Origin of the sequence: Sorangium sp. So ce887, from assembly GCF_051521455.1 — a bacterium.
Taxonomy (GTDB): Bacteria; Myxococcota_A; Polyangia; order Polyangiales; family Polyangiaceae; genus Sorangium.
Window position 1 is genome coordinate 5,014,449 of the sequence record NZ_CP150354.1, and the last position, 57,124, is coordinate 5,071,572.

General features: G+C 71.0%; 48 protein-coding genes (2 of these 48 only partly in view). 18 read left to right on the forward strand and 30 right to left on the reverse strand.

Translation table 11 applies throughout. The features are described 5' to 3' along the window. Together WMF36_RS18610 and WMF36_RS18615 are read left to right on the forward strand one after the other, a co-directional pair. Positions 1-405, forward strand: the 3' portion of a protein-coding gene (locus WMF36_RS18610) for a serine/threonine-protein kinase (protein ID WP_437580956.1). Its footprint begins 2,040 nt before the window's first position; 405 of the gene's 2,445 nt are visible here — the last part of the coding sequence; its start codon lies off the left edge, out of view; its stop codon occupies positions 403-405. A gap of 712 nt (positions 406-1,117) precedes the next feature. Then, positions 1,118-2,596 carry a glycoside hydrolase family 44 protein gene (locus tag WMF36_RS18615; protein WP_437580957.1) on the forward strand — a complete coding sequence of 493 codons (1,479 nt, stop codon included), beginning with the start codon at positions 1,118-1,120 and terminating at the stop codon, positions 2,594-2,596. Between the two features lie 96 nt (positions 2,597-2,692). Here WMF36_RS18615 and WMF36_RS18620 read toward each other — a convergent pair whose 3' ends face one another. The 5 genes from WMF36_RS18620 to WMF36_RS18640 all read right to left on the reverse strand — a co-directional run bounded on the left by WMF36_RS18620 (position 2,693) and on the right by WMF36_RS18640 (position 7,728). Next, positions 2,693-3,400, reverse strand: coding sequence for a glutathione S-transferase N-terminal domain-containing protein (locus WMF36_RS18620; protein ID WP_437581936.1), 708 nt, complete (start codon positions 3,398-3,400; stop codon positions 2,693-2,695). 126 nt (positions 3,401-3,526) lie between these two features. Beyond that, positions 3,527-4,690, reverse strand: coding sequence for a pyridoxal phosphate-dependent aminotransferase (locus WMF36_RS18625; RefSeq protein WP_437580958.1), 1,164 nt, complete (start codon positions 4,688-4,690; stop codon positions 3,527-3,529). A gap of 337 nt (positions 4,691-5,027) precedes the next feature. Then, positions 5,028-6,218, reverse strand: a complete 1,191-nt coding sequence (locus tag WMF36_RS18630) for an endo-1,4-beta-xylanase (RefSeq protein ID WP_437580959.1) — start codon at positions 6,216-6,218, stop codon at positions 5,028-5,030. A 132-nt stretch (positions 6,219-6,350) separates the two neighbouring features. Further along, positions 6,351-6,551, reverse strand: coding sequence for a DUF6289 family protein (locus WMF36_RS18635; protein ID WP_437580960.1), 201 nt, complete (start codon positions 6,549-6,551; stop codon positions 6,351-6,353). Between the two features lie 346 nt (positions 6,552-6,897). Continuing rightward, a complete protein-coding gene (locus WMF36_RS18640) occupies positions 6,898-7,728 on the reverse strand; it encodes a class I SAM-dependent methyltransferase (protein ID WP_437580961.1) in 831 nt (276 codons plus the stop codon). A gap of 213 nt (positions 7,729-7,941) precedes the next feature. Here WMF36_RS18640 and WMF36_RS18645 point away from each other — a divergent pair, with 213 nt between their 5' ends. Next, positions 7,942-8,847 (forward strand): DNA-formamidopyrimidine glycosylase family protein, encoded by a 906-nt coding sequence (locus tag WMF36_RS18645; protein WP_437580962.1) that lies wholly within the window; start codon positions 7,942-7,944, stop codon positions 8,845-8,847. Between the two features lie 100 nt (positions 8,848-8,947). Further along, the gene (locus tag WMF36_RS18650; RefSeq protein WP_437580963.1) at positions 8,948-9,712 is read left to right on the forward strand and encodes a hypothetical protein; all 765 of its coding nucleotides are present in this window, start codon (positions 8,948-8,950) and stop codon (positions 9,710-9,712) included. A gap of 61 nt (positions 9,713-9,773) precedes the next feature. On the opposite strand, the gene WMF36_RS18655 is transcribed toward WMF36_RS18650, so the two are convergent. From WMF36_RS18655 to WMF36_RS18680, 6 genes are all read right to left on the reverse strand, one after another. Continuing rightward, the gene (locus WMF36_RS18655; RefSeq protein ID WP_437580964.1) at positions 9,774-12,770 is read right to left on the reverse strand and encodes an ATP-binding protein; all 2,997 of its coding nucleotides are present in this window, start codon (positions 12,768-12,770) and stop codon (positions 9,774-9,776) included. A gap of 117 nt (positions 12,771-12,887) precedes the next feature. Continuing rightward, positions 12,888-13,988 carry an AI-2E family transporter gene (locus WMF36_RS18660; RefSeq protein WP_437580965.1) on the reverse strand — a complete coding sequence of 367 codons (1,101 nt, stop codon included), beginning with the start codon at positions 13,986-13,988 and terminating at the stop codon, positions 12,888-12,890. 419 nt (positions 13,989-14,407) lie between these two features. Beyond that, positions 14,408-14,938: a pyridoxamine 5'-phosphate oxidase family protein gene (locus WMF36_RS18665; RefSeq protein ID WP_437580966.1), complete on the reverse strand. Its 531-nt coding sequence runs from the start codon at positions 14,936-14,938 to the stop codon at positions 14,408-14,410. Positions 14,939-15,130: 192 nt separating this feature from the next. After that, positions 15,131-16,135: a zinc ribbon domain-containing protein gene (locus WMF36_RS18670; protein ID WP_437580967.1), complete on the reverse strand. Its 1,005-nt coding sequence runs from the start codon at positions 16,133-16,135 to the stop codon at positions 15,131-15,133. After that, the gene (locus WMF36_RS18675; protein WP_437580968.1) at positions 16,132-17,172 is read right to left on the reverse strand and encodes a hypothetical protein; all 1,041 of its coding nucleotides are present in this window, start codon (positions 17,170-17,172) and stop codon (positions 16,132-16,134) included. Before WMF36_RS18675 ends, WMF36_RS18670 begins: the two co-directional genes overlap by 4 nt. Positions 17,173-17,307: 135 nt before the next feature. Beyond that, on the reverse strand, positions 17,308-18,372 hold the full coding sequence (locus tag WMF36_RS18680) for an alpha/beta fold hydrolase (protein ID WP_437580969.1): 1,065 nt from the start codon (positions 18,370-18,372) through the stop codon (positions 17,308-17,310). Positions 18,373-19,638: 1,266 nt separating this feature from the next. Between WMF36_RS18680 and WMF36_RS18685 the strand changes: the two genes are divergently transcribed. After that, positions 19,639-20,421, forward strand: coding sequence for an IS630 family transposase (locus WMF36_RS18685; RefSeq protein ID WP_437573855.1), 783 nt, complete (start codon positions 19,639-19,641; stop codon positions 20,419-20,421). A 183-nt stretch (positions 20,422-20,604) separates the two neighbouring features. Continuing rightward, on the forward strand, positions 20,605-20,955 hold the full coding sequence (locus tag WMF36_RS18690; RefSeq protein WP_437580970.1) for a hypothetical protein: 351 nt from the start codon (positions 20,605-20,607) through the stop codon (positions 20,953-20,955). 40 nt (positions 20,956-20,995) lie between these two features. On the opposite strand, the gene WMF36_RS18695 is transcribed toward WMF36_RS18690, so the two are convergent. From WMF36_RS18695 to WMF36_RS18705, 3 genes are all read right to left on the reverse strand, one after another. Beyond that, positions 20,996-22,540, reverse strand: a complete 1,545-nt coding sequence (locus tag WMF36_RS18695) for a hypothetical protein (protein WP_437580971.1) — start codon at positions 22,538-22,540, stop codon at positions 20,996-20,998. A gap of 49 nt (positions 22,541-22,589) precedes the next feature. Next, on the reverse strand, positions 22,590-24,194 hold the full coding sequence (locus tag WMF36_RS18700; protein ID WP_437580972.1) for a hypothetical protein: 1,605 nt from the start codon (positions 24,192-24,194) through the stop codon (positions 22,590-22,592). Between the two features lie 208 nt (positions 24,195-24,402). After that, positions 24,403-25,404 (reverse strand): extensin family protein, encoded by a 1,002-nt coding sequence (locus WMF36_RS18705; RefSeq protein ID WP_437580973.1) that lies wholly within the window; start codon positions 25,402-25,404, stop codon positions 24,403-24,405. A 735-nt stretch (positions 25,405-26,139) separates the two neighbouring features. Here WMF36_RS18705 and WMF36_RS18710 point away from each other — a divergent pair. Beyond that, positions 26,140-27,105: a hypothetical protein gene (locus WMF36_RS18710; protein WP_437580974.1), complete on the forward strand. Its 966-nt coding sequence runs from the start codon at positions 26,140-26,142 to the stop codon at positions 27,103-27,105. Here WMF36_RS18710 and WMF36_RS18715 read toward each other — a convergent pair. From WMF36_RS18715 to WMF36_RS18725, 3 genes are all read right to left on the reverse strand, one after another. After that, positions 27,102-27,422 carry a hypothetical protein gene (locus tag WMF36_RS18715; protein ID WP_437580975.1) on the reverse strand — a complete coding sequence of 107 codons (321 nt, stop codon included), beginning with the start codon at positions 27,420-27,422 and terminating at the stop codon, positions 27,102-27,104. The genes WMF36_RS18710 and WMF36_RS18715 overlap by 4 nt on opposite strands. After that, positions 27,392-28,063, reverse strand: coding sequence for a hypothetical protein (locus WMF36_RS18720; RefSeq protein ID WP_437580976.1), 672 nt, complete (start codon positions 28,061-28,063; stop codon positions 27,392-27,394). The genes WMF36_RS18715 and WMF36_RS18720 overlap by 31 nt, the downstream gene beginning before the upstream one ends. 105 nt (positions 28,064-28,168) lie before the next feature. Beyond that, on the reverse strand, positions 28,169-28,303 hold the full coding sequence (locus WMF36_RS18725) for an extensin family protein (protein ID WP_437580977.1): 135 nt from the start codon (positions 28,301-28,303) through the stop codon (positions 28,169-28,171). Positions 28,304-29,019: 716 nt separating this feature from the next. On the opposite strand from WMF36_RS18725, the gene WMF36_RS18730 reads away from it, so the two are divergent. The 3 genes from WMF36_RS18730 to WMF36_RS18740 all read left to right on the forward strand — a co-directional run bounded on the left by WMF36_RS18730 (position 29,020) and on the right by WMF36_RS18740 (position 31,116). Further along, the gene (locus WMF36_RS18730; RefSeq protein ID WP_437580978.1) at positions 29,020-29,208 is read left to right on the forward strand and encodes a hypothetical protein; all 189 of its coding nucleotides are present in this window, start codon (positions 29,020-29,022) and stop codon (positions 29,206-29,208) included. 260 nt (positions 29,209-29,468) lie between these two features. Beyond that, on the forward strand, positions 29,469-30,071 hold the full coding sequence (locus tag WMF36_RS18735; RefSeq protein WP_437580979.1) for a DUF4360 domain-containing protein: 603 nt from the start codon (positions 29,469-29,471) through the stop codon (positions 30,069-30,071). 94 nt (positions 30,072-30,165) lie between these two features. Further along, entirely contained in the window at positions 30,166-31,116 is a 951-nt protein-coding gene (locus WMF36_RS18740) for a hypothetical protein (RefSeq protein WP_437580980.1), read from the forward strand. A gap of 52 nt (positions 31,117-31,168) precedes the next feature. On the opposite strand, the gene WMF36_RS18745 is transcribed toward WMF36_RS18740, so the two are convergent. The 7 genes from WMF36_RS18745 to WMF36_RS18775 form a co-directional block, all read right to left on the reverse strand. Then, positions 31,169-31,594: a hypothetical protein gene (locus tag WMF36_RS18745; RefSeq protein ID WP_437580981.1), complete on the reverse strand. Its 426-nt coding sequence runs from the start codon at positions 31,592-31,594 to the stop codon at positions 31,169-31,171. A gap of 205 nt (positions 31,595-31,799) precedes the next feature. Next, entirely contained in the window at positions 31,800-32,399 is a 600-nt protein-coding gene (locus WMF36_RS18750) for an RES family NAD+ phosphorylase (protein WP_437580982.1), read from the reverse strand. Between the two features lie 18 nt (positions 32,400-32,417). Continuing rightward, positions 32,418-33,050 carry a hypothetical protein gene (locus tag WMF36_RS18755; RefSeq protein WP_437580983.1) on the reverse strand — a complete coding sequence of 211 codons (633 nt, stop codon included), beginning with the start codon at positions 33,048-33,050 and terminating at the stop codon, positions 32,418-32,420. 182 nt (positions 33,051-33,232) lie between these two features. Next, the gene (ligD, locus tag WMF36_RS18760; RefSeq protein ID WP_437580984.1) at positions 33,233-35,416 is read right to left on the reverse strand and encodes a DNA ligase D; all 2,184 of its coding nucleotides are present in this window, start codon (positions 35,414-35,416) and stop codon (positions 33,233-33,235) included. 467 nt (positions 35,417-35,883) lie between these two features. Next, positions 35,884-36,831, reverse strand: a complete 948-nt coding sequence (locus WMF36_RS18765; protein WP_437580985.1) for a hypothetical protein — start codon at positions 36,829-36,831, stop codon at positions 35,884-35,886. 205 nt (positions 36,832-37,036) lie between these two features. Continuing rightward, positions 37,037-38,272 (reverse strand): hypothetical protein, encoded by a 1,236-nt coding sequence (locus WMF36_RS18770; protein WP_437580986.1) that lies wholly within the window; start codon positions 38,270-38,272, stop codon positions 37,037-37,039. A 275-nt stretch (positions 38,273-38,547) separates the two neighbouring features. Further along, the gene (locus tag WMF36_RS18775) at positions 38,548-38,700 is read right to left on the reverse strand and encodes a hypothetical protein (RefSeq protein ID WP_437580987.1); all 153 of its coding nucleotides are present in this window, start codon (positions 38,698-38,700) and stop codon (positions 38,548-38,550) included. A gap of 240 nt (positions 38,701-38,940) precedes the next feature. Here WMF36_RS18775 and cysK point away from each other — a divergent pair, with 240 nt between their 5' ends. After that, positions 38,941-39,933 (forward strand): cysteine synthase A, encoded by a 993-nt coding sequence (gene cysK / locus WMF36_RS18780; RefSeq protein WP_437580988.1) that lies wholly within the window; start codon positions 38,941-38,943, stop codon positions 39,931-39,933. Positions 39,934-39,940: 7 nt separating this feature from the next. Continuing rightward, a complete protein-coding gene (locus WMF36_RS18785) occupies positions 39,941-40,936 on the forward strand; it encodes a serine O-acetyltransferase (RefSeq protein ID WP_437580989.1) in 996 nt (331 codons plus the stop codon). A gap of 221 nt (positions 40,937-41,157) precedes the next feature. On the opposite strand, the gene WMF36_RS18790 is transcribed toward WMF36_RS18785, so the two are convergent. The 3 genes from WMF36_RS18790 to WMF36_RS18800 all read right to left on the reverse strand — a co-directional run bounded on the left by WMF36_RS18790 (position 41,158) and on the right by WMF36_RS18800 (position 43,238). Beyond that, entirely contained in the window at positions 41,158-41,448 is a 291-nt protein-coding gene (locus WMF36_RS18790) for a SelT/SelW/SelH family protein (RefSeq protein ID WP_437580990.1), read from the reverse strand. A 39-nt stretch (positions 41,449-41,487) separates the two neighbouring features. Next, entirely contained in the window at positions 41,488-42,921 is a 1,434-nt protein-coding gene (mgtE, locus tag WMF36_RS18795) for a magnesium transporter (RefSeq protein ID WP_437580992.1), read from the reverse strand. 107 nt (positions 42,922-43,028) lie between these two features. Further along, complete coding sequence (locus WMF36_RS18800; RefSeq protein WP_437580993.1) at positions 43,029-43,238, reverse strand: hypothetical protein; 210 nt, start codon at positions 43,236-43,238, stop codon at positions 43,029-43,031. Positions 43,239-43,404: 166 nt separating this feature from the next. Here WMF36_RS18800 and WMF36_RS18805 point away from each other — a divergent pair, with 166 nt between their 5' ends. Then, entirely contained in the window at positions 43,405-45,024 is a 1,620-nt protein-coding gene (locus WMF36_RS18805) for an SEL1-like repeat protein (RefSeq protein ID WP_437580994.1), read from the forward strand. Between the two features lie 13 nt (positions 45,025-45,037). On the opposite strand, the gene WMF36_RS18810 is transcribed toward WMF36_RS18805, so the two are convergent. Both WMF36_RS18810 and WMF36_RS18815 read right to left on the reverse strand, forming a co-directional pair. Continuing rightward, a complete protein-coding gene (locus WMF36_RS18810) occupies positions 45,038-48,364 on the reverse strand; it encodes a UvrD-helicase domain-containing protein (RefSeq protein WP_437580995.1) in 3,327 nt (1,108 codons plus the stop codon). A 304-nt stretch (positions 48,365-48,668) separates the two neighbouring features. After that, entirely contained in the window at positions 48,669-49,955 is a 1,287-nt protein-coding gene (locus tag WMF36_RS18815; RefSeq protein WP_437580996.1) for a hypothetical protein, read from the reverse strand. A 444-nt stretch (positions 49,956-50,399) separates the two neighbouring features. Between WMF36_RS18815 and WMF36_RS18820 the strand changes: the two genes are divergently transcribed. The 4 genes from WMF36_RS18820 (at position 50,400) to WMF36_RS18835 (ending at position 55,044) form a co-directional block, all read left to right on the forward strand. Next, complete coding sequence (locus tag WMF36_RS18820) at positions 50,400-51,791, forward strand: DEAD/DEAH box helicase (RefSeq protein WP_437580997.1); 1,392 nt, start codon at positions 50,400-50,402, stop codon at positions 51,789-51,791. A gap of 231 nt (positions 51,792-52,022) precedes the next feature. Then, on the forward strand, positions 52,023-53,021 hold the full coding sequence (locus WMF36_RS18825; RefSeq protein WP_437580998.1) for a M23 family metallopeptidase: 999 nt from the start codon (positions 52,023-52,025) through the stop codon (positions 53,019-53,021). Positions 53,022-53,142: 121 nt separating this feature from the next. Beyond that, the gene (locus tag WMF36_RS18830; protein WP_437580999.1) at positions 53,143-54,225 is read left to right on the forward strand and encodes an alpha/beta fold hydrolase; all 1,083 of its coding nucleotides are present in this window, start codon (positions 53,143-53,145) and stop codon (positions 54,223-54,225) included. A 417-nt stretch (positions 54,226-54,642) separates the two neighbouring features. After that, the gene (locus WMF36_RS18835) at positions 54,643-55,044 is read left to right on the forward strand and encodes an SPW repeat domain-containing protein (RefSeq protein WP_437581000.1); all 402 of its coding nucleotides are present in this window, start codon (positions 54,643-54,645) and stop codon (positions 55,042-55,044) included. Between the two features lie 130 nt (positions 55,045-55,174). Here the strand turns inward: WMF36_RS18835 and WMF36_RS18840 are convergent, their stop codons facing one another. Further along, positions 55,175-56,428, reverse strand: a complete 1,254-nt coding sequence (locus WMF36_RS18840) for a dicarboxylate/amino acid:cation symporter (RefSeq protein ID WP_437581001.1) — start codon at positions 56,426-56,428, stop codon at positions 55,175-55,177. A gap of 214 nt (positions 56,429-56,642) precedes the next feature. Here WMF36_RS18840 and WMF36_RS18845 point away from each other — a divergent pair, with 214 nt between their 5' ends. Next, positions 56,643-57,124 carry the 5' portion of a hotdog fold domain-containing protein gene (locus tag WMF36_RS18845; protein WP_437581002.1) on the forward strand. 13 nt of this gene lie beyond the right edge of the window, so the window shows 482 of its 495 coding nt (coding positions 1-482); the start codon lies at positions 56,643-56,645; its stop codon lies off the right edge, out of view.

The window sequence follows — 57,124 nt, forward strand, 5'->3', positions numbered from 1 at the left end:
GCCTCCGTCGCTCCGACGGCGCCGTCGGCCGAGGTGACGCCGAGCCCGAGCCAGGCCCTCCAGGGCAGCGCAGCCGCGGCTGCAGCCGCGCCCCCGCCGTCCGCGGCGACGACGAGCGCGGCGGCGTCCTCTCCGGACGCCGAGGCCTCGGCGGACACGCCGCCTTCGCGGGGCGCAGGGTCCTCGAACGGCGCGCCGCCTGCGCAGCGCGCAGGGCCGGTGGCCGGGGCGCCATCGCCGAGTCCGCCAGCGCGCCCGCCGTCCAGCGCCCGCGCCGGGCCCGCCGCGCCGGCGGCCCACCACAGCCCCCCTGCGGCGCCCGCTGTCGAGCGCTCACGCCCTGCCGCCGAGCCGCCTCCCGGCGGCGCCGTGGACCCGATGGACCCGGCGCTGATCCGCCGGTAGCTCGCTTCGAAGCCAGCTGCTCTTTTCCCCTGGCTGCGCGCGAAAGGGGGGAGAGGGCCAGCAGTTCCACACGGCGCCGACCCCCGGTGGATCGAGCAGAGTGTCAACGCGTCGCGTCTTTGCGACGCACGGCGACGCCGGCTCGCGCGGTGCGTCGATGCCGAAGAGGAGCAGACAGTATTAATAAATACACATAACTTACGGCCGGTCAGGAAATGATGGTCGGCAGGAGATCATTGTAATGAGTGCTTATACATCGGGTGCGTTCGCCTCTGAGCGCGAGGCCTTGTCACTTTTCGGTAGGGGAGGGCGCTCGCGAGCCCATGGCATGAGATGCCCCGGCCTGGTCGCGACCGCCGGCTCTGGCGAGCGCACGCCAGGAGGAGCGGCGACGCCGCCGAACAGGGGGCACCATCGCCCCGCGCCCTCTCGACGCGCTCCCATCCTCCACGCTCTGCTTGCCCTCGTCGCGTCTGCCGCCTTCCTTGGCTGCGGCGATGACGGTGCCAGTTCCTCGAACGGCAGCGGAGGCGCCGGCGCTGCTGGCGGCGGTGCCGGCACTGCTGGCGGCGGTGCCGGCGCTTCGGGCGGCGGCACCGGCACGGCCAGCAGCGGCCAGGGCGGGTCGGGCGGCCATCCTCCCGCGGGCCTCGTCGAGCCCGGCGATCCCGGGCCGGGCGATGTCGCCTTCACGGTGCGCGCCGATCAAGGGGTGCGCCCCATCAGCCCGCTCATTTACGGGGTCAACTGGGCGGAGGACCTGGACGGCGAGCAGCGCGGCACGACCGTCGTGCGCATGGGCGGCAACCGCATGACCGCGTACAACTGGGAGAACAACGCCTCCAACGCAGGCTCGGACTACATGCATCAGAACGATGCCCACCTCGTCGGGAACAGCCAGAGCGGCGATGTCCCTGGCGAGGCGGTGCGCGTGCTGGCCGAGGACGCGCTGACGCACGGCGCCGCCTTCATCGCGACCGTCCCCATCTGCGGGTATGTCGCGGCCGACAAGGACGGCGGCGGCGACGTCAACCAGACCCCGGATTACCTCGAGACCCGCTTCCACCCCACGATTGCGCGCAAGGGCGCCCCCTTCTCCTCGTCGCCCGATCTCGACGACAACGCCGTGTACCAGGACGAGTTCGTCGCCTGGATGAAGCAAGCTTTCCCCGAGGCCTTCCAGGGCGAGGTCGCGAACGTCCTGTTCTCGCTCGACAACGAGCCCGACCTCTGGAACCACACCCACGAGCGCATCCACCCGGAGCCGGTGACCTATGCCGAGCTCGTCGACGAGAACATCGAGTTTGCGTCCGCGATCAAGGAGGTCGCGCCGAACGCGCTCGTCACCGGCTTCGTCTCGTATGGATACTCCGGCTATGTCAGCTTGCAGGGCGCGCCAGACGCGGACGGCAACTTCATCGAGCATTACCTCGACGCCATGAAGGCCGCCGAGGCGAGCGAGGGTCGCCGGCTTGTCGACGTGCTCGACCTGCACTGGTACACGGAGATCTACGCGAACGGCGAGCGCATCACGGGCGCCGACGCCTCCCCGGAGTCCGTCGAGGCCCGCGTCCAGGCGCCGCGCTCGCTCTGGGATCCCACCTTCGTGGAGGACAGCTGGATCGCGAACGACGTCCTGAGCGGCCCGATCATGCTCATCCCGTGGCTCCGCGGCCTGATCGACGCCCATTACCCGGGCACCGCTCTCGGCTTCACCGAGTACAATTTCGGGGGCGGCAACCACATCTCCGGCGCGATCGCCCAGGCCGACGCCCTCGGCGTCTTCGGCCGAGAGGGCGTGTTCGTCGCGACGATCTGGGACCCCGGCGCAGAGGTCTCGATGCTCCGGGCCGGCGTGCGCGCCTTCACGAGCTACGACGGGCAAGGCGCGCGCTTCGGCGACACGTCCATCCACGCCGAGACGAGCGACGTCGCCAGGGCCACCGTGTACGCGAGCATCGACGAGGCCGATCCGAGCCGCATGGTCCTCGTCGCCCTCAACAAGACCACGGCCCCGCTCACGGCCGCGGTGACCCTCGCCGCCTACGGGAGCTACACGGCCGTCGACGTGTGGCAGCTGACGGGCGACGAGGCGGATCTCGCGCCTGCGGAGCCGGTCACGCCGGGCGCCACGAACGCCTTCACGTACGCGATGCCGGCCCACAGCGTCTCGGTGCTGGTGCCCCGGTAGCAGCTCGTCGCTTCGGTCCGTCGAGAGGGCTTACCGCGCTGCCCGGCCCGGGGCCCACTGACGTACCCGGCCCCGGCGCCTCCCCCAGGCTGGCGGTCAGGCGTTGCTCGCCGGAATGTCCAGCCCGCGCACCACCGCCGGCCGCGCGACGAAGGCGTCGAGCACACGCTTCACCTCCTTGAAGTCGTCGAACCCCACCAGCTCGCCCGCGCCGTAGAAGCCCACGAGGTTGCGCACCCACGGAAAGATCGCGATGTCGGCAATGGTGTAGTCATCGCCCATCATCCACGCGCGGCCGCGCAGGTGGCCGTCGAGGACGCCCAGCAGCCGCTTCGCTTCCGCCACGAAGCGGTCGCGCGGCCGCTTGTCCTCGTAGTCCTTGCCGGCGAACTTGTGGAAGAAGCCGAGCTGGCCGAACATCGGGCCGATGCCGCCCATCTGGAACATCACCCACTGGATCGTCTCGTAGCGGCGCGCCGCCTCCTGCGGCAGCAGCCGCCCGCTCTTTTCCGCCAGGTACAGCAGGATCGCTCCGGACTCGAACAGCGCGAGCGGCTTGCCGCCCGGGCCCTGCGGGTCGAGGATCGCCGGGATTTTGTTGTTCGGGTTGAGCGAGAGGAACTCGGGCGAGAACTGGTCGTTGGTGTCGAAGGCGACACGATGCGCCTCGTAGGGCAGGTCCGTCTCCTCGAGCGCGATCGACACCTTCACGCCGTTGGGCGTGGGCAGCGAGTAGAGCTGGATGCGGTCGGGATGCCGCGCGGGCCACTTGCGCGCGACGGGGAAGGACGACAAATCGGTCATGCGGTCTCTCCTGCTGTTGGAACCGCCAATGTAAACCACCCCGGGCGGCGCGGGGCTGGGACGCAAGGCGTTCTCACACCCAGGGGAGAAGGGAGTGGGAGACAGCCGATGGTGACCGCTCGTCGGTCACCGCGCGCGCTGCCAGGCGACGATCCGCGTCACCGCCTCGTCGACCTGCTCGACCGGGGCCGCGAAGGACAGCCGGACGTACCGCGCGCCGCCTTCGCCGTCGAAGTCGGTGCCCGGCGTGAGCGCGACGCCCGTGTCGGCGAGCAGCCGCTCGCACCACGCGACCGAGTCGTCCGTACCGACGTCGGCATACAGGTAGAAGGCGCCGTCGGGCGGGGCGACCTCCCAGCCGAGCTCGGGCAGCCGCCGCAGCAGCAGGTCGCGCGCGGCCGCGTAGCCCTCCACCAGCCGGTCCGCCGCGGCGTACGCCTCCGGGGTCAGGGCCGCGAGCGCCGCGTGCTGCGCCAGGGCGGGCGGGCACAGCGCGAGGTTCCCCGCCAGCGCGTCGACGGGCGGGACGAGCTCCGGCGGCAGCACGAGCCACCCCAGGCGCCAGCCCGTCATGGCCCAGTACTTCGAGAAGCTCGAGACGACGACGGCGCCCGCGTCGCCGTAGCGCGCCGCCGTCGCCTGGCGCCCGGCCCACGCGCCGTACGTGAGGCCGTGATAGATCTCGTCGCTCACCAGCCGGACGTCATGCTCCGCGCACCAGCGCGCGATCGCCTCGAGCTCCGCGGCGTCGACCATCGTGCCCGTCGGGTTCGCCGGGCTCGCCAGGACCAGGCCGTCGAGCTTTCCGCCGTCGTAGGCGGCCATGAGCTGCGACGTGGTCGGCTGGAAGCGGCTCCCCGGGCCGCACGGCAGCTCGACCACCTCCACCCCGAGGGAGCGGAGGATGTTTCGGTACGCCGGGTAGCCCGGGCGAGCGAGCGCCACGCGGTCACCCGGCTCGAACGCCGCGAGGAACGCGAGCAGGAACCCGCCCGACGACCCGGTGGTGAGGGCGACGCGCGACGGGTCGAGGTCCACGTCGTACCAGCGGCCGTAGTGCTCCGCGAGCGCAAGGCGCAGCGCCGGGATGCCCAGCGCCTCGGTGTACCCGAGGTCCCCGTCCGCGAGGAGCGCGGCCGCCCGCGCGCGCACGACGGCGGGCGCCCCTGAACCCGGCTGGCCCGCGCACAGGCTGATGACCGGCTCGCCCGCCGCGCGCCGCGCGTTGGCGGCGGCGAGCACCTCCATGACCGCGAAGGGCGGCACCTGCGAGCGGCGGCTGCTCCTCACCCGGCCATCCTCCCGCCACGCCGACGGCGTGCCGCGCCACCCCGGCAGGCGCCCGTCGGCACCGGCCCCCACCCACCGGGTCCGGGCCTGCTGGATCGAGTGGAGCTGGGGTGGAGCAAGCTCCAGCAGGAAGCTCTACAGAAGCTGCTCTTCATCAGGTCGAGCACATGAGGGTGATTGCGGAGAAGCCCTGGGAAGTTCGCATCGAATCTTGTGGTGATGAGGTGAACGCCATCATCCTGAACGGCTCATCGGCCATTTGCAACACGGAAGCTTTGTTGTCGGCAGAGGAAGCTCGACGCCGGTCGCCGCGCCGTCCGGGCGGCGGGGCGAGGGATCACTCGCCGCGATCGAGGAAGTCCATCAGCCAGGCCAAGGCCGGCCGCAGGGTGCCGTCCGGGTGCAGGAGGCCCGTGTTGTCCCGCCAGGTGGAGCCGACGACGTAGCCCCAGAGGGTGATGCCTTTGACGGCGCTGTGGTTGTAGAACATCGTGAGCTGCTCCTCCATCACCCGGCGCTGCGCGTCGTCGTCCGAGAGGCTGATGTCGTACTCGGTGATGTACACGGGCAGGCCCGTGGCGGCGAGCCCGTCGATGTAGCCCTTCACGGTGCTGGTCTCGATCTTGTACGCGTCGTGAGCCTGGGCGCCGAGGGCGTCTATGGGAGCGCCCGCGTCGAGCAGCGTCTTCACGAGCTCGACGAAGCGCTTGTGCTCGCTCTCGTACTCGATGTTGTTGTAGTCATTGAGGATCAAGGTCGAGCCCGGGCAGAACTCGCGAGCCCACTTGAAGGAGTTGACGATCCAGTCATGGCCGCTCTCGCCGTCGCCCCCGATGGCGTTCTTGAAGACAGGCGTGGTGTGGGGCGGCGGCTCGTTCACCACGATGATGGAGTCCGTGTCGGGGTACCGCTCGCAGAACGCCTGCATCCAGTCCCGCACGGCCTGCCGCTGCTCCTCCGCGGAGAGATTCCCGAGCCAGGACAGCGACGCTTCGCCCCACACGAAGTTGTACTGCATGAAGGGGATGCCGTTGGCCTGCGCGTACCTGTAGACCGCGTCGAGCCTGCTCCAGTCGCGAACGCCGCGCGACCTCTCGATGGAGGTCCACCTGCCCTCGAGCTCGGGCGTGATCTGGTCCCAGTACTGGATGAAATCGTCGCGCACGGCGCCGTTCGTCGTGATGTTGCCGACGAACTTGCGGGGGCTCGGGCTGCCCGAACCCCCCGACCCGTCGCCGGAGCCGCCGGCCCCGGAGCCGCTCGTTCCAGAGGCTCCGGCGCCGCCGTCGCCGGAGCCGCCCGCACCGGAGCCCAGAGTACCCGTGCTGTCCGTGCCGGCTCCGCCTGCGCCGGTTGCGCCGCCGCTGCCGCCATGGCCACCCGCTCCCATCGCGCCGCCCGCGCTCGACGAGCCGCCCGGGCCAGCGTCAGCCGTGTCCACCCTGCCAGAGCAGCCGGAGAGGGCCGCGATCCCGAGCGCGATCGAGATCGTGCCGCACAGCCATCGAGAAGAACGGTTCTTGTTCATGCCAACCCCCCGCAAGCAGGAAGATCGTGATCTGTGATTTTTGAAGCGGAAACGACGGCGCGCGTCGCCCCCTCGCGGCGCTCCCCGGCGGGTGCGGTGCGCCACGTCGCGCGTCGGGTGGCGCACTTTCCCTCAGGGAGGAGGCGGGGTGCAGATGAAGCACCCGCCGCACTCGTGGTGCGACGTCTTGGTGCCCCACGCGATCTGGTTGTTACAGCAGTCGCGGCCGTACTGGCCGACGACCGTCGTGTGGCTCTCGTCGCTGTAGTAGGTGCAGTTTGCCCCGGGCGCCGCGTCGCTCGAGGGGGCCAACAGGGCGGTGGTTCCCAGCATCGCTGCACCTGCCGTCAGGGCAGCGATGAAGAACCGCAATCGGGTAGCAGGGCCGAACCGACGCATGGAAGCTCCTTTTTGCGATGGAGGCCTGCTCCGGCCTCCGGTTCTATGCGGGACACCTTAGACCGATTGTCCGGCTCGGGCAAGCGCTCCGGCCGGAGCGCCCTATGCGGCTATCTGCCAATCGTCTCATTCGGCGGCGGGAGCTCCACGCAGCGTAGCGGAGGAGGGTGAAGCAGCGCGCGAACTCTGGCGTGACGGCGAACGTCGCGCGCTGCGCGGGAGTTGTCGACAGTGGCTCCCGGGGGAACTCACCCGACCAGCCCGTACATCGCCCGCTCGCTCAGCCCTTGACGGCCTGCAAGGTATAGCTCGCCGCCAGTCGCTCTGGCTTTTCGCGGAGCCGCCATTCGCCGCGCCCGTCGTCCACCATGGCCGCTCCGAGCGGATTCCAGGGAACCGAATCGTGCTCGGTGAGCTCGGTCAGCCTCAGGTTCGCTGCGAAGAGCGCGGAGATGATCTCGCCGAGGCCGTGATTGAAAGCGATGGTGTCGGGCGCGGCGAGCTCTCCCTCGTGTGACACGTAGGTCTGCTTCTCGTGGAACAGCGTGCCGCCCTCGACCTCGAAGTAAGGATACTCCACGACCAGGAGGCCGTCCGGGCGCGGATCGGCGAGCGACCACAGCATCGGATGCCCCTCGCGCATGAACAAGCGACCCCCCGGCTTCAGCAGCGCCGCCACGGTGGTGGCCCAGCGCTGGATGCTGTCAAGCCAGCACAGCGCGCCGACGCCCGTGTACACCACGTCGAATCGCTCGGCCCCCAGCGCCGCGACCGCATCGTAAAGATTGCTGCACACGTACTCGATCCCGGCGTCGCAACCCGCGGCCAGCCGCCGCGCCACGGCCAGCGCCGGCTCGGAGAAATCGAGGCCGGTCACGCGCGCTCCGAGGCGAGCGAGTGACAGCGTGTCCGTGCCGATGTGGCACTGCAAATGGACGACGTCGAGGCCGCGCACGTCGCCGAGCCGGGCGCGATCGAACTCGACCACACCGGAGAGATGCCGCGGGTCATCGCGGAACCTGTGAAGCTCATAGCCTTGTTCGTGAATCGCAACACGACTGTTCCAGTTCGCGAGGTTGATCGCCACGTAGTCGCGTTCGTGAGAGCTCATGGCGCAAGTATGCCATGGATCGCTTCACGCGACGCAGCGCGGCCTCGAGATGCTCGCCCCGCAGGCTGTGGAGCGAAGACGGCTCCCTCGAACCGTGGGCGTCCAGCGTCGGGGCGAGAGGACGACGATCGGCGTCGGCGTCACCGGCAGGCCGTCCGCGCGCGTGCCCCTTGCGATCCGGCCGGTCTGCACCAGAGCCACCGGGAGCCGCTCATGCCTGAAGGTGACACCCTCTTCCGGATCGCCGCTGCCCTGGGCCCCGTGCTGGAGGGCGCGCGCGTCATCGCCCTGGAGCTGCCCCGGAGCGACCGGCGGTGCGACCAGCTCGTCGGCCGCCGGATCGAGCGCGTGGAGGCGCGCGGCAAGAACCTCTTGATCTTCTTCGACGACGGCACCGTCCTCCACACGCACCTGCGCATGAGCGGCGCCTGGCACCTCTACCGCGAGGGGGAGCGCTGGAGGCGGTCCGAGGCGACGGCCTCGGCCATCCTCGCGGTCCCGGGCTACGTCGCCGTCTGCTTCCGTGCGCCGATCGTGCGCCTGCTCCGCGCGAGCGCCGTGCGCGGCGACCGTCTGCTCGGCGGCCTCGGCCCGGACCTGCTCGGCGACGGCTTCGACGCCGCGGAGGCGCTCCGCCGCCTCCGCGCGCTCGACGACGTGCCCCTCGGGGTCGCGATCATGGACCAGCGCGTCGTCGCCGGCATCGGCAACGTCTACAAGAGCGAGCTCCTCTTCCGGAGGCGGCTCGACCCGTTCGCCCCGGTCCGGGCGTACTCGGACGAGGAGCTCTCCGCGATGCTCGACCTCGGCCGCCGCCTCCTGCAGGCCAATGTCGAGCCGCGGGACGCCTCCGGCGCGTACCGCGGCCCCACCGCGCACTACCTCCACACGCGCACGACGCGCACCGGCTTCGATCGCGGCAGGCGGCCTGTCGGCGTCTACGGCCGCGAGGGACGCGCCTGTTACGACTGCGGCGCCGCGGTCCAGATGCGCCGGCAGGGGACCCTGATGCGGTCGACGTACTTCTGTCCCCGCTGCCAGCCGACCCGCGCCGCGGCAGAGCCAGCGCCGGCGGACGGATCTGCGCCGCCGGCTGGATCTGCGCCTCCCGCGCCGTGACCACGGCCGCCGGCGGCCAGCGCCAGCGCTCCCGGGGCTCGCGCGGCGCGCCGTCTCGCCCGGCAGGCCTTTCCGGCGGATCGATCGTACGATCGGCCTCATGCGCTCCACCCGCTTCCCCCTGCTCCTTCTCCTCGCGCTTGCGCCTGCATGCAGCCATCCCCTGGACGAGCCCATCTCTCCGGATGCCGAGAGCGAGAAGCCCCCTCCCTCCGGCGGCGCGTCTTCCTCTCCGTCCACTGCGCCCCCGGCGGCGCCTGCGGATGGGGCCGCCGAGATGGACGCCCGCTTCGCCCCGCTCGTCGCATCGGCCTTTCGCGACTACAAGGCCTGGGGTCGCGTCGACGACGAGCTCCGCTGGGCGCCCTGGCTCTGCCGCCTGCCGCTGCCCGGCCGTGCCCGCATGAGCGCCGCCGAGGACGGCGGCCACGCCCGCAAGCTCTACTCGGTGTTCGCGAGGCACCGCGACCGCTATCCGCTGGTGCAGGGCGAAGCGCCCGTGTCCCAGCCGGTCGGGCAGGTCCTCGTCAAGGAGAGCTACCACCCCGAGCTCGTGGAGAACGGGGCCTCCGAGCTCCCGGAGCCTCAGCCCTCAACACCGGACGGCGCCTCCGGCACGCCGGACCATTTCGATCCTTATCTGCGCGACGGCGATCGCGTCTACCGCGCGTCGCGCTTCGCCGGCGCCTACGTGGTGCTCAAGGTCGCGCCGGACACGCCCGGCACCGACGCCGGCTGGGTCTATGGCACGGTCACGCCCGATGGCGAGGTGACCTCTGCCGGCCGGGTCGCGTCGTGCATGGGATGTCACGTGAGCGCCCGCCACGAGCGCGTCTTCGGGATCGCGCCTCCAGCGGGGCCCTGACGGGCTCGGGGGCGGCGGCGCCCGGATCGATCGCGCTGGGTTCACGGCACTTGCTTCCTCGTCACCGCGGAGGGCCGCCTCGCCTCCTCCGGGGGGCGGACGTCGTGTCGTCCGCCGCGACGGGCAGGCGCACGACGAACTCGCTGCCTTGCCCGAGCCCCGGGCTCGTCGCTTCGATGCTCCCGCCGTGGAGAGCTACGAGGTCCCGGACGATGGTGAGCCCGATACCGAGGCCGCCGGGCGCCCGGTCAAAGCTGCGCTCCGCCTGATGGAACAGCGTGAAGACCTGGGGCAGTATCTCCTTCGCGATCCCGATCCCGTCGTCGCGGACACGCAGCTCCACCTGATCGCCGCGCCGCTCGACTGTCACCCCGATGTGGCCCCCGATGTCGGTGTACTTGCACGCGTTGGTGAGCAGGTTGACGAGGATCTGCTCGACACGAACGGCGTCCGCGATGACGTGGATGGCGGATGCCGGCAGCGCGAGCCTGATCTGATGCCGCCGCGCCTCGATCTGCGCGCGCGTCGACTCCAGGGCGCGCGACACGGCGGCCCCGATGTCGATCCGCTCCTTGCGGAGCTCGATCTTCCTCCGGGTGATGCGCGATACGTCGAGCAGATCGTCCACGAGGCGCATCAAGGTCTTCGTCTGCCGTGCGATGACCTCGATGTGCCGGTCCGGCGGCCCCCCGCAGCTTCGCAACCGGATGAGCTCCACGGCCACGCAGATCGGCGCCATGGGGTTGCGCAGCTCGTGCGCGAGCATGGCCAGGAACTCGTCCTTCCGGCGATCCGCGTCGGCCAGCGCGTCCTCGACCCGCTTGCGCTCGGTGATGTCCAGGGACGATCCAACGAAGCCCTGGAACGCTCCGGTCGCGTAGAAACGCGGGGCGCCCTGGGTCACGACCCATCGGCTCTCGCCGTCTCCGCGGACCATGCGACATTCCAGCGTGAAGGGCTCGCGCGCGCCGAGCGCCGCCGAGTAGGCGCTCACGAAGAGCGGGCGATCTTCCGCGTGGACCGCGTCGAGCCAGCCGTCCCCCTGCGCCGCTTCGAGGGTGTGCCCCGTGAAGCGCAGCCAGGTCTTGTTGACGTACTCGCATCCTCCGGAGGGCCCGGACATCCAGATCATCATCGGGGCGGCGTCGGCGAGGGAGCGGAAGCGCTGCTCGCTCTCGCGGAGACGCTCGACATCCTCGGCGACCTGCCGGCGCAGCTTCGCGATCTCGATGCGCCCGCCGACCCGCGCGAGCAGCTCACGGACCGAGAACGGCTTGACGAGGTAATCGTCCGCGCCCGCTTCGGCGCCGTGCACGCGCGACGCCTCCCCGGATCGGGCCGAGATGAGCACGACGGGGACGAGCCGCGTCCTCGGATCGGCGCGCAACGCGGCGAGGAGGCCGAACCCGTCGAGCCCGGGCATCATGACGTCGGTGAGGACGAGATCGGGCACCTTCTCGCGCGCGGCCGACAGCGCCATCTCGCCGTTCTCGACCGCCTCCACGGTCCACCGCGTCGCGAGGATGTGCCGGAGGTAGCCCCGCATGTCGGGGTTATCCTCGACGAGCAGGACGTGGCCGCCCGAGCCCGCCGGCAGGCGCCGATCGTCCGCGCCCGCCGGGAGCCCCTGCGGAGGCGCTGCCGGTGGTGCATCCACGGAGACCCACTGCGACGCTTCCTCCACGAACGCCTGGACCGTCACGGCCGTCATGCCGAGCTCCCGCTCGGCGCCTGCGTGCTCCGCGGGCAAGTGCGCTGATCCGCTGGGGATGCAGACCGTGAACGTGCTCCCTTGCCCGAACACGCTCGTCGCCTGGACGTCACCCCCGTGGAACTTGACCAGCTCCCGCACGAGCGCGAGCCCGATGCCGGAGCCCTCGTGGCTCCGCCCGCGCGCCCCAGGGATCCGGTAGAAGCGTTCGAAGATCCGAGGGAGCTCCTCCGCGGGGATCCCCGTCCCCGTGTCGCGGACCTCGAGGATCACGTGGTCACCGCCCCACCGGAGCGAGATCGCGATCTCGCCCTCGAACGTGAACTTGAACGCGTTCGAGATCAGATTGAGGACGATCTTCTCCCACATCTCGCGATCGACGTAGACAGGCTCCGGGAGCGGCGGGCAGTCCACGACGAACCGGAGCCCCGCCCGCGCCGCCGTCGAGCAGAACGCGTTCGCCACCTCGGCAGTCAGCGCCGAGAGGTCGAGCGCCTCGTACGACACCTGCATCCGGGCGGCTTCGATCCGGGCGAAGTCGAGCAGGTTGTTCACGAGCTTGAGGAGCCGCCGTGCATTGCGGCGCGCGAGCTCGACGAGCTCGTGTTGCCTGTCCGTGAGGCCGCCGGGCGCGCCGGTCAGGAGCTCTTCGATCGGGCAGAGCATGAGCGTGAGCGGCGTCCGGAACTCGTGGCTCACGTTCGAGAAAAACCTGGTCTTGAGCTCGTCGAGCCGGCTGAGCTGCTCGTTGGCCATGCGGAGCTGCTCGTTCGCGCGCTGGATCTCCTGTGCTCGGAGGAAGACCTCCGCCTCGACCCTGTCCGCCCGTGTCTGGAGCTCCTCCGTGAGCCGGGTCTGCTCGATCCCGCGCTGCTTCAGGCGGACGAACTCGGTCACGTCCTCGACACGGTGGATGATGTACGCGATCTCGCCGTCTGGCCCCACGATGGGCTTGTTGAAGGGACTCCAATATCGTTCCTCGAAACCGCCTCCCCCCGCTTCGGAGCACGGGATATCGTATTTCTGCACGGCCATGCTGTCGGAGGCGCGTGTCTCGAGCACACGCCCGAGCGAGGCGCGCAGGTTTCTCGTGCCGGTCGCGTGCGGATCGTCCGGATTGTCCGGGAACACATCGAAGATGCCGCGACCCAGGATCTCCTCGCGCCGGGTGTTCGTCGCCTGGAGATAGGCGTCGCTCACGGCGACGACCACGAAGTCCGTCCGGAGCACGAGGTAGTTCCCCGAGATTCCCTCGAAGATCGCGCGAAAGTTGAGGTTCTCGGGCGGCGCCTGCTCGCTCTCCAATCCCTGAGGCGGTTCGTTGCTCGAGATGCGGCTGGCGGACATGGTCACATCCCAGAAAGAAGGATGCGGCATCAGCAGGCGCCCCGGGAGGGCACGATGGTGGAACATGGCCCGCTGCAGGCTCAGCGCGCGTCGTCGGGTGATTGCCGGAGCACCCTGCTACCCGGATCGCCGCGCCCCCGCGACGCTCGGCCGCAGCAGCGATGGCGGCGGCTCCTCGCTCGCCGGCGCCGCCTCTTGCTCATGCTCCTCCGGCGCCGGCTCCATGATGCGCGCGATCCACGACAGTCCCTCCACGTTCTCCAGCGTGATCTTCGCGACCATCATGATCGGGACCGACAGCAGCGCTCCCGACGGCCCCCAGAGCCAGCCCCAGAAGAGCATCCCGAGGAGGACGGCGAGCGGGGACAGCCCCAGCGTCCGCCCGAGGACCCGCGGCTCCAGGACGTTGCCCACCAGCAGGTTGATCAGGAGGTACCCGATGGCCACGATCGCCGCGGTGCCGGGTCCCTGGCTCGCCAGCGCGGCGAGCACGGCCGGGATCGTCGCGACCGCCGCGCCGATGTTGGGGATGAAGTGCAGGACGAACAGGCTCGACGCCAGGAGGAGCGCCAGATCCACGTCCAGCAGGACCAGCATCACGTAGGCGAGCACGGCGACGAGCAGGCTCGTCATCGTCTTCACGACCAGGTACTTCTTGACCTCTCGCACGATGCGCTCGACATGCTCGAGCCCGCGCCCCGGGTCCGTGATGATCGCCCGGATCTTCGCGCCGGCCCCCGCGAACTCGCAGAGGGCGAAGAAGACCACGAGGAGCACCACCCCCAGGTTCGACGCCGCGCTGGCGACCGTCACGGCGGCCCCGCCGAGCAGCGGCACCAGGGACGCCGTGTGCAGCGTCCGCGACAGGAACTCCGGGTTCACCGGCAGCCCGCGCTCGGTGAGCGTCGCCGCGAGCGCCACGGTCATGCTGGAGGCGCGGGCCAGGTAGGCCGGCACCTTCTCCTCCAGCTCCACCCCGGCGATGGTGACCACCGCCCCCACGAAGGCCAGGATCGCGAGGTCGACCACGAGCGCGGCCAGCGCCCCGATGGCCGGGGGGAGCCCCCGCCGGGTGACCCAGCTCGCGATCGGCGAGGAGATGGCCGCGAGCGCGATCCCGAAGAGCACCGGCACGAGGAACGGCTCCGCGTAGCGCAGCCCCACGATGACGACGACCGTCGCCGCCGCGACCATGATCATCTGAGCTCGACGAGACATCGTGAAGATCCCCATGCCTGACCTCGTTGCTGCCGGGTTCCCGCGTCACGTCCATCCCAGAGGAGGGAGCACGGCGTAACGTGATTCCACGAATAGCAAGGGGTGCGCCAGGCTCCGTCCCGCTGGATCCGCGGCGCGCGGCGCGTGCTGCCGCGCGGCATCGGCGGTATTCGCAAGCTCGCCGCGCTGCGCGAGGCACTCGGTCATCGTGGGGGAGCATGGATGTGGGGCCAGCGTGCGCGCAGCGGTGCGATCTGCGACGTGCTGGCTTGGACGCTGAAGGGAAGGGGACAGACTCAGGAGCACCGCAAAGGGCGGTGGGGCGCGATGTCGCATGCGGCGCCGCGCCACGTCGGCCGCGCGGGCCGCGTCGGCGCGATGCGCCGCGGCGATCTGGCGCCGCGCCCCGGCGGAGATCGCTACCGCGCGGACACCCGGCCGTCGCCCGTGGGCCCGCCGTTCAGCGGCACCGCGGCGTGCTGGGCGGCGTCGGTCTTCGGGGTCGTCCCGGTGACGTAGGCCCTGACCGCCTCGACAAGGAACCTGAGCCCGGCAGCGCCCTGGTTGTCCCAGTACTCGCCCTCGCGCGGGCTCACGTGGATGAGCGCGAGGTGGGGATCGTCCTTGCCCTTCGGGAAGAAGATCTTCGCCTCTTCCGACCACAGCTCCTCGATCTTCGCCCGGCTCCGCACGATCGAGGCGCGCCCCGAGAGCGACAGGAAGCGGTGCTCCTCCTGGAGGGTGACGTTCACCTCCGGGTGCGACTCGATCTCGTCGATCTTGCCCGAGTCGATGCTCGTCATGAACCAGATGTCCCCGGTGCCGTCGTCGACCTTCGTGAGCGCCATCGGACGCGCCCGCAGCGCCCCGTGGCTCGCCTGCGTGACGAGCATGGCATTCCGGAACTTCTTGAGGATCTCCAGCAGTTTTTCTCGTGACCCAGTTTCCATGGTGTCCTCCGTAGTCCCGGCGGTAGTTGCGAGATCCAGACCATGGCCGGCTCACGCGCGAGACCGCGAGAGGAACGGCTCTGCCGTGCCGCACCGGGCGTGCGTTCGAGGCATTCCGCCACAGCCTCCGGCGCGGATCCTCGCGCGTTCGAGCCGCCGCCCGGAGGAGCGGTATCGCGCGGCGTCCGCGAGCTACCCTGTGCGGGTGAGCGCGAACACCGCAACGACGATCGCGACCAGCGCGAGCGCGCCGGCGACCACCAGCGCCACCTTGCCCCACGCGATCGGCGCCGTGCCCGTGACGCGGCTCGCGTCCTGGCCGTGCACGATGGCCCGGTAGCTGCGCCCCTTGTAGCGGTAGGCGAGCACGTACGAAGGCAGCGCCACCCGGCGCGCCTCGAGCGCGCGCAGGAGCACCGCCACGTGCACGTTCCGGAAGGTCGACCCGGGGATCACGCCCTGCTTCAGGGTGTCCTCCGCGGTCGCGGCGATCCGCTCGCTCAGGATCTTCCGCGCCGCCGAGCGCTGCGCGTCGAACTGCTCCAGCACCGCGTCCGCCGGGCCGAGCTGCTGCTGGGTCCGGTTCGCGGCCGGCACCGCCTGATCGAACCGGAAATACGGCGCGAGCTCCCGGGCCTCATCGAGCGACAGCCCGCGCGACGCGGACACGAGCAGGCCGCGGAACGGCAGCTGCGTCTGTCCGGCGTGCGGGGCCCAGGCGCTCCGCAGGGCGCCCGCGTTCGAATCCGCCGTCCAGCTCACCACCGCGTCCGCGTTGACGAGCCAGCCCGCCCACCAGATCGGGCGCAGCCCCTCCACGGTCGCCGCCTGCGAGAGGTCCGACGGCCGGAAGAAGCCGAGCGTCGACATCCACTGCCGCAGCGCCTGGTCGGCCTGCGCGGGGGGCACCCCGAACGGGAGCAGCCAGTCGGCCTGCTCGATCGGATCGACGGGCTGCTCCAGCCGCGTGACCGCGCCGCAAAAGCGGCATTTCGGCGCCTGCGCCTCGGCCGAGTACGCGACCGCCGCGCCGCACTCGGTGCACCGCAGCACCTGCACCGGCGGCGGGGCCGGGCCGCTCCCCTGCGGCGCGGCGAGCCCGCAGACGGCGCAGCGAAGGTCGCCCGGCTCCAGCGGCCCCTGGCAGCGGGCGCAGCACCGCGCCACGGCCGTCGAGACGCCCATGCTCATGCTCATCGCGTCCCTCCGGTCGGGGTGGGCCTGCTCCCGCCGGGGCGGACGCGCTCGGTCGGCGCGGGCGTGGGCGCGGGCGCGGGCGCGGTGACGAGGGCCGGCGGCCTCGCCACGCCGCGCCGCTCGGCCGGGTCGCGGTCGCGGGCCGCGGCCAGGACGAACGGCGCCGCGATGAGCAGGATCACGAGCAGCACGGCGAGGACGATCTTGACCCAGGAGAGGGGCGCCTTGCCGTGGATCGCGCCGGTCTGGCCGTTGATGAGGACCCGGAACGGCGGCTCGCGCGGGTCGTGCCGGATCGCGAGCACCCAGAGGGGCACGTAGAGGAGCTCGAGCGTCTCCTGGTCGAGGCGCGTCTCGTGCGTGAGGCCGTGGTGGCTGTCCCCGGGCATGAAGCCCGCGAGGTCGCGGCCGATCTTTTCGAGCGCCTCCCGCCGCGCCAGGGCGTAGCACTCCGGCTGCGTCATGGTCGGCTCCTCGGCGACCCAGCCGCTGAGCACCGCGGGCGTGTAGCGCCGCATCGTGCGGAGGTCGAACGGCTCGATCGCCTCGAGCTCGGCGTTCTGGACGGCGCGGGACGCCACGACGAGGACATCCATGACGTAGGTGGCGTGCTGGCCTTCGAGGTGCCGGTGCTCGGTCCTCGTGACGACGCGGGTGCGGGTGACGCTGTTCCCCTTGTCGTCGGTCGTCGTGTACGTCTCGGTCTCCTGGTAGTCCTCGCCGATCTGCGCCGCGTAGCGCGTCTGCGCCATCGCCGAGTACAGGTACGCGGGCGTGTAGACGCCGCGGATCGCGTCGATCGTCCCCCTCTTGACGCTCGACTGCACGAAGAGGCTCCGCTTCCCGAGCCACGCCGTGACGGCGCCCTGCGCGCTCTCCCGGGTCGTGGTGAACCCGAGGACGAAGTGGGGCGACGGCCGGTCGTTCGACGGCGCGCGCTCCACCACCGCCGGCGAGGCGCAGTAGGGGCACACCGCGGTCCGCTGGTCCGCTTCGACGCGCAGCGAGGCGCCGCAGGTCTCACATTCGAGTTGCACCGGCGCCCGAGAGAACCGCACCGGAGGGCGGTGCGTCAACAGGGAAGGGGCGTCACCGCGTCGGCAGGGTCGCGCCGCCGTCGCCGCGCCGGCAGGGTCGCGCCGCCGTCGCCGCGCCGGCGGGGTCGCGCGGCGTCAGCAGGGGACGGGCGGCGGGCGGCTCCCGAGGTCGGCGGGAGAGGCCGAGTGGTCGGCGTCCTGCTCCGGTGTTTGCCGGAGCAGCGGTGAGAGCGTCCGCGTCGCCCATTGCCGGACCGGGGCGTCCGCCCACGGCTGCCACCGCGGGCTGGCCTGCGGCGCGACCGCCGCGCGGGGCGCGCGTGCCCCGGCGCGCAGGCGCGGCGCAGGCCGAGGCTCGTCGAGGAAGCGCAGGAGATCGGGGGTGAGGTCGGCCACCGCTTCCCGGTGCGGGTAGTGCCCCGCCTTCGCGTAGCGACGCACCGCCACGCCCTCCAGGTAGCGGTCGATGTCCGCCGCGTGGCGCACCGGGAGCACGGGGTCGCGGTCGCCCCAGTAGACGGCGAGAGGCGGTATCTCCGGGATCCGGTGCGCGATGTCCATGAGGTGCTCGCGCTGGCCGCGCAGATCGATCGCGTGGCGGAGCGTGCGCGACAGGGCGCGCGCCGTGCCGGGCCGCGCGTTCACCCGGGCGAGGTGCCTGCGCTCGTCCGCGTTGAAGTTGCCACCGAGCACAAGCATCCCCGCGTGGGTGCCGACGCCCATCAGCACCGGCACGGCCAGCTCCAGCAGCCCTGTCACCGCGGCGAAGCGCAGCGGCAGCGCGACCTCGCTCCCGATGCCGCCCGCGGCGACCAGCCCGAGGCGGTGCACGCGCCCCGGCCGCTCGACGGCCACGCACATGGCAATGCTGCCGCCGAACGAGTGCCCGATCAGATCGAAATCGCCGAGCCCGAGGGCGCGGATCCATTCCGCGACCACACCCGCATACCACGCGACGGTGTAGGGAGCGTCCGGGCGGGCCGAGTGCCCGTGGCCGGGCAGGTCGACCGCAACGACGCGGCGCCCGCCGGCCGCAAGCGCGGGCGCGAGGCGGTTCCAGGTCCGACAGCTATCCGACAGGCCGTGTACGAGGACCACGGGGCGCTTGCCCGCGCCGCCGTTCCGGGCAGCGCTCCACTCCTCCCAGTGGACCTCGCCTGCGGAAAAGACGCGAACATGGCTGCGACACCTGATCGACATGTTCTTCTTAAATAGTTCGCACGAAGTGCCGCGTCTGTCCAGATTGCACACCCGTCCCTTGCTTCGTCGCGGGCGGCCGCGGGCTCCCGCGAAGACGGCTTCGCATTCGGTGTGGGTCGTGCAGCTCCGGCGTACGCCATCCTGGGACGTGGACCGGACCGCGGCCCGGCCTCCACCCTGACCCGGCATGCGCCTGCCGCCGTCGGCCGCCTTATCGCCTCGGTGATGCGCCCGCTGCCCTGGCGGACCGCCCCACTGGCGCACGGACAGAATTTGTGCCGCTGGTTACCCATTGACGCCACGCTCGACTGAGAAGAGCCTCGCCAGTGGTGCGGCTCGTCAGCGAACCTGCGGGGCGAGCCGCAGGGCGTGACTTTAACTCTACTGCGGGAAGTCGGGCTGGGAGGCAAACCGCCATGGCGCCAAGGGCGCCAAGAAACCAGGGAAATGTGGGCATCGCACCATGCAGCGGCTCCCGATGATAGCGTCATCTGCATGCGGGCAGATGCTCCCTGAGGAGTTGGCGGTCAGGTCGACTGTCGGACCAGTTTTGCGACTGGAGGCGACATGAAGGCTAGTGCAATTCTGATCTGTGGCTTCGTTGCTGCGTGCAACTACGACATGGGTGAGTGCTACCTTCGGGATGGTCGTGGTGAGGGCGTCGGCGCAGGCATCATCACCCCGGGTGGGGCCGGAGGCTTCGGAGATGCGCCACCGGATCCGCAAGACGAGATGGAGCGTTCCGAGTGCAGCGAAGCCGTCGAGGCGGCAGCCCAGGTTACTTGCGCGTCCCCCGGCAGCCATACGTGCGTAAACCAGTGTGAGGCGATCGGCGCCTACTGCGTTCATCACGCTTCGCATCCGTATAGCCCTAGTGGACTGTTCGATAAGTTTTTTAACATATTCCCCGGGGTGGCGTAAGCTTCGGCATGCGAGGACGACCACCCAGGAGGATCGAGCTGTCGCGGGAGGATCGGGCGTACCTGGAGCGGCTGGTGCGCGATGGACGCACCGAGCAACGCGTCGCTCGCCGAGCTCGGGTGCTCTTGGCCATGGCAGACCCGGCGACGGTCGTGGAGGAGCTGGCGGCGCACGTGGAGCAGAGGCGCGAGACCATCTGGCACCTCTGCCGTCGGTACGAAAAGTTGGGGGTTCGGGCGGCCGAGGACGCTCCTCGCGAAGGTCGGCCCCGGGCTTTTTCCCCCTCTGCAACGCGTCGGCCTCGAGATGCTCGCCTGTTGTGAGCCCGCAGGGCTCGGGCTGCACATGACGCACTGGTCGACACGCAGCCTGGCGAAGGTGGCGGCTGAGCGTGGGCTGGTGCCGAAAATCGCGCACTCGACCGTCTCGCTGATCTTGCGTACCGCCGATCTCCAACCCCACCGTTCGCGGTACTGGAAGACGCCCACGATCGATGCCGACTTCGAGAGGAGGGCGACGCGCATCCTGTGGTGCTACGAAAGAGCCTCGGATCTAGCTGCGCGCGGCGAAGTTGTACTTTGCTTCGACGAGAAGCCGAACATCCAGGTGCTCGAACGTCGACGACCGACCCGCCCCGTGAGGCGCGGCCAGATCGAGCACCAGGAGTTCGAGTACATCCGGCACGGGACGGTGAACTTCGCCGCCGTGCTCGATGTGCACACGGGCAAGATGCGCGGGTGGTGCCCCAGCCGGAACGATAGCGAGCACCTGCGCGCGATCCTGCCCGAGTTACTCCACGAGTGCTGCAATGCGCGACGCGTGCACCTGATCTGGGACGGAGCCCCGTCCCACGTCGCACAGGAGACCACCACCCTGCTGCGTACCCTCTACCCGCACGTCCGCGTGCTTGTGACGCCGGCGCACGCCTCGTGGCTCAACCAGGCCGAGTTGCTGCTGCGCGCATTCAGCGAGCGCTACCTGAAGCGCGGCAGCTGGAACAGCCGCCAGCAGTTCGTCGAGCACCTGAACGTGAGCTGGCGGGAGTACGACCAGCTCTACGCTCACCCTTTCAGGTGGTCCTGGACGCGGCAGAAGATGCACCGCTGGGTTGAGCGGCATGCCGCGTGATTATGTTAAAAAACTTGTCGAACAGTCCACTAGCAGCGGAATTGGCGATCTGTACTGGTGCAAGGGCGGCAAGCCCACGTGGACATGCTCTTATCAGTATTCAAATGGAGACAACTGTACTATCATCAATCCGATTGGAACTTGGCTTTGTCGATATCAGTTTGAGAAATAGGGGACGGGCGGATGACGCGTGATCGGCAAGTGGCGCAGGCGCTCTCTGAGGGGCTCAACTGTCTCTCTGCGATCGTGGAGTCGCTCGACGTCGGTGCGTCGGCGTCCGAGCTCCCGAGGAATGAATGGTTAGCGACTCTGCGCGCGATGGGAGACGCCTTCGATGCGATTCTATCTAGAGAGGTGGCGACGACGCTGGTCGTGCGGCAGGCTGACTGTGACCTCGTCCGAAGGTTGGTCGGCTTGGTGCTGGAGTGGACGACTACGCGCCAGCCTCCACAAGAGCTGCGGACGACGATCGAGTCTATTTTGAAGATCTTCGATCGTCGCGGCACCGAATCTGCTCCTGATACGCAGAAGTGACGAGGCGCCCGCCAGCGTAGGAGCTCGCCCACAACACGGCCTACTCAGGGAAGCGCAGCGTCTCCACGGCGACGCCATCCTCTCCGGTCGTCATGGTGCCGTCATGGCTCCAGCTCGTGCCGCCTGGGCCCGGCAGGCCCAGCTCGAAGGTGACCCCCTCCAGCGCGAGCTGGTCCTCGTCGAGGTAGGCGATCCCGATCACGTCGCCGCCGCGCCCGGGGCCGCCGTAGCCGCCGTAGCCGCCGTCACCGCCGCGGCCCCCCTCGCAGGCCCGCGCTCCGTCGCGGCCATCGCCGCCCGGCGCGCCTCGCCCAGGTTTGCCACCTTGCTGGGGCGGCCCTCCGTGGCCTCCCCGCCCGCCGGCGGGCGCCTTGATGACGCTGTCCCGGACCGTCACCCTGGCGTGCAGCACAGCGAGGCCGATCGACGGCGAGCCGTTCCCGCCGCCTCGACCCCCTCGGCCGCCACAGCCGCCCGCGCCTCCCGAGCCGCCGCTAGCCCCTCCCTTGTCCGCCGCCGCGCACACGGCGAGCCCACCGCGCCGGCCGCCGCCTCCACCTCCGCCCTGGCCCGGCATGCCCCTGCCGCCGTCCGTCCCCTTGTCGCCCTCCCATCCCGTCTCGGTGAGGCGCCCGATGCCCTGGCCGGACGCCCCCACCGTTCCCGGGGACCCGGAGAGCCCGGACCGGCCGTTCTCGCAGACGCTGTCCTCGCGCTCCGCGTCGCCGCCGAGGCCCGAGTACGGGTCGGACGCCGGCACCGGGTCACCGGTGTCCCCGTCCTCGGCCCGCGCGGGAAGCCCATCACCGCCTTTGCCACCGGTGCTCGACGTTCCGTCGTCACACGGGTTCATCACCGCCGCGCCCCCGGGGATCGTCGCGGCGGAACACCCGTCCTCACCGAACAGGCCATCGGGGCCGGCCGCTGCTCGGCTCGGCCGCCACTCTTCCCCGTCGTGACCCGCCCTGCCGCCGTAGAGCGCCCTGATCTCGCTATGGACGATCTCCACCGCGGTGTTGGACTGAACGAGCACCCCGATTTGGACCCCGCTCTGGACCCACACGTGATCGAGCGTCGAGACCCCGTCCGCGGCCCCCGTGTCGCCGGGGCGTGCCGGCTCGACGATCACCGCGATCCGCGCATCGGTCTCGGAATTGATGTGGCCGTGGCTGTCGCTGCTCCGGCGCCGCCATTCGAGGAAGTCGAAGCCGGCATGGATGTCCACGCCGGAAGGAAGCCTGATCGCCCCCACGAAGGTATCGGTGGGCATGAACACGCGACCGCGCCCGGTGCGAGCGAGCTCGATCGCCCGCTGGACCGAGCGAACCGGCCGGTCCTTCGTGCCGGGGTTCGCGTCGTTTCCGTCGAGGATCTCGCTGTTGACGAACACCCCGCAGCCGTCCATCGCGCGATCCGCGGCGAGCTCCTCGAGGCACGCCGACTCCGGGACGGCATCGCCCGGACAGGCGGACGGAGCGTCGCACGGCGGTGCGCCGCCCGGCTCGTTCACCTCCGGAGAGTTCCCGCAACCGGCCATGGCGAGCGGTAGGACGACGAACGGAAGGAACACGGACTCGACGCGCATGGGCATGCCTCACCGGAAGCGTCCCTGGGGACGCACGCTATCCAAGGCGCTAACGGGGCAGCTCGTTCGGCCCGCTGAACGCCTGGGTCTCCGCCGAAGGACCGGAACCGCCTTTGCCAGCCACATCCAGCGTGGCGGCGTTCCCCGCGAGGCCGCCCTCGCCGGCCGGTCCGAACTTGATGACGGCGCCGGGCCGGAGGGCCAGGTTGGGGACCACATAGGCGATGCCGACGGACGGGCCGCCGAGCCCGCCGCCGGCGTCGCCCCCGCGCCCGCCGTTGCCGCCGCTGCCGCCATGGCAGGCGTTCCACATCCCGGCCACGAACCCATTGCCACGCTTCCCGCCGTGCCTGCCGAAGCCGCCCGGCTGGCCCGTTCCGCCGGTCCCCCCGTTCCCGCCGCGGCCCGTGAACACCTCGGTGGCCTCGACCGTGAGCTCCGTGCCCTCGAGCGCCACGATGCCGATGCTCGCGCCGCCGTAGCCGCCGCCCTTGCCGCCCAGGCCACCGCAGCCGCCGCCGCCCCCCGAGCCTCCGGACGCCCCGGTCTGGGGTCCGGAGGCCGGGCACACGGGGGGACTCACGCCGTCGCGCGACTTGCTTCCGCCCCCGCCGCCCCCGGCCTGGCCGACGCCGCCCCGGTCCCCGTCGTCACCGCGGACGCCGATCCACCCATCGTCGGTGAGATAGCCCATGTCGGCCGCGCCGCTGGCGCGGCCACGGTCCACGCCGGGCGCGCCATCTGTCCCGTCGCTGCACGCCATGCTGCCGGCGCCGGCTCCTCTGAGGCCCTTGCCCTCGGGGTTCGGTGCGGGCTCGGGCTGTCCCGAAGCGCCGTCGCCGCCCTGCTCGATCCCGCCGTCGCCCCCGTACCCGCCCGTCGACTCGATGCCCTCGCCGCACGCGGTCACGACCGGGAGGGCGCCCGTCGCGGCGCCCGCCGTGCAGGCGTCCGCCCCGTCGTTCCCGAACTGCCCGCTCTCCGCGCGGACACTCGCCGCGTCCTCGCCGGGCTCCCCGTCCTTGGCGTCGCCCGCGATGATCACGCTCGACACCAGCTTCACCCTGGCGCCGTAGCTCAGGATCACCGCGATCGACGACCTGCCGTCGATCGCCGAGGCGTCCGCCGCCACGACGCGCACGCCGGAGATCGTCGATGTCGCGTCGTCTCCCTCGATGACGCGCAGCGGGACCCCCCCGGGCGGCGCGATGGTCGTCCGCTGAGCGGGCCCGCCGAACGACCAGTCGCCCCCCTCGCAGAGACGTCCGCCCCAGAGATCGACGCCCGAGGGCAGGGAGATCGCCTCCTCGAACACCTCGCCGCAAGCGTACACGCGCCGGGTCGGCTCCTCCCCTCCGCCTCGTCCGGTCGTGGCCAGCCCGACCGCGCGCTGGAGCGTCTTCACCGGCGCGCCCTTCGTGCCGGGGTGGTCGTCGTCGCCGTGCTCGCTAACGAACACCCCGCACGCGTCGAGCGCCTGCGCCTTGCCGGGCTCTCCCTCGCACGGTCCGGGCAGCGGCTCCGGATCCGGCTCGCACGCTTCCACCTCCCAGCAAGGGTCGGAGTATGGGCACCCCGACAGCGTGCTCGCGCCCATGAGTGCGAACGCCACCACGGGCGCTGCCCTGATGGCTTTGCCCTTGCACCACGTCATGTATGCACGGTAGTTGCGCCAGCCGCGCGGCGTCAACCAACAGGAACCGCAACAAGGCGCATTTACCCGTGGAAAATGTCTCTCGATAACGCAATGCGGTCCGCGGGTCCGCGGCATGCTCGGGCCCTTCGCTTCGGGCGGGCGCTCGATCCGTCCAGCGCAACGGACCGTCCAGTGCAGCGGAGCGACACCGCGCCGTGACGCGCGCTCACTCCAGCAGAAAGTAGCGTGCGTCGCGTTTGATATCGAAATGGAAGTGGTCCGCGTGCGCCTCGTTCGCGTTGGGCGTGAGGACGACGTTGAACAGCCCGCTCGTGGAAATGGCGCAGAGGATCTCCCGCAGCTCGAGCGCGTGGGGGGTGGGCACCTTCGGCTCCGACCCGGGGCCGCACGGCGGCGCGCCGATGGCGCCGAGCCAGTCGGCCTTCACCTCGAGCCGGGTGCCGTCGGCCTTCACGAAGGCGGCGACGTCGATGGCGAGCCCGAGGGCGTGCTGGCTGGGGCGCCCGGGCGCCGCCGCCGGCTTCTTCGCGGCGCGTTCGCCCGGCCTCGCGGCCTTGCCGGCGCCCTTCGAGGCGTTCTTGCCTGCGGGCGGCTTCGCGGGCGCCTTCTGCGGCTTCCTCGGCACGGCCATGCCGGCGGGAGCGGGCCGGTGCATGCTGACGTGCACAACCTCGGCGACCCCGCACGTCGCGAGAAAGGCGGCGAGATCGTCCAACGCGAGGACCAGCCGGCAATCCGCGATGTCGAAGGGAGAGATCGAGCGGGATTTCGCCACGCCGTCACCGCGGAACGTGACCCCGTGCAGCGGGCCGGTGAGCCGGACCGGCCGGTCGACAAGCGGGGCGCCGCGCGAGGCCACGGCGTGCGGGATCCCGCGGCGCTTCATCTCCCTGTCGCAAGCGTCGGCCGAGAGCCCTCCGTACGTGGCCGCGCGCGACGCGGCGGACCACGCGGGCAGCTCGAACCGCGCGCCGCCCGCCTCCGCGCCGCCGTCCGCAGGCGCGCCGACGTCGCCGTCCAGAAGGCCGGTCCCGCCGTCCGCAGGCGCCGTCGCCGAAGCGGGGGACCCGGGCGCCGCCGCCGGGGCATCCACCGGCTCGGCCGGGGCACGGCGCAGCGAGGCGATGCCGAGCGGCGCGAGGAGCGCCGTGCCGCCGATCAGGGCCGCTCCAAGGGATAGCGCACGGCGGGAAGGGAGCGCGCTCATCTCTGGCGGAGCTTAGGAGAAACCGGGCAGTCTGGCAGCCTTCGTGGCACCGGACACGGTCCAGGGGAGGCAGCCGGCAGCCTTCGCGGCACCGGACACGGTCCGGGCGAGGCTGCCGGCAGCCTTCGCGGCACCGGATACGGTCCGGGGGAGGCTGCCGGCAGCCTTCGCGGCACCGGATACGGTCCGGGGGAGGCAGCCGGCAGCCTTCGTGGCACCGGACACGGTCCATGGGAGGCAGCCGGCAGCCTTCGCGGCACCGGACACGGTCCGGGGGAGGCAGCCGGCAGCCTTCGCGGCACCGGACACGGTCCGGGGGAGGCAGCCGGCAGCCTTCGCAATACCGGACACGGTGGCCCGGAGCAGTGCTCCCTGGTTCATGGCACAGCACGTGCTATCCAACCATCGACACACCCAGCGCGCCTGTCACGGCCCTCGCGGAGCCCGCGCCAATGGCTCGGGCTCCGCGAGGGCAGGCTCCTTCTGGCAGGGCGACGTCGCTATCCAGCCCCGCGCGGGCCCGAGCGCCCTGGTGCAGGATTGCGACGTTCGGCGGCACGCCGTCAGAAAATCAGCCGGGGGGGTCGATTGACGGCTTGGTAGGGGTGATTATCCCTGCCCGGAACGTCCGGCGTACGCCTGGCGTTCACATCAAGTCCAGCGCGCGGGGTGAGGAGCGCGTTGTCTCTGTTCTCCGCTGCTCCGCGACGACGAACAACGAGAGGTCATCCCCTCATGACGAAGCCTTCTCCACTCAAGAAGAAGCCTGCTCCCAAGAAGCCCGCGGCTCCGCCCCAGGCAGCGGCGGCATTCGATAAAACTCTGTCCGAGATCGAGGCGCTCAGCCCGGATCGGCTGATCGCCATCAACCTCGACATCCCCCGGGTGGTCTCCCAGGTGCTGGGCGTACTGCCCGGCCTCCTCACGCTGCGCTCCGCCATCACGGAGCGTCTTCAGCAGCATGATGTCGCGCTGCTCGACCGGCTCGAGACCTATGCGCTCGCCGCCTGGTACGCGCACCTCGCGTGGCTGTCGAGCGGAGGCGCCGAGAACGCGCTGAAGCCTCTCCTCGTGGAAGCGGCCCCGCTGCGCGAGAACCTGCTGAGCGACGCCGAAGCGCTGGCCCGGCGCGGCCTGCTCGACGCGGACACGGTCACGGAGATCCGCGCCGGACAAGGGCACATCGACACAGCCAATGATCTCGTCGCGCTCTCGGCGCTCTTCACTGCGAGCTGGTCGGAGGTCGCCGACAAGACGGCGGCGACCGAGGAAGAAGTGAGGCGCGCCGGGGAGATCGGGCCGCAGCTCCTCGCGGCCCTCGGCGTGAGGGAGCACGGCAAAGGTCCCGGGCCGACCGAGGCCGCGGACAGGAGGGCGCGGGCGTTCTCGCTGCTCGTCCACGCCTACGACCAGAGCCGCCGCGCCGTCGCGTACCTGCGCTGGAACGAGGGGGACGCCGATTCGATCGCGCCATCTCTCTACAAGGGTCGCACTGGACGCGCGGCGTCGTCCAGCGACACCGCCACCGCACCGGCGGACGACGCCCCCGCTGCCCCGACGGCGCTGGCGCCGCCCGGCGCTGCGGCCCCCGCTGCCCCGAATGGCACGGCGGCGCCCGCTGCGACCCCCGCTGCGCTGAACGGCGCGGCGGCGCCCGCGGTGCCCGGCGCTGCACCGAGCGGAACGGCGCCCACCGGCTAGTCCTCGACGCTGTCGATCTCGATATCGCTTTCTCCCACCGATCCCTCAACCGTGATCGGGTGGCCGCTCGACGTCTTGCTCTTGAGGGTGAACTTTCGCCGGCGCATGGCGTCCTCTCCATTGTCCTCCAAGTCATCATCCTGCGCGTTCTGGATGGCATGATTGACAATCTCTGGCATCGGTTCGTCTGAGCAGCGCATCCATGCTCGGCTCCCGCTAGGCTTATACGAGCCGTTCTTGATGACCAGATTGTCAATTGTCTTACTCGCCACCGCCTTCATGCTGTCTAGGAACTTCGATTTAAATTTGGATGCCATGGCTCACTTCCTTCGATGCGTCGCGCGGCAAGCGGCATGCCTGCCTGGCGGAATTGGGAGCCCCGACGCGAGCAAAAGTCAAGTCCTCTGCGGGGGCGCGTTCGCCTGGTCCTATCGCCGGCCAAGGAACACGAACAACGCGCCGCCCTTCGGATCTCCGCCGAGCTGGTCACGCACGATGCCAGCGAGGATGTCGAAGGACCACGAAGATCGATCGGCTCGGGCGCGACGTAGACGTCCATGTCCGGCGTGATTATCCGAAGCTCCTCCGTTACGACACGCAACACCGACCGGAGAGCCCCCTCGTCGAAGCGTGCCGGCTCGACGAGCACCCCGATCCGCAAACCCGTCTGGGCCTCGATGTGGACACCGTCGTCGCTCCTCCGGCGCTCCCATTCGAGGAAGTCGAAGCCGCCATAGATGTCCACGCCGGAGGGAAGCGTGGTCGCCTCGGCGAAGACGTCGTTGGTTACGAACACGCGACCGCGGCCGGTGCGAGCGAGCTCGGTCCCTCGCTGGATCGAGCGAACCGGCCGGTCCTCCGTACCGGGGTTCGCGTCGTCGCCGCCGAGGACCGTCGTATTGACGAACACCCCGCAGCCGTCGACGGCGCGATCGGCGGCGAGCGCCTCGAGGCACACAAACGCAATGCGACCCGCTGGTCAGCGGTATGTGCGGGCCCTTCGCTTTTGGCGGGCGCTCGATCCGTTCAGTGCAGCAGAGCGACACCGCGCCGTGACGCGCGCTCACTCCAGCAGAAAGTAGCGCGCGTCTCGCTTGATATCGAAATGGAAGTGGTCCGCGTGCGCCTCGTTCGCGTTGGGCGTGAGGACGACGTTGAACAGCCCGCTCGTGGAGATGGCGCAGAGGATGTCCCGCAACTCGAGGGCGTGGGGGAGGGCACCGTCGGCTCCGACCCGGGGCCGCACGGCGGCGCGCCGATCGCGCCGAGCCAGTCGGCCTTCACGTCGAACCGGGTACCGTCCGCCTTCACGAAGGCGGCCACGTCGATGGCGAGCCCGAGGGTGTGCTGGCTGGGGCGCCCGGACGCCGCTGCCGGCTTGTTCGCGGCGCGGTCGCCCGGCTTCGCCGCCTTGCCGGCGCCGTTCGGGGTCTTCTTGCCTGCGGGCGGCTTCGCGTGCGCCTTCGCCGGCGCGACAGCGCCGGATGGAGCGGGCCGGTGCATGCTGAAGTGCACCACCTCGGCGATCCCGCGCGTCGCCAGGAAGGCGGCGAGATCGTCGAGCGCGAGGACCAGCCGGCAATCGGCGATGTCGAACGGGGAGGTCGACCTGGGCTTCGCCACGCCGTCGCCGCGGAACGTGACCCCGTGCAGAGTCCCGGCCGGAGCTCTGGCGCGTGCCGCTGTTCGATCGCATCGAGCCGGCTCTGACCGTCACCGCGCCCGCCGCCGGCTACGTCGTCCCGGCGGCGCACGCGGCCTGGGTGGCCGACAAGCTGCGCCTGCACGGCGTGCGCTACGAGCTCCTGCCCGAGGCGCGCCCCGGCTTCGCCGTCGAGGCGTTCCGGGCCGACGCGGTCGCCTTCGAGGGTCGGACGCCCGTCAAGCTGGATGGCGCCTTCCGGCCGGAGCCGCATGCTGGCCGCAGATCCGGCGCTGCGCGCCGAGTTCGAGGTGCGCCTGCGCGATCCTGCGTTCGCGAAGGACGCGAAGGCTCGGCTCGATTTCTTCTACCGGCACCACCCGTCCTGGGACGAGCGCGTGAACCTCGTCCCGGTGTTCCGCGTCGTTGCCTCGCCGCTCCCGGGCTTCGAAATACAGTGAGTCGTCTATCCACCTTTCGCCTGCGCTCCGGGTTCTCATCGAATGTCCGCGCGTCCCGCGGACCTAACGGCGCTCGATGGATTCCGGTCAATCCGCGGCGCGGGCGCCGCGCGAGGGCGCGCTCCGCGCAGGTTGCGCGGAGCGCGCCCTCATCGCATGCTCGTCAACACATGTCGGCTGGCCTGCGACAGCGGTGATGCGCGCGCGGGTGCCGGCGGACGGCGACGCGATGTCGTCTGAAGATGAAAAGGGGGGCAAGCATGTTGCTGCGATGGGCGTTCGGCTTTTCTTCGGCGTTTCTCTTCGCCTTTCCTGCGCTGGCGCAGAATGCGCGGATCGAGTCGTTCACGTATGCCGGCAGCGGATGTCCCGTCGGCTCCGCTGCGGGGGTGATCTCGCCTGATCAGAGGGCGTTGACCGTCATCTTCGACCAGTTCGAGGCGCAGGCCGGCCCGGGCACCGCCCGCGCCGCGAACCGCGCGTTCTGCCAGCTGGCCGTGGATCTTCGGTTCGATCCGGGATGGCAGGTGGCCCTCTTCGACGCCACGTACCGGGGCTTTGCCGACCTGGAGCCGGGGGTCCATGGGCTCCACGAGACATCGTATTATTTCTCGGGCTCGCCGCTCACCTCGGGGCCGCTCACCTGGAGCATGATCGGGCCGTTCACGAACGATTTCTCGCGCACGGACACGTTCGCGGCCACGGTCTGGTCCGACTGCGGCACCGTGCGGCCGCTCAACATCAAGACGAGCCTTTACGTCACGAACCGCCTGGCGCAGGCGGGCTCCGGGGTGCTGACGAACGACACCACAGACGTCCAGGTCCGGATCGACTATGCCCTCACGTACCGCCGCTGCATCTGAGCTCCGCGGGACGTCCCGCCGCGCGTCGTGCGACCCGCGGTGACGGGCGTCGACGCCCTGGTGCGGAAGGGCGCCGGCCTGGTACGCTGACCCGATGACGTCCACCCTGCTGATCATTGTGCTCAGCGTCGTTGTGCCGCTCGGGATCACTGCGGTGGTCCTCTGGGGGGTCTGGAAGAAGGTCCTCGGACCGCTCCGGGCCCAGCAGCGGGAGCAGCAGCAGCTGCTTCGAATCGGCGTGCCGTGCGCGGCGCGTGTGCTGCAGTACCAGGAGACCGGCATGAAGGTGTCGATGGGCGCCCAGGACTCCTACAGCCTCAAGCTGCTCCTCGAGGTGATGCCGCCGGGCATGCCGCCGTATCAGGTGGAGACGGTCGCGCTCGTATCGGTGCTGGCGGCCCCCCGTATCCAGCCGGGGTGCATCGTCACGGTGCGCTACGACCCGGCCAATCCCCGCCGTGTCGCGATGGAGGCGGCGTACCCGCCCGGACAGGGGCCGGCCGCCGCTGCGGCGCTCGGGGGCTATCCCCTGCCGGGGGCTCACGGGGCGCCAGGGCCTCAGCCCGGCGCTTACGGCGCTCCCGCGGGGGCCTATGGGGCGCCGCCCGGCGCTTACGGCGCGCCGCCCGGGGCTCCCCCTGGCGCTTACGGCGCGCCGCCCGGGGCTCCCCCTGGCGCTTACGGCGCTCCCCCTGGCGCTTACGGCGCTCCCCCTGGCGCTTACGGCGCGCCGCCCGGGGCTCCCCCTGGCGCTTACGGCGCTCCCCCTGGCGCTTACGGCGCGCCGCCCGGGGCTCCCCCTGGCGCTTACGGCGCTCCTCCCGGCGCCTACGGCGCACCGCCCGGGGCTCCCCCTGGCGCCTACGGCGCTCCCGCGGGCGCTTACGGCGCCTTCCCTGGAGCTCCCCCCGGCGCCCACGGCGCTCCCGCGGGCGCCTACGGCGCGCCGCCGGGTGCCCCCGGCCCGTACGGCGCTGGTCCCGACGGCAACTCCGGAGGGCCGGCGGGTCCTTTCGGGCCCGGCGGCGGCCGGCGCGGCTCCTGAACGGCGTCCTCCCCCGGGGCGCCGGCCGCGCCACATGGCCGCGCGCTCGCGCTCAGACCACCACGCAGCCCGCCGACGTTCCTTGCATCGGCAGGATGGCCTTGATCTCGCCGGTCTCCCCGAAGACCAGGAGCCGCGCGACGATCGCCTGCTTGCCCGCGCTGCAGAGGGGCAGGAGCGCGAGCCGGAGCGCCGGCCCGTTGCCTCCCTCGAACTTGAGGGCGAGCAGTTGCTTCTCATCGCACTCCTCGAGGAGCTCCACGTCCGCCTCCAGGTGGGTCGGCGCCACCCGCACGCACGCCTTGGCCTCGCCGAAGCTGTCGATCGTGCAGCGGTTGGAATCGAGCGAGAGCTGGACCCGGCACGACCCCTCTCCGCCGATCGTCGCGATCTGGATCTGGTGAATCGCGATCCCCTTCTGGAGTGGAATGGGCTCCACGAGATAGCCTGTTTCCAGCCGCAGATTCTTGATTTTCATCGGACCCCCCGCCGCTCGGCCGCGCGCGCCGTGGCCACCGCCCGCCGCGACGCCGCCGCAGCGCGCCTGCCTTCATGGGAAGCACCGGCTGTGCCGGCGCGCACGCGCGCTCGGTTCGCACGCGCACCTGGCCCCCGCGCCCGGCGCCGCCATCGCGCTCGGCAGCGCGCCCGGGGATCCCGCGCCGCCGTCCGCTCGTCGAGGCTCAGACGAGCCCGAACTTGTACGCACCCAGGATCCTGGCGAGGAGCGCCGCCTGCGCCGGATCCGCGAGGGAGCCGAGCCGGGTCACCTCCAGCTCCGCGCTGGCGCGCTCGAAGAGGGCGGCGCAGACGCGGCTCGGGTCGTGGCGCGCGGCGTAGGCGATGCCGTCGGGTCTCCTCGGGTGGTCATGGATCGCGAGCGCCCACCGGTGAGCGGCCCCGTAGGACTCGCCCGAGGTCAGGCGGGCGTCGGCCCCGAGGCGCGCGAGCCCCTCTGCGGTGAGGTTCACGAGCCGCAGCGGACGCCTCGGCGCGATGCACGCGAGCCCGCGCGCGGCGAGCTCGCGTTGCTCCACGAAGCGCACGCCTGTCGCGTGGCCGAACACCTCGATGAAGGAGCAACGCTCGTCTTTCCCGGCGTACAGCACCCCGAACTCGCCGGCAGGGGCGTCGAAGCGGTTGTCGCCCGAGCGGCCGAAGTACAGCGGATCGCGCGCGAGCCAGTGAATCCGGAACCAGCACCGCCGGAAGGCCGTGACGGGAAGCGGCCTTGCCGCGAAGTCGAGGGGCGGGTCCGGATGCGGCCCGAGCGTCGTCGTCATGTCGGCACGGCGGCGCTCTCAGGCCGCGCCTTGCTCTCCGAACATGCGCGCGGCGAGCCGCACCGGGCCCAGGTCGCCGCGGCGGAGCCGGTCGAGCGGCCGATCGCCGTCGAGGCGGTGGTTGCCGGAGAGGAAGAACCGGAGCTTCGCCAGCGGGGGGTGCTCGTCGAGGAGGGCCAGGATCTCCTCCATTCCCGGCAGCACGCCCTCGTCCGCGAATTGCCATGCGGGGTAGAGGTGCCCACGACGGCCGATGTCCACGGCCAGCAGCCTTCCGGCTGCGCGCCGCACCTCGATCGCCTGCGGCGAGAGGTGAAGCCCTTCGCCGACCTCCTCCGCGGTGAGCGTGCCCCCTTCGGCGGCGAGGAGCGCGTCCCTCGCCTGGAGGCCGCGGAGGCGGGCCGGCGTGAGCGGATCCGCGGCGAAGAACAGGCCGACGGCGCTCGGCTGCGTGAGCGCCGTCACAAGCGCGTCCGCGTTGCTGGGCGACGCGACGACCTCGCCAAGCTCGCTCGGATCGAGCCGCTCGGCCACCTGGGTGAGCGCATCGATGCCGCGCGCCAGGAACGCCACCCGCAGCGGTTCACCGTCGAACTGGTGGAGTCGCTCGGCAATTTCCGCCAGAGCGCTGGAGTTCCGATTCTTGGCCATGGCAGACCCAGGGGACGATGCAGCGCGCTCGCGGCCCCGTCAACCAGCGCACGCCACCCTGCTGCGATAGAACGACTTCGCTGAACGGAACATCAGTGAATGTACATTCCCTGTGTCGCTTGTGTCTTTCTTCTTCGGTGTGCTCACCGGCTTCTGGGTTTGTCGGGGACGTCGGGAGGAGGTCAGAGACCGACCTTCTTCATCATGGCGCCGGTGATGGACTGGCGCACGGTCGGGAGCTCTGCCCATGGATCTGCGATGGACGCGAGCCGCTGCGGCACGGTCTCGGTGGTGAACGAGGCAGGATCGACCGGCGCGTCGAGCTCGTCCCACGAGAGCGGGGTCGCGACGGCTGCGCCGGGGCGCGCCCGGGTCGAGTACGGCGCCACGGCGGTCGCGCCGCGCCCGTTCCGCAGGTAGTCGACGAAGACCTTGCCGGTGCGCTTGGCCTTCGAGAGCGTCGCGATGTACCGCGCCGGCTCGAAGCGCACGAGCGCGTCGGCCACCGCCTTCGTGAACGGCTTCACCTCGTCCCAGCTCCTCTGCGCCTCGATCGGGACCACCACGTGGAGCCCTTTGCCGCCGGTCGTCTTGACGAAGCTCCGCAGCCCCAGCGTCTCCAGGAGGTGCCGCACGGTCCTCGCGGCGTCCACCACGCGCTCCCACGGGAGGTCCGGCGCCGGATCGAGATCGAAGACCATCATGTCCGGCTGCTCGATCCGGTCCACGCGGCTCCCCCAGATGTGCATCTCGAGCGCCCCCATCTGCACGAGCGACACGAGCCCTTCGGCGTTCTCGACGTAGAGATACGTGCGTTTCCCGTCCTCCTCCTCGACGGTCGCCCGCCGGATGGCCTCGGAGAGCCCCTCGGCCTCGTGCCTCTGGAAGAAGCATGGTTTACCCTGGCCCGCGGGGCAGCGGACCAGCGTGAGCAGGCGCTTTGCGACATAGGGCAGCATGTGCTCGGCGATCTGCGCGTAATACCGGGCGAGGGCGAGCTTCGTGATTCCCTGCGCCGGATAGAGCACCTTGTCGGGGTTCGTCAGCCGCGTCCCGGCGACCTCGATCCTCTCCGCGCCGCCGCCCCGGCCCGCGCGAGGGGCCTTGCCCGGCGCGGCGCTCACGGCCGCGCTCGCCGCCCTGCGCGCTCCATGGCCCTTGGCCGCGCTCGCCGCCGTGCTCGACGCGCTGCCGGCCGCCTTGCCGGGCGGCGGTTGCTCGCGCTCGACGGTGACCGACTCCGGAGTGCGGTCCTCGCGGAGGCCTTCGAACGACGGGTGCCGGAGCCGCCTGTCGCGTGTCCACGCTGCAAAGTGCACCTCTGCGATGAGCCTGGGCTCGACCCAGTGCACGCCGCGCATGCGCGGCGCCCCTGGAAAGGCCGGCTTGGCGCGCTCGATCGGCGCGAGACGGCTGCGCAGGGTCGTGAGCGTCTTGCTCGTGAAGCCCGTGCCGACCTTGCCGGCGTAGGTGAGCTTGCCTGATCTGTTCACGCCGACGAGGAGGGCACCGAGCCCCTGGCGGGCCCCGGTCGGCTCGGTGAATCCGACGATCACGAACTCCTGGCGCTTGCCGCATTTCACCTTGAGCCAGCTGTCCCCGCGCCCGCTCTGGTAGGGGGCCTCCGGGCGCTTCGCGATGACGCCCTCGATCCCGAGCTTGCACGCGTGCTGGAACACCGCGGCGCCATCCTCCTCGAGGTGCTCCGTGTAGCGCAGGGTCCCTTCCTCCGGCGCTTCCGCGAGCAGCGCCTTGAGCGCGCGCTTGCGGGCGACCTGCGTGCAGCCGCGGAGATCGCGGCCGTCGAGGTAGAGCAGGTCGAACAGGAAGTACATCAGGCGCCCCTCGCGCCCGTCGTTCCCGTCGCCGAGCGCGTTCTGCAAGGCCTGGAAGTCGGTCACGCCGTCTCGCCCGACGACGACGATCTCGCCGTCCAGCACGGCTTCCCGGGCTGGCAGCCGGGCGAGGTCATCGCGCACGCCTGCGAACCGCTCGGTCCAGTCCTGGCTGCCGCGGGTCAGGAGCGTCACGCGGCCGCCGCGGAGCTGCGCGAGAATGCGGTAGCCGTCGAGCTTCACCTCGTAGAGCCACCCTTCGCCGGGCGGCGGCCCCGTGACCAGGGTCGCGAGCTGGGGTTCGACCTCGTCCGGGAACGGCCCTTTCCGGGTGCCCTCCAGCGCATCCGCGTAGGTGAGCGTCCCGCGCGGCGTCGCTGCGGCGCCGTCCGCCTGTCCCTTCGCGGCGGACAAGAGCTGGCTGTCCACGTCCGCCGAGGTCGCGCCGCGTCTGCGGCGGGCCGTCAGGGGTACGGGCCGCTCGTCCTGAGTCCGCCGCGCCGCGCTTCGCGCCTGTCTCTGTTCGATCATCGTCGCGCCACCACCTTTTTTGGTGGCAAAGCAACTTCGATACCGGAATGCAGTCTGCGCCCTGGCGGCGATTCACTCCTTGATCTTGTTCAACGCCCCGCTGAGCTCGGCATGAGCGCCCCAGAATGAGGCGCTCTGCCACGCTCACATCCTTGCTGCCTCGCACCCGGTGCGCGGATTGCAACGTTGTGAAGCGCGACCGCTGGCTCGTGGCACAGCCGCGCTCTCGGACAGGGATGTATTTCCACGTTCGTCATGAATCCTGGAGTGAACAGCTGCGCAGGATCGCGTGGACGCTTCCAGTTCGAGAAAGGACGGACTCGAGCATCGGCGAAGAACGCCTCCTTCAGTACCGATGCGCTGCGTTGCCTCGCCGTAGGGGCGGTCGAGCCGCCGTGCAGGACGACTCGGGCGTCAATCCGCGATCATCGTGACGAGCTACATCGCGCGCGTGGTGGCGGGCCGAGCTACTGCAGCGCCTCCGAGGCGCTCGCCGCGGTGATGGACTGGTCGTGCCATCGCTCCAGCGTCGCGAGGTCGACACATGCCTCGATGCGAGCGGCGTCGTCCGGGCTGAGATCGAGCTGTCGGCGCGCGAGCACACGTCGCAGGGCAGCGCGGGCCTCGGCCAGCCGTCCCTTGCTGATACCCCTCTCGATGCCCTTCTCGATGCCCTTCTCGATGCCCTTCTCGATCAGCCGTTCCTGAACCTGCGGGCTCGCTTCAAGCAGCACCTCCAGGATGCGCTGCCGGCGGGCCTCCACCTCCGGGTCCTCGGCCTTGCCGAACCTCCACAGGAGCTCCTCACGGGTCGTCGCTGACATCGCCAGGTACTCTAGCATGGCCAGCACCCATTCGATGGGCCGCCGTCCCGCTACCCAGCGGCCGAACTCGTCGAGGGCTCGACCGGAGCGGGCGACCAGGAACGCGATCAGCTCGTCCCGCAGGGGGAGCTCGTTCGCTGCCACCCACAGCAAGCAGTGCCCCAGCGGCTCCACCCGGTAGCAGCCGGGCGCGAAACGCACGGGCGCGTACACCCGTCCCAGCCACTCCGGCACGTGAGGCGCGACCATCCAGAGCGGCTCGTGGCCCAGCCAGGACGGCGTCCGCTCGTGCTCCTCGACCCGCTGCAGCTGCCTCGCCTGACGCCGCAGGAGGGCCCGCTCGATCGCCCTCCGGTCCACGTGATCCCCGACCAGCTTCAGCTCGACCATCACCTCCTCGTGGCTCCGCGCCTCGGGCCACGGCGCGGTCAGGTGCTCCAGCAGATCCGGGCGATGGACCAGGAGCAGGCCATCGCTCTGCACCTTCTCGAGCCGGATCTCCGGTGGATCCTCCCAGGTGATGGCGCCTCCGGTGAGGCGCGCCGTCTCTTCGGCGAACGTTCGCTTTGCGAACAGGTCCGGTTGACCCATCGCGCTGCGCGGTAGCAGATCACGATCGCGGGAGTCAACTCCAGGGACAGATCATCGAGGCATGCTGGCCGCCCTCCCTCGGCAGCGCTCGCGATCGACACGCCCAGAGCTCAGCTCACGACGCATTCTCAAATGAAGACGACTTCGTCTCCGTAATACATCGTCTCCTCGACGGCGCGCCCCCACGACAGGCGCTCTCCGGCCGTCACCGCGCGGGAGACTCGCTCCAGTGGCGGACGAGATCGGGCACGGCCGTCTCCGCCATGCGGGTCAGGTGTCTCACGTGGTCTGGCTTCTGGGTGCCGGGATAGCCGCGCACGTGGAACGCACCCCGGTGCGCCTCGGAGAGCGGGTCGAACCGGGGTTTCGCCTCGCCTGCCGTCCCGGTCAAGTCGTAGACCGCCTGCGCATCGGCGCCGGCGCCCGGAGAGCGCTGCGCGCCGGTGAGCTTGAGGAGCGCGTCGGTGCTCTCGTGCGTGCCGGCGTAATCGCCGTTCGGGGTGATCTCCGAATGGGTGATCGACATGAGCTTGTTGCCGGAGGCCGCCTGCTCGGCGAAGAGCCCGAACGGCTTGAGACGCTCCATGTCCAGGCTGTGGTCGAGCGGCATGTAGCCGGTATGGATGCCGTCGAGGAGGAGAACGGCGTCCACCTTGTCGGCGAACCCGGGCTGGTTCAGGAGCCCGCGGACCGCGGCGTACCCCGCGCTGAACGCCGAGAGCGCGACGCGCCGGAGCCGGGCGTCGCGCAGCCCGCGCGCCTCGAGCGCGGCCTGCGCCTTCGCGAGGAGCGCCGGCAGATAGGAGCGGATCGAGAACCGGGTCTCGTACGCCCCCGAGCTGATGCCCATGTTGATGATCATCACGACCGCGTTGAGCCCGGCGCGCTCGTACCCCGCCTGGACAACATCGTTGATCCCATGGAAATGGACCACCAGGTCGTAAGCCCCATCCGTCGAGGAGAAGGACGCGGGGAGGGTGATGATCCCGTCGGGGATCGGGATCACCCCCGCGCGATCCAGCGTCGCGTCGGCGCGAGCGTCGAGATCGATGGTCGGCGCAACCGCTTCCAGCTTCGCCTGGACCGGCGCAGCCGCTTCCGCCCTCGCCTCGACCCGCGCCGCCGCCCCCGTCGAGCGCAGGACAGCCGCCGCGGCCGCGGCGGGCTGGATCGCCGACCCCGCGCGAAGATCGATGCCCGCCGCGCCGAGCTGCATCGAGACGACCGCGCCAAGCACCGCCGCGAAGCCCAGGCCCGCACCCGCGCTCAGCGCGATCAGGCGCGATGTGGAACGCCGCGTCGGAGCGGCCACGACCGGAGCCGGCGCCCCGATCGGCATCGCCATGCCCGAAAACGACCTGGGTGGACGGCGGAAAATTAGAGTGGGTTCATCATCGTCGAGCAGTTGGACCTCCGCGCGGGGGGGCTCAGCGGGGAACATGGTCAAGCATGATGCGAGGCCTATGCCACGGAGGGCAAGCGCCAAATTGACCAAGATAAGCTCGCATTCACGCGCGTCAAGAAGGTGGACCTGGTCTGACGTGGTCCCATGGAGATGGCTAACCGAGTCCTCAGGAAATCACCTTACTTGCTCAGGCGACCCCGCCGCTGGGCGCCGTGATTTGCCGGACACCAACGCGACAAATGACGCACTCCAGCACCCCTCTCTCTCCTGGGTCGCGTTGCGTCATCACCTCTTCCACGTGGGATATCGAATCAGACGAGCGCCTGTGCGATGCGCCCGAGGCCATCGTCAGCGGCTCTGCCCTCCTTCGACGACGGCCTTTGCGTCTCGTGCCCTTCGCGCGTATTCGACTTCGCGCCTTCCACGTCACGATGCCAACTGTCCATGAACGGATTGACGTCCACCGGTCGAGCGGCCCCTTGGACGTCCAACGGGTCCGTTGCAGGCCCAACGGTCCGCCGAGGGATCGCGCTCAGCGCGGCGCGCCGGCCGGGCGAGCGGACGCTGGGGCGCGCCGGGCGCCGGCCGGCGACGCCGCGCCTTGCTCTGGAAATACGGCGCGACGGAGGCGGGGCGCACGTGGACCTTGACAGCGCGGGGCGCCTCTGGGTCTCCTCTTGCTCCCTCTCACCAGCACGGCCCCCATGACCAACTTCCCCCGCGTCTACGAAGACAATACCCAGAGCATCGGCCGCACGCCGCTCGTTCGCGTCCGCCGGGTAACCGACGGCGCCCGCGCCACCGTACTGGCGAAGATCGAGGGGCGGAACCCGGCCTACTCGGTCAAGTGCCGCATCGGCGCGGCCATGGTCTGGGACGCCGAGCAGCGGGGCGTGCTCGGCCCCGGCAAGGCGATCGTCGAGGCGACCAGCGGCAACACCGGCATCGCGCTCGCCTTCGCCGCCGCCTCGCGCGGGATCGAGTGCGTGCTCAGCATGCCCGAGACGATGAGCATGGAGCGACGCAAGGTGCTCGTGGCCCTCGGGGCCAAGCTCCTCCTGACGCCGGGCCCCCAGGGGATGAACGGCGCCATCGCCAAGGCCGAGGCGCTGGCCGCCTCGGACCCCGGCCGCTACGTCCTGATGCGGCAGTTCGAGAACCCCGCCAACCCCTCCATCCACGAGACCACCACCGGCCCGGAGATCTGGGACGACACCGGTGGCAACGTCGACGTGTTCGTCTCGGGCGTGGGCACCGGCGGCACGCTGACCGGCGTCAGCCGCTACTTCGAGCGCGTCCGGGGCCGCGCGCTCCACACCGTGGCCGTGGAGCCGGTCAGCTCGCCTGTCATCGCGCAGACGCTCGCTGGCCAGCCGCTCACCCCGTCGCCGCACAAGATCCAGGGCATCGGCGCCGGCTTCGTCCCCAAGAACCTCGACCTCTCCTTCGTGGACCAGGTCGAGGCGGTCTCCAGCGAGGAGGCGATCGCCATGTCGCGGCGCCTGGCGCGCGAGGAAGGCATCCTCTGCGGCGTCTCCTGCGGCGCGGCGATGGTCGCGGCGAGCCGCCTCGCGCAGGATCCCAAGTGGGAAGGCAAGACCATCGTGGTCATCCTGCCGGACGCAGGCGAGCGGTACCTCTCGGGGCCCCTCTTCGAAGGCATGTTCACCGATATCGAGACCATGAAGGCCTCGTGAGGTCGACGTGAGCAAGAACTGCGATGCTGCCCCTGCCCAGGCGTCGGGCGACCTGCACGGCATCGTCGATGCGCTGATCGCGAGCTACCGGGAGGACGCGCGCGGGCATCACATCAACAAGCGCTTCACCCCGTCGCGCCAGGAGATCACGGAGATCATCGATCTCCTGCTCCAGATCTTCTACCCGGGCTACCACGGGCGGCAGGACCTGTCGGACGAGGACCTGCTCTACCACGTGGGCACGCTGGTCTCGACGCTGCGGGACAAGCTCGAGCGGCAGATCGAGCGCTGCCTGTGCTTCCAGGACGAGGCCGCGGACGCGGGCCGCCTCGACGTCCCGAAGTGCAGGCAGCGGGGGCACGACGTGGCGCGCGTGTTCGTGACCAGGCTGCCGGACGTCCGGCGGCGCCTCCTGCTCGACGTGCAGGCGGCTTACGACGGCGACCCGGCGGCGGCCTCGATGCATGAGATCATCCTGGCCTATCCGGGCCTGCTCGCCGTGACGGTGCACCGGGTCGCGCACGAGCTGTACCTGCTCGGCGTCCCGCTCATGCCACGGATCATGAGCGAGTGGGCGCACACGAGGACGGGCGCCGACATCCACCCGGGCGCCAACATCGGTGACAGCTTCTTCATCGATCACGCCACCGGCGTCGTCATCGGCGAGACCACCGACATCGGCGCGCACGTCAAGCTCTACCAGGGCGTCACGCTCGGCGCCCTGTCCTTGCCCCAGCACTCGCGGGGCGCGCGCGGCCAGAAGCGCCACCCCACGGTGGAGGACGATGTCACCATCTACGCGAACGCCACCGTGCTCGGCGGCAAGACGGTGCTGGGGCAGGGGAGCGTGGTGGGCGGCTCGGTGTTCCTGACGAAGAGCGTCGCCGGCGGCCAGCGCGTGGCGATCGAGGCGCCCAGGCTGCGCGTCGCCTCGCCGCCCCAAGGCTCGCCCGCCGTTGGCGACTCCGAGCTAGAAGCCAGCATCCTCGACTTCGACATCTAGAGCGGTGGGCACCCGCTGCGGATACGGGCCCATCTCGACGTTTTCGGTGCTCAGCGCACCGGAGTGCGCTTCCGCGCCGAAAACGCCGATCTCGGCCCGTCTCCTGTGCGGGTGACCGCCGCTCTGCGGCGGTACATGAGCGCCGCTCGGGGGGCGCATGACCGCCGCTCTGCGGTCGATGACCGCCGCTCTGCGGTGCATGTACGGGAGGGCCGTGGTGCTCATCGGTCGGAGTGGCCAAGGGGGCGGTCCGGGGCGATGCGGTCGCGGATCGCCTGCTTGAGCTCCTTGGGCTCGGGGAAACGCTCGGCGGCGGCGCGCGAGAAGAGCAGGTCGCCGTCGAGCGTGACGTCGAAGAGGCCGCTCGCGCCGGGCGACAGGAGCACGTCGATCTCGTCGGGGAACGTGATGAGCAGCTCCTGTGCAAGCCAGGCGGCGCGCGTCAGCCAGCGGCACTTCGGGCAGTACCGGATGGCGACGAGCGGCCGCTGCGGGCCCGGGGCGGTGTCCATGGCGCGATCGTAGCGCGCTCGGGCGGCGCGAGGGCAGGCTCAGACAAGGAACGCCCGGGCCAGCCCGAGGAAGATGAAGAAGCCCATGCTGTCCGTGGTGAACGTGAGCAGGACGCTCGACCCCTGGGCCGGATCGCGGCCCAGGCGCTGGAGCACGAGCGGCACCGCGCAGCCGACCATGGCCGCCACCACGAGGTTGAGCAGGATGGCCGCGGCCATCACCAGCCCGAGCGGGACGCTGCCGTAAAGGGCGATGGCGGTGAGCCCCACCACCGTGCCCCAGACCGCGCCGTTCATCAGGCCCACGAAGAGCTCTTTCTGCAGGAGATGGCGCACGTTCGCCCGCGTGATCCGGTCGAGCGCGAGGCCCCGGATCATGAGCGCCACCGTCTGATTGCCGGTGTTGCCGCCGATGCTCGCCACGATCGGCATCAGCGCGGCCAGCGCCACGAGATCCCGAATGGTGCTCTCGAAGATGCCGATGACCCGCGAGGCCACGAACGCCGTGATCAGGTTGACGAAGAGCCAGAGCCAGCGGTTCTTCGCGCTCGTCCACGCGGGGGCGAAATAGTCCTCCTCGCCCGCGAGCCCCGCGCGCCGCAGCGCCTCGCTCTGGGCTTGCCGCCGCAGGAAGTCCATCATCACATCCACGGTCAGCCGGCCGACCAGCTTGCCGCGCTCATCCACCACCGGCGCGGCGATGAGGTCGTAACGCTCGAACGCCCTGGCCGCGTCGCTGGCGCGCTCCCGCGGCGTGAAGCTCACCACGTCCGTGGACATGACCGCGCTCACGCGCGCGCTCGGCGGGCGGAGCAGCAGGTCCTTGAGCGAGAGCGTGCCGCGGAGCACGTTGCGCACGTCGACAACGAACAGCGTCTCCGTGTGCGACGGCAGCTCGGCCCGCCGGCGCACGTCCTCCAACGCGCCGGCGATATCCCAGCTGTCGCGCACCCAGACGAACTCCGGGCTCATCAGGTGACCCGCCGAGTCGTCCGGGTACGCGATCGTCGACCGGAACAGCGACTGCTCGCGTGCGTCCAGCGACTGGTACACCTCCGCCACGATCTCCGGCTCGATCGAGTCGCTGACGTAGGCGAGATCGTCGGGGTCGAGCTGGCCGAGCAGCGCGACGAGGCGACCGCGCTCCGTCTCCGCGACGAGCGAGTCGCGGACCGAGCGCGAAGACTCGAGCAGCACCTGTGCTGCGTGGTACGGCTCGAGCTCAGCCCAGACCACGAGCCGATCCGCCTGGGGGAGCACCTCGATGATGTGGGCGAGGTCCGCCGGGTGCAGATCCCTGAGCTTCCTCTGCAGCAGCGCGAGATTTTGACGGTGGACCAGCGACTCGATGAGCTCCTTGTTCTTGCTCTCCTGCTTGTGGGTCAGGGCCTCGATGACGCGTTGCTTTTCGAGCAGGGTAGTTACCAGGCTCAGGCTCTCTTGTAGTCTTTCCTGGGATCTGGACGTGCTCATGGAGGCTCCGGGCGAGGGCGACGCGCGCCGAGCATAGCCCGGCGTGGCAGGCGTGACCGGTGGTCGCGAGCGCGGCCGCGCTCGCCATATTGACCGGACCCCACGGCTCATGGTTCTGTCGGCTCGATGAAGCGCGCCTTCGACTTGTGCGTGGTTGGGCTCTCGCTCGCAGCGACGGCCTGTGGACCGGGCCTGGAACCCGAGGTGGTGGTGCATGCCCCCCGGCCCACCGTCTCGCCGGCGAGCAGCGACAGCGCGAGCAGCGGCGGGTGTCCGGCCATCGGCCACACCGAGCCGCTCATCGTCGACTGGCTCACGACCCGCCGCTCGGATCTCGGACTCGCGATGAAAGAAGGCGTCGCCGTCGTCGCCTACGACTGCACGACGCTGAGCCTCCTCGCCCACTGCAAGCTCCCAGGGACCTACTCCTACGCCGGCGTGACCCGGGTTGAAAAAGTAATACAATTAACAAATCCTGCGGAGATGCAGGCGAATGTCCCGTTCGGCGCCCCGGCGTTGAGCACCGCGATCGAGGGCAGCGGCACGGCGGCGATCGACGTGGCGCTCGTGCCCTCGGGGAAGATGGCGACCACGGTGACCTCGGCCACGGCGCAGGACCTCTCGGGCAGCTGCGAGGGCGCGACGCACTTCGTGCGCACCGCGCTCCTCGGGGCCTTCGCGATGGCGCCGGGCAGCCGGGGCGCGGCGCGGACGGTCGATCAGGTCTTCGCGGCGGTCGGGCCTGCGGCGGCGTCGAGCCAGGGTGGCACCGCGAGCCGGGAAGGGGAGGCCGAGGCGTGCCGGGGCGCGAAGCCCAACGCGCAGGCGCCCACGGAGCGCTGCCATGCGCCGCTGCGCCTGGAGCTCGTCCCGCTGGCCGCGAAGAAGGCAGCGACGGTCGAGCCGGCGGCGAAGGCGGCGGAGGAGGAGCTCCCGAAGCTGTCGAGCCCATGCCTGACCGGGACGGTGCTGAGCGGGGCGAAGTGCTCCTCGCCGGCGCTCGCGCCCGCGCACCTCTGCGAGCCCGCGGACTCGCGCGCGTGCGCGGCGCAGTGCGGGAAGGGCGATGTCGGCAGCTGCTATCACCTCGGGATTCACTACCTGAGCGGCAAGGACCTCCCGCGCGACGACGCGAGGGCGGCCGACCTGTTCGAGAAGTCCTGCGACGCCGGCGTCGCGCAGGCCTGCTACGCGCGGGCGAAGCAGCAGCTGCGCGACATCCAGAGCGGCAAGGTGTCCCCGGACGGCTCGGGGCGGGCGAAGGTGCGCGAGTTCGCCGACAAGGCGTGCGAGCTGGGCGACGGCTGGGCGTGCTTCAGCGCGGCCGAGTGGTACCTCAGCGAGGGCCCGCAGGCGGTGCTGCCGAAGGACCCGACGCGCGCGGTCGCCTTCCTCCGGCGCGGCTGCGATCTCGGGTACGGACCGAGCTGCAGCGCGCTGGGCAAGATGCTCGTCGAGGGCAAGCTCGCGGCGAAGGACGTGGCCGTGGCGGTGGCCGTGCTCCAGCGCGCGTGCGAGGGGGGCGAGACCGAGGACTGCGTCGACCTCGGCGACATCCTCCGCAAGGGGCAGGGCGCGCCGAAGGACGGGGTGAAGGCGATCGCGGCGTACCAGCGCGGCTGCAGCCTCGGGGACATGCGCGCGTGCAACGCCGCGGGCTCGGTCTACGGAGAGGGCGACGGCGTTCCGAGGGACGTCGCGAAGGCGTATTCGTTCTTCGAGAAGGGTTGTCCGGAGAAGGGCTTCGGCGCCGAAGCGTGCATGAGCCTCGCCGGGATGTACGAGAGGGGGACCGGCATCCCGAAGGACATGGTGCGCGCCGCGGCGCTCTACGAGAAGGCGTGCGGCTCGGGCGGCTGCCTGCGGGCCGCGGAGATCTGGCAGCGCGGCGACGGGGTGACGGCCGATCCGGCGCGGGCGTTCTCGCTTTACGAGAAGGCGTGCACGCAATGGGGAGAAAAGAAGGCGTGCGATGCGTTCGGCCCGCTCCTGGAGCGCAAGGACAAGGAGCGCGCGCGGTCCTTCTACGCGGACCAGTGCACGCGGACCCAGGACAAGGCGGCGTGCGCGAGCCTGAAGCGGCTCGGCGGCGGGACCAAGTAGGCGCGGCGCCAGGCTAGAACAGCTTCATCTGGCGGTCGGCGCCCGCGCGCGGCTTTCTCTGCGCCTCCGGCGACGGACCGACGCGCAGGAGCAGCCGCTCCTCGACCTCGCGAACGAACGGCGAGACCTCGGTCTCCATCACCTTGCCGTGCCGCGCGCGCTGCATGGCGCGGGTGAGGAACAGCCGCTCTCGCGCCCGCGTCATGCCGACATAGAAGAGCCGGCGCTCCTCGGCGACGTCCGTCTCCTCCCTGCCAGGGAACCGCAGCGGGAGCAGGCCGTCCTCGCACCCCACCAGGAAGACCACCCGGAACTCGAGCCCCTTGGCCGCGTGCAGCGTGAGGAGCGAGATGCGATCGGCCCGCGGATCCCACGTATCGATCTCGGCGCACACAGCGAGCTCGATCAAGAAGCGAGCGAGGTCATCTCCGCAGCGCTCCGCGAGCGGCAAGAGCAGCTCCAGCGCCGCATCGACGTCGGCCTCGCCGAGACGCGCTGCGCCCGCCGCCCCCTCCGCGGCCGCCCCCTCGGGCGGAGCGCCGCCCGGGCCCGGCTGCGCGACCTCCTCCCGGAGCCGCGCCGCGGCCACCTTGAGGCGCGCCGCGAGCGGCCCCGGCGGAGCGTCGGCGAGCGCCCGCGCGAGCGCCTCGGAGGCCGCGCGCTCGGCGACGCGGCGCTCGGACCGCCGCTGGAACGGCATGCCGGAGCGGGCAAACGCCTCGCGGAGCGCCTCGGATTGCGCCTCGGTCCGGTAGAGCACCGCGAAATCCGAGAAGGAATACTCGCCGCCCGGCGCAGGCGAGGCCACGCGCCCGCTATCCATCGAGAAGAACGTGGACCCACCGAGCATCTGCTCGATGGTGTGGACCACGCGCTCGGCCTCGGCCGCCTCCGTGGGCGACTCGTGAACCGCCACGAGCTCCACACCCCCGGCGCTCGGCAAGAGCTCCCGCGCACCGAGCGTCGGCGAGGGCGCGATCACCTGGAGCGCCGCCTCGACGATGGGACGCGACGAGCGGTAATTCCGCCTCAGGCGCACAACGTGCGCCGCTGGAAAATCCTGCTGAAAGCGGAAAAAGAAGCCCACGTCCGCGCCGCGGAAGCCGTAGATCGCCTGGTCCGGATCCCCGATGGCGCAGACGTTCCCGCCGGGAGGGACCAGCGCGCGCACGAGCCGGTACTGGCGCTCGTCGATGTCCTGGTACTCGTCGATGGAGAGATACCGGGCCCGCGCGCGCGCGGCGGCGAGCGCGTCGCCCTGCTCCTCCAGGAGGACGACCGCGTGGCCGATCAGGTCGTCGAGGTCGAGGAGCCCGCGCGCGGCGAGCTCGTCCTCGTACACCTTCCACGCGCGGTCGACGTGGCGGTCGATCTCGCCGCACGCCTCGCCGCCGGCGGCCGGCGCGCCCTCCTGGGGCCGGTGCGCGTCGGCGTGGCGCGGAGCGCGCCGCTTCAGCGCGGCGATGTCGGCGAGCAGCCGGGCCGCCCGCCGCTCCGGGACGCCGAGCGCCGCGGCGAGCAGCGCCGTCCGCTCGCGCTCGCCGGCGATCCTGGGCGGCGCACCGCCGCCCAGGCCCTGCGCGTTCTCGCGGAGCAGCGAGAGGCCGAGCGCGTGGAAGGTCATGGCGCGCACGCGGCCGCCGGACTCGCCGAGCAGCGCGCCGAGCCGCTCCCGCATCTCGTCGGCAGCCCGGCGGGTGAACGTGATCGCGAGGCACTGCTCCGGCGGCACCCCGAGATCCAGGACGAGGTGCGCGATCCGGTGCGTGAGCGTGCGGGTCTTGCCCGTGCCCGGCCCCGCGAGGAGGAGCACCGCGCCCTCGGTGAGCTCCGCCGCGGCCCGCTGCTCGGGGTCGAGCGCGTCGAGCAGCGCCGCGCCGCCCGGCGCAGGCGCCTCGGGCGGCGCGCCGAGGGAGACCTCGCTGGCAGGCCCCTGGCGCGGCTCGGCGTGGCCCCGGGGCGGGCCCGGCCGCGGCGCCTCGGACGCGCGCGCCCCGGCGGCAGGGCGCGTCCCTGCCGGAGGTGGCTCCGGCGCGGCGGGCTCGGGCTGGAACTCGGGTTGGAAGAGGAGCCCGCCCCCGCGGCGCTGCGTGAGCTCGTCGGGCTGGAAGACCCGGATCGCGCCGTACTCGCCGTCGTAGCCCGCGTCGCGGATCACGCGCCCCTCGCGCATCCGCCCGATCGCCTCGGAGAGGAGCGGCGTCCCGGCGCGCTCGATCTCGTCGAGCGGGGCGTCGCCGAGGAGGAACAGCTCGGGGCCGAGCCGCGACAGCACCCGGTCGTAGCTCCGCTGCACCGCCTTGCTGGAGGCGCCCAGGCCGTGCAGCTCGGCCAGCACCTCGGGCAGCGGCACGAGGTTGCGGAACGCGCTCGCGCCCTCGGGTCGCACCCCCTCCTCGCGGTCGGCGAGCTCCTCGACCCGGTGCAGCACGCCCACCGTGACCGGGTGCCCGCACACGGGGCACGCGAGGGAGAGCGCGCGCGTCTCCGCCGGCGAGAGCACGACATTGCACTTCCGGTGGCCGTCGAGGTGGTATTTGCCCTCCTCCGGGAAGAACTCCACCGTGCCGCCGAAGCCCTGGCCGGTCTCCAGGGCGCGCCGGATCGCGAAGTAATCGAGCGGCGCGTCGAACGCCGTGGCCTCGCGGCCGAGCTTCGCGGGCGAGTGCGCGTCCGAGCTGGAGACGAGCCGGTAGCGATCGAGCCCGGAGATGCGCCAGTTCATCGCAGGATCGGACGAGAGCCCGGTCTCGAGCGCGAAGATGTGCGGCGCGAGATCGCCATAGCACTCCTCGACCGCGTCGAAGCCGGCCCTGGAGCCCAGCACCGAGAACCAGGGAGTCCAGATGTGCGCCGGCACGAGGTACGAGCCCTCGCCCGACTCCAGCACGATCTCGAGCAGGTGGCGCGAATCGAGCCCCAGGATCGGCCGCCCGTCGGCCGTCAGGTTGCCGATCTTCGAGAGCGCGCGGACGATCCGGTCCGCCGCCTCGAAGTCGGGCGCATAGACGAGATGATGGATTTTGCGCGTCCGATCTCCCTTCTTGTAGATCGTCGAGATCTCCACCGAGAGGAGGAAGCGGGTCGGCCCGCGGCACGCGCCGGGGAGCCGCTCCGAGACCGCGCGCTCGAGGTCGTCCCGCAGGCGAAACAGCCCGGGCTCCGCGGGCACGAGGCGCTCGCGGAGCTCGGCCATCCACACCGGATGCGTGAAATCCCCCGTGCCGATCACCGTGATGCCCTTGCGCTGAGCCCAGTAGCTCAGGTGCGCAAGATCGCAATCGCTGCTCGTCGCGCGGGAATACTTCGAGTGCACATGAAGGTCTGCATAGAAACGCATGGGGTCCACCGTGAGGCGTCGTTACCTATCGAACTCCCTGGCGCTGTCAATCGCGGATACCGCTGCTTTTGTCGAAGTTAGTCCGGAAAATGAGGCGCGTTGAACGTAAAGAGTCACGCTTCGTAAAGAGGCTTGTCGTGTGGCAAAAGTCGAGCGCTCGACGCAATGAGCCTCGGGGAGCTCGCCTGGAAGGAGCTCGGCACAGGCAGGTTGGCCGCTGCGGGGCTGCGCCCCGCGAGCTCCGGCCGCCGTGTTCGTCAGCGCGAGGCCCGGTCCGGAGGGGACCGCCGCGCGCTGCGAGGGGTCACGGCGTCGCGGCGGGGGGCGCGGGGGCCTTGCGGGTCAGGTAGAAGAAGTCTCGCAGGGAGCGCTTGCGGATGTACTCGTCTTCCGAGAACTCGAAGCCGCTCGCCAGCGCGACCGGCGCGAGGGCTCCGCCCTCGCCGGGCTCGTAGCTCAGGAATTTCGGGTACGACCAGTTCACGTCGAGCTGCGCCACGGCCGAGGCGCCGGCATGGCGCAGCCCGAGCCCGATGGCGGCCGCCGTCGTGTGATTGCTGATGGCGACGAAGAGGACCTTGCCGTCGCGGTCGAGCCCCACCGCGGAGCGGCGGATCACCGTGTTGCCGTCCAGCGTGGCGCCCCAGTTGCGGACCTCGGGCGCGCGGAGCAGCGGGTGGAGCTCGCCCTCGTCGACCATGCAGCTCGGCGTCTGGCGCCACCACCGCATGCCGCCCTCGTCGGCGGCCATCCGGGTCCACGGCGCGATCTGCATCCGCCCGTCGCGGTGGAGCGCGAGGGTGCAGCCGTTGTCCCGGGGGCGCACCAGGGTCACGTCGTCGACCCGCATCCCCCACTGGCCGTGCTCGGTCATGAAGCCGCCGTTGAACGCCGCGAGCAGCCGCTCGTGATGCGCCTCCGGGATCTTCGCGAGCCGCTCGTAGGTCTTGCCCTCCTCGGTCGTCGCCGCCGGCTCCCGCGAGCCGGCCATGAGGTGGACGTCGACCCCCGCGAGATCGACCGCCACGACGAACAGCTCCGCCCAGGAGCGGTGCGGATCCGGGTGGATCAGCGTCTTGTAGAGGCGCGGCGGATCGCCCGGGCGAGCGCGATCCCCGATGGGCACCCACCGCCCATCGCCGGGAGCCGGCCACGCCGCGTGCGACGGGCCGACGTCCTTCGGCCGGAACACCGCCGCCACGACCGTCGGGGCGACCGCCGAGGCGACCGCGGCGTTCGCCGAGGCGGCGGGGGCGGCAGGCGCCTGCTCGGGCACCTCCCAGTACGTCTTCGGCGGCTCGTTGCTGCGAAGGAGCCGGTGGACGCGATCCTCGGCGCTGTAGGCCGTCTCCTCGAGCGCGGTCACGTTCTCGGCCCCGATCACGGAGCGCAGGCCGTTCGCGACGAGCGGGCCCATCCACGGGATGCGGTGCACCGCGATCCACATCCCGACGCCGGCGAGCGCCGAGACGGCGACGGAGCCGAGGACCCAGCGCCGCAGCCGCGAGCGGCGTTGCGGAACGCCGGGGTGCCGCGGAGCGGAGTGCCCGGCCTGGGCCGGCGGTTTCGAGGCTTCGGCGGTTTCGGCCATGGAGTGCTGCTGGCGTGCTGCGGTGCTGCGAAAGGGAGGAAAGATGCGAGGCGACGCGGGCGCACGCGAGCTGCCGTCCCCCGGCTCGGGCGACGGTGTAGCACGATGCGACGAGCGCACGGAACCCGCTCCGCGCACAGCGCGGCGCCGATCCGCGCGCGCGGGGCCGGTCGTCACGTCGGTCGCGCCGGCCGCGTCGCACGGCGCAACGACCCGCTGCTGGGCTCGTGGTCGCCCTCGACTTCCTCACCACACCGTACTAGAGTCGCGGCCTCGGACTGACCTGGCACGGGTCGCGGTGCTCGGTCGCTGTCATGTGGGCCTCGCAGCCTCCTTTCATGGAGGCGCAAGGCGGCAGCTCTCCGTGATCGAACCCTCTGCAAAGGAGGGCGCGGTGCCGCGGCGCTCTCAGCCCTTGCTCAGGAGGGGCTCTCCACGAGCCCGATGTCCATGCAATTTCTCGATCTCAAGCTCATCGAACCGCTGCTGCGCGCCGTCGAGGCCGAGGGGTACAGCACCCCGACCCCCATCCAGCAGCAGGCCATCCCGCCCATCCTCGAGGGCAACGACGTCCTCGGGTGCGCGCAGACCGGGACGGGCAAGACCGCCGCGTTCGCCCTGCCGATCTTGCAGCGCCTCGCGCAGGGCGGCACGCCGACCCAGCGCGGGCTCCGCGTGCTCGTGCTCACCCCGACGCGGGAGCTCGCCGCGCAGATCGCCGAGAGCTTCACCACGTACGGCAAGCACCTCGGCCTGCGGACCGCGGTCATCTTCGGCGGGGTGGGGCAGCGCCCCCAGATGGAGGCGCTGCGCCGCGGCGTTGACGTCGTCGTGGCGACGCCGGGCCGGCTCCTCGACCTCTGCTCGCAGGGCGTCGCCCCGTTCGGGCGGCTCGAGATGCTCGTGCTCGACGAGGCCGATCGGATGCTCGACATGGGGTTCATCCACGACATCCGGCGCGTGCTCGCGATGCTGCCCGCGCGCCGGCAGACGCTGCTGTTCTCGGCCACGATGCCGCCGGACATCCAGAAGCTCGCCGACAGCATCCTGAACCGCCCGGTGCGGGTCGAGGTCGCGCGGATCGCCACGACGGCCGAGAACATCGACCAGCGGGTGGTCTTCGTCGAGCGGTCCGACAAGCGGGCGATGCTGGAGCACGTGCTCAAGGATCCCGAGCTCCGCCGGGCGATCGTGTTCACCCGCACCAAGCACGGCGCCAACCGCGTGGTCCAGCAGCTCAGCCGCGCGCGCATCGAGGCCGTCGCCATCCACGGGAACAAGTCGCAGGGGGCCCGCGAGCGGGCGCTCGCGAGCTTCAAGCAGGGGACGACGAGCGTGCTCGTCGCGACCGACATCGCGGCGCGGGGCATCGACATCGACGACATCTCGCACGTGATCAACTACGACCTCCCGAACATCCCGGAGAGCTACGTGCACCGCATCGGCCGCACGGCGCGCGCCGGGGCGTCGGGGGTGGCGCTCTCGTTCTGCGACAGCGAGGAGCGCCCGTTCCTCGCCGACATCGAGCGCCTCATCCAGAAGCGCCTCCCGCTCCTCTCCATCCCCGGACTCCCCGGCCTCCAGCCCGATCCCAGGCCCGCGTCGCTGCCGCAGGGGCAGGGCCGGCCTCAGGCTCAGGGCCGGCCGCAGGGGCAAGGCCGGCCTCAGGGGCAGGGCCGGCCTCAGGCGCGACCGCAGGGGCAGGGCCGGCCGCAGCCGCAGGGGCACGCCCGCCCCCAGGCGCAGGGCCGGCCGCAGGGGCAGCCGCAGGGGCAGCCGCGCCCCCAGGCGCGACCGCAGCCGCGCCACGATACCACCCCTCGCGTGGACAACTGATCCCCGCCGCCCCCCTCCGCTCCGCCACGCCACGCTCGCCTTGAGCGGCCTCGCAGGGCCGCCGCGGGCCCCGCTCCTCACGCTCGCCGACGCGAGCGAGGGCGCCAGGCGGCGGCCCTCCGGTCGTTCGCACCGGCGCATGCCGGCATGGCCAACCTCCACATTTTTTCGTCGAGGTACGCAAACTCTGGCACGATCGCGGGCATGCGCGTTCCCGCCATTGTCGTAAGCTTGCTCACTATCGCCGCCTGTGATCGCGGCGCTCCATCGAGCTCGCCCGCCGCGGGGGCCCAGGCTTCCGCCGATCCGGCAGCGGACGCCGCCGCCGCCCCGCTCGCCTCGGCCAGCGCGCCGGCCCCGACGGACGCGACGGCCGATGCCGGGGCCGCGCCCGCCGCGGTCGACGGCGGTACGGGAGCGGCCCCGGCGGCGAGCGCGGGTGCGGCCGACGCCGGGCCAGCCGCGGCCGACGAAAGCCGGCTCGCGGTCGAGGGGCGCGCCGTCCAGGGAGGGCTCCTGCGCGCCAAGCTGAACGGCAAGCTGCGCCGGATGGCGTTCCCCGGCCATCGCGTGACCGTCAGCGACGAGGGGGAGTTCCTGATCGCCTTCTCGCGCAACGCGCCGGCGCAGGAGAAGCTGACCATCACGTTCGACGACGGGCAGGTGCTCGAGAAGGTCTTCGACGTGGAACAGCGCACGTTCGAGGTCGACAAGGTCGACAACCTGCCGGAGAACACGGTCAAGCTCGACATGGCGACCCGCGTGAAGCTCACGCAGGCCGAGAAGAAGCTCGACGTCATCCGGAGCAAGTACACGAAGAAGAACTGCTACAAGAGCGGCTTCATCTGGCCGTCGAAGGGGCCGATCACCTCGCGGTACGGCCAGCCGCGCCTGCTCAACGGCACCGACGGCGGGATCCACTGGGGCGTGGACATCGCGGCTCCCGTCGGAACGCCGGTGCGCGCGCCCGCCTGCGGCAAGGTCGTATTCGTCGAGAAGAACCTTCCGCTGAGCGGTCACACCCTGATCATCGATCACGGCCACGGACTGACCTCCACGTTCATCCATCTTCACGGCTTCGCCGCGAAGGTGAACGACGAGGTCAAGCAGGGTCAGGTCGTCGCGACCGTCGGCATGACCGGCCGCACGAACGGAGCGCACCTCGACTGGCGCATGAACCTCTTCGAGACGCGCGTCGATCCCGAGCTCCTGCCCCCGCCGGCGAAGTGACGGCCGGCGTCCCGGCCTGCCGGTGGCGCGCGCCGATCCGGCCCTCGAAAGGCCCGCGCCGATCCTCCGAGGAGTCGCGGATCGCATCGTCGTCCTGACACATCACCTGGAAGGTCCCCTGTTGAGAACGCTCGCGCTCACCCCGGTCCTCGCGTCACTCCTCCTCTCGCTCCTCCCCGCGTCCGGCTGCGCGCCGGCCTCCCGCGTCGAGCCCCGGTCGGCCGGGTCGCCGGCCGCGCGTCCCGCCGAGCCACCGGCGGCGCAGCCCGCGGCCGGCCTCGACCCGGAGCTCACGTCGTACGCGTATCCGTATCCGGTCCGGTACTTCGAGGTCGAGTCGCAGCGCCAGAAGCTCCGCATGGCGTACATGGACGTGCAGCCCGAGAAGCCGAACGGGCGCGCGGTGCTCCTCCTCCACGGCAAGAACTTCGCCGGGGCGTACTGGGAGCCGACGATCCGCGCGCTGACCGAGCGGGGTTTCCGGGTCATCGCGCCCGATCAGATCGGGTTTGGCAAATCGACAAAGCCCGCTGCGTATCAGTTCAGCTTCCACGGGCTGGCCGAGATGACGCGCGCGCTGCTCGACTCCCTCGGCGTGCAGCGGACAGCCGTGGTCGGCCACTCGATGGGGGGCATGCTCGCCGCGCGCTTCGCCCTCATGTTCGCCGAGCGGACGGAGCGCCTCATCCTCGTCAACCCCATCGGCCTCGAGGACTGGAAGACGGTGGTCCCGTATCGCTCCGTCGACGCCTGGTACAAGCAGGAGCTCGAGGCGACGCGCGACAGCATCCGCGAGTACCAGCGCAAGAGCTATTACGACGGCGCGTGGAAGCCCGAGTACGAGCGCGTGATCGAGATCCAGGCGGGATGGACCGAGCACCCCGAGTACCCGCGCGTCGCCTGGTGTTCCGCGCTCACGTACGACATGGTCTTCACCCAGCCTGTCGTCTACGAGCTGCCGCGCCTCCGTACGCCCACGCTGCTCGTCATCGGGCTGAGGGACCGGACGGCGCTCGGCCGCGCGTGGGCGCCGAAGGAGGCCGCAGACGCGCTCGGCGACTACACGACGCTGGGCAAGAAGACCGCGCAGGCGATCCCCGGCGCCAAGCTTGTCGAGCTCCCCGGCGTGGGCCACATGCCGCAGATCGAGGCGTTCGAGAAGTACCGGGACGCGCTCGTGGGCTTCCTGGAACAAGCTCCTTAAGGGCGCCCCTTACGCCGGCGTTCCCGGGGATCCGGGCCCGGGACGCCGGGCGAGCGCGCTGGACAGTCGGCACAACACGCCTTCTCCGCCGAGGACACGAAGCGCCCAGAAACACCGTGTCATGTGGCGGGTGGGCGCATGTCGGGGCAATGTGCCACACGAAGAGATCTCATGGTGACGGGCCATGAGGCGGCAGCGGCGTCCGGGTGTCCCGGAGCGCGTTGTCCCCAGCGCCGCCGCAGCGCACAAGCACAGGCCGTCTGACAATCCCTCTCTGCGCGATGGAATGATGGAATGGCCGCTGAGCTCGCTGCGGAGGGCGACCCTCTGCGCCGGGGCGCTCTGCGGCATGCGCCTTGCAGCACCACAGACCGACGAAGGCACTCGAAACAACGTGTGGTTTGCAAGGAGTCGGTCATGAAGATCCTGTCGCCTCGAGTTCATGGGTATATCGATTACGCTGTTGCGGCGCTGTTCCTGCTGGCCCCTTCGCTGTTCGGCTTCGGCGGGCTCCCCGAGACGCTCTGCTACATCCTGGGTGCCGTGCACGTCGGCATGACGTTGCTCACCGCGTATCCGCTGGGCGCCGCCAAGATCATCCCGTTCCCGGTCCACGGAGCGCTCGAGGCCGCGGTCGCCGTGTTCCTCGTCGCGGCGCCGTGGCTGTTCAGCTTCGATGCGGCGGCCTCGGCGAGGAACTTCTACCTCGTGTCGGGTGTGGCCGTCGGCCTGGTCTGGCTCGTGACCGACTACCGTTCGGCCTACGCCACGACAACGGTCAGCGGTCGTTACCGGTCGGAACACGGGTCGTTCTCCTGACGATCGCGTGAGCGTTCCTCTCGAATCGGCGCGTCGGCCGGGGCACAGCCTCGGCCGGGCGCCTTTTTGTTTCCCGAAGCTCGGACGTGACGGGGTGGTGGCTCGAGCGTTGCGCGCCGGCCCTGCCCGGTCACGCACCGGCCTCTTCCTGCGGCTTCGGGTGCTGATCCCGCGACACGTACACCGCCGCTGCCAGGTCCCCCACGACGTTGATCACGGTCCGGCACATGTCGAGGAAACGGTCCACCCCGAGGACCAGGCCGAGCCCCTCGGGCGGTATGCCGAGCAGACCCAGGATCATCGCGATGACGGGGAGCGAGCCGGCAGGGATGCCCGCGGTGCCAATCCCCCCGAGCACCGAGATGAGCATCACGATCGCCTGCTGCCCCAAGGTCAGCGAGACGCCGTAGACCTGCGCAAGGAACAGCACGGTCACCCCCTCGAAGAGCGCCGTCCCGTTCTGGTTCATCGCGGCGCCGGCGGTCAGCACGAAGCGCGCCACGGACGACGGCAGCTTCAGCTCCTCCTCGGCCACCTTCAGCGAGGTCGGCAGCGTCGCGTTCGACGAGGCCGTCGAGAACGCCGTCACGATCGCCGTCCGGCTCCCGCGGAAGAAGGCGATCGGCGACATCCCGCCGAGGAAGCGCACCGAGAGCGAGTACACGACGAACATGTGCAGCCCGAGGCCGAGCAGCACCGTGAGCACGTACGCCGCCAGCTGCTGCATGATGCCGATGCCCATGCGCGACGTGATCGTGAAGAGCAGCGCGCCCACGCCGATCGCCGCGAACCGGAGCACCCCCTCGATGAGCCGCATCGAGACGTCGAACAGCCCCTGGATGCACTCCCGGAGCCGCGTCGCCCCCTCGGTCGGGGTGAGCGACAGGGCGAGGCCGAAGAGCAGCGAGAACGTGATCACGGCGAGCACGTCGCCCGCGGCCGCCGCCTTGACGACGTTGTCGGGCACCATCGCGATGATCATCCCCACCGGCGAGGTGTCGACCGGGGCGGTCGCCGCCTTGACCCCGCTGTGCGCGAGGCCCCGGACCGCCTCGGGCAGACCGTCGCCCGGGCGGATCAGGTTCACCAGGACCAGGCCGATCAGCACCGCGATGGTCGAGACGACGGCCGTGTAGCCCAGCGTCCGCAGGCCGAGCCGGCCGACGTGCTTCAGATCGAGCTCGCAGATGCCCATGACGAGCGCCGAGAACAGGATCGGGAGCACGAGCATGAACAGCAGGCGCAGGAAGATCTGACCCACCGGATAGGTGATGTGATCGACGATCCAGGTGAGCGCCGGGGAGCCCGCCGCGACCGCGTTCGCCGTCAGTCCGCCCGCTGCGCCGACCGCGACCCCGAGCAGCATCGTTCGATGCGATGACATGGCGCCACCTTACACAAGCCGCGGCGCCGTGAGCCGCGGAGTTCGCGCCCCCGCTCGCCCTCCTCGGCCGAGGAGGGCGCCGGCCGCCGCGATGTCCGCGCCGCCGGCGCAGGCACGACGGCGGCGGCGCTGCCCCGGGATCCGCGCGCCGCCCGCGCCGCGAGCGAGGCGCCGACCCGGGATGCGCTAAGCTCGGCGCCCTCGGAGGCCCCCCATGTCCACCAAGCCGAACCTCATCGCCCGCTCGCTCGCCCCGCTCCAGGTGCTCCCGTCCTTCCTGCGTTCTCGCGCGCAGACCGTGCTGTTCCAGCGCATGGTGCCGTTCACGGGGACCGCCGGCATCCAGTTCGACGAGGTGGGCTCGGACCGGGTGGCGCTGCGGCTCGCCAACGGGCGCAGGGTGCGGAACCACATCGGCGGCGTGCACGCGGCGGCGGCGGGGCTCCTGGCCGAGACGGCGACCGGCTTCGTCGTCGCCGTCAACCTGCCCGACGACAAGCTGCCGCTCCTTCGCAGCATGAAGGTCGACTACAAGCGCCGCGCCCAGGGCGGGCTGCGCGCGGTCGCGACCCTGTCCCCCGAGCAGCGGCAGTCCTTCCTGGACCAGCCGAAAGGGGACGTGACCGTCGCCGTCACCGTGACGGACGACAGCGGCGCGACGCCGATGGAGTGCGAGTTCGTGTGGGCCTGGGTGAC

Bases quoted from the DNA above. Each gene is read 5' to 3' on its own strand.
- WMF36_RS18620 (WP_437581936.1), bottom strand. From the start codon at position 3,400: ATGACCGATTTGTCGTCCTTCCCCGTCGCGCGCAAGTGGCCCGCGCGG.
- WMF36_RS18630 (WP_437580959.1), bottom strand. From the start codon at position 6,218: ATGAACAAGAACCGTTCTTCTCGATGGCTGTGCGGCACGATCTCGATC.
- WMF36_RS18635 (WP_437580960.1), bottom strand. From the start codon at position 6,551: ATGCTGGGAACCACCGCCCTGTTGGCCCCCTCGAGCGACGCGGCGCCC.
- WMF36_RS18640 (WP_437580961.1), bottom strand. From the start codon at position 7,728: ATGAGCTCTCACGAACGCGACTACGTGGCGATCAACCTCGCGAACTGG.
- WMF36_RS18645 (WP_437580962.1), top strand. From the start codon at position 7,942: ATGCCTGAAGGTGACACCCTCTTCCGGATCGCCGCTGCCCTGGGCCCC.
- WMF36_RS18650 (WP_437580963.1), top strand. From the start codon at position 8,948: ATGCGCTCCACCCGCTTCCCCCTGCTCCTTCTCCTCGCGCTTGCGCCT.
- WMF36_RS18655 (WP_437580964.1), bottom strand. From the start codon at position 12,770: ATGTCCGCCAGCCGCATCTCGAGCAACGAACCGCCTCAGGGATTGGAG.
- WMF36_RS18660 (WP_437580965.1), bottom strand. From the start codon at position 13,988: ATGTCTCGTCGAGCTCAGATGATCATGGTCGCGGCGGCGACGGTCGTC.
- WMF36_RS18665 (WP_437580966.1), bottom strand. From the start codon at position 14,938: ATGGAAACTGGGTCACGAGAAAAACTGCTGGAGATCCTCAAGAAGTTC.
- WMF36_RS18670 (WP_437580967.1), bottom strand. From the start codon at position 16,135: ATGAGCATGAGCATGGGCGTCTCGACGGCCGTGGCGCGGTGCTGCGCC.
- WMF36_RS18680 (WP_437580969.1), bottom strand. From the start codon at position 18,372: ATGTCGATCAGGTGTCGCAGCCATGTTCGCGTCTTTTCCGCAGGCGAG.
- WMF36_RS18685 (WP_437573855.1), top strand. From the start codon at position 19,639: ATGACGCACTGGTCGACACGCAGCCTGGCGAAGGTGGCGGCTGAGCGT.
- WMF36_RS18690 (WP_437580970.1), top strand. From the start codon at position 20,605: ATGACGCGTGATCGGCAAGTGGCGCAGGCGCTCTCTGAGGGGCTCAAC.
- WMF36_RS18695 (WP_437580971.1), bottom strand. From the start codon at position 22,540: ATGCGCGTCGAGTCCGTGTTCCTTCCGTTCGTCGTCCTACCGCTCGCC.
- WMF36_RS18700 (WP_437580972.1), bottom strand. From the start codon at position 24,194: ATGACGTGGTGCAAGGGCAAAGCCATCAGGGCAGCGCCCGTGGTGGCG.
- WMF36_RS18705 (WP_437580973.1), bottom strand. From the start codon at position 25,404: ATGAGCGCGCTCCCTTCCCGCCGTGCGCTATCCCTTGGAGCGGCCCTG.
- WMF36_RS18710 (WP_437580974.1), top strand. From the start codon at position 26,140: ATGACGAAGCCTTCTCCACTCAAGAAGAAGCCTGCTCCCAAGAAGCCC.
- WMF36_RS18715 (WP_437580975.1), bottom strand. From the start codon at position 27,422: ATGGCATCCAAATTTAAATCGAAGTTCCTAGACAGCATGAAGGCGGTG.
- WMF36_RS18730 (WP_437580978.1), top strand. From the start codon at position 29,020: ATGCTGGCCGCAGATCCGGCGCTGCGCGCCGAGTTCGAGGTGCGCCTG.
- WMF36_RS18735 (WP_437580979.1), top strand. From the start codon at position 29,469: ATGTTGCTGCGATGGGCGTTCGGCTTTTCTTCGGCGTTTCTCTTCGCC.
- WMF36_RS18740 (WP_437580980.1), top strand. From the start codon at position 30,166: ATGACGTCCACCCTGCTGATCATTGTGCTCAGCGTCGTTGTGCCGCTC.
- WMF36_RS18745 (WP_437580981.1), bottom strand. From the start codon at position 31,594: ATGAAAATCAAGAATCTGCGGCTGGAAACAGGCTATCTCGTGGAGCCC.
- WMF36_RS18750 (WP_437580982.1), bottom strand. From the start codon at position 32,399: ATGACGACGACGCTCGGGCCGCATCCGGACCCGCCCCTCGACTTCGCG.
- WMF36_RS18755 (WP_437580983.1), bottom strand. From the start codon at position 33,050: ATGGCCAAGAATCGGAACTCCAGCGCTCTGGCGGAAATTGCCGAGCGA.
- ligD (WP_437580984.1), bottom strand. From the start codon at position 35,416: ATGATCGAACAGAGACAGGCGCGAAGCGCGGCGCGGCGGACTCAGGAC.
- WMF36_RS18765 (WP_437580985.1), bottom strand. From the start codon at position 36,831: ATGGGTCAACCGGACCTGTTCGCAAAGCGAACGTTCGCCGAAGAGACG.
- WMF36_RS18770 (WP_437580986.1), bottom strand. From the start codon at position 38,272: ATGTTCCCCGCTGAGCCCCCCCGCGCGGAGGTCCAACTGCTCGACGAT.
- cysK (WP_437580988.1), top strand. From the start codon at position 38,941: ATGACCAACTTCCCCCGCGTCTACGAAGACAATACCCAGAGCATCGGC.
- WMF36_RS18790 (WP_437580990.1), bottom strand. From the start codon at position 41,448: ATGGACACCGCCCCGGGCCCGCAGCGGCCGCTCGTCGCCATCCGGTAC.
- mgtE (WP_437580992.1), bottom strand. From the start codon at position 42,921: ATGAGCACGTCCAGATCCCAGGAAAGACTACAAGAGAGCCTGAGCCTG.
- WMF36_RS18805 (WP_437580994.1), top strand. From the start codon at position 43,405: ATGCAGGCGAATGTCCCGTTCGGCGCCCCGGCGTTGAGCACCGCGATC.
- WMF36_RS18810 (WP_437580995.1), bottom strand. From the start codon at position 48,364: ATGCGTTTCTATGCAGACCTTCATGTGCACTCGAAGTATTCCCGCGCG.
- WMF36_RS18815 (WP_437580996.1), bottom strand. From the start codon at position 49,955: ATGGCCGAAACCGCCGAAGCCTCGAAACCGCCGGCCCAGGCCGGGCAC.
- WMF36_RS18820 (WP_437580997.1), top strand. From the start codon at position 50,400: ATGTCCATGCAATTTCTCGATCTCAAGCTCATCGAACCGCTGCTGCGC.
- WMF36_RS18835 (WP_437581000.1), top strand. From the start codon at position 54,643: ATGAAGATCCTGTCGCCTCGAGTTCATGGGTATATCGATTACGCTGTT.
- WMF36_RS18840 (WP_437581001.1), bottom strand. From the start codon at position 56,428: ATGTCATCGCATCGAACGATGCTGCTCGGGGTCGCGGTCGGCGCAGCG.